Source organism: Amycolatopsis jejuensis, from assembly GCF_000717335.1.
Lineage (GTDB): Bacteria > Actinomycetota > Actinomycetes > Mycobacteriales > Pseudonocardiaceae > Amycolatopsis > Amycolatopsis jejuensis.
In genome coordinates this window covers 114,461-171,146 of the sequence record NZ_JNYZ01000001.1, presented here as the reverse complement: position 1 = coordinate 171,146, position 56,686 = coordinate 114,461, and the positions used below count along the sequence as shown (strand labels likewise).

Below are 56,686 nucleotides of genomic sequence, written 5' to 3'. Positions count from 1 at the left end.
GTCGCTACCGGCTCGGCTGGCGCGTCTTCGAACTGCACCGCACCTTGGTTTCCACCACGGATTTCCTCGGCCCGTCGCGCGCCGTCCTGGCTGCCTTCGCCGACGCGGCCCGGGTCACCGTGCACGTAGCCGCCGTCCGGACGCGGGATGTCGTCTACGTCGACAAGATCACTGGAGCAGGCGCGCCCACCCTGTCGGTGTCCGGTGTGGGGCTCGTTGTCCCGGCGCACAGCACCGCGGTCGGGAAAGTGCTGCTCGCGGATCGGCCCGCCGGTTACGCCGGGGCGGTTGCGGAAGAGCACGGCTTACCGCGGTCCACCACGCACACGACCACGTCGCTTGCTGTGCTGAAAGACGAGCTGGCGCAGGTCGTGCAGCAGGGCTGGGCACACGATCGCGGGGAGACCGTACCCGGAGTGTGCTGCGTGGCGGTCCCCATCCGGGACGCCGACGGTTTCGTCCAGGCCGCGGTGAGCGCGACCATGCCCGAACGCCAGTTCCAGCGGCTGGAGCAGCCGATCCGCCGCCGGCTCCAGCGGGCCGCGACGCTGGTCACCCGGCAGGCGTGTCTCACCGCCACGGCGATCGACGGTTCACAGAACGGAGCGGCATGACCGGCATCGAGGAACGCACAGTGGACCTGGTCGTCGTCGGGTCGGGCGGCGGCGGGATGACCGCGGCGCTCACCGCGAAAGCGGCGGGTCTCGACGTCCTGCTGGTGGAGAAGGCACCCGTGTTCGGCGGGACGACCGCGTTGTCGGGCGGGGGAATCTGGGCGCCCGGCGCGAAAGCACTGCTGCGGGACGGGTACCGGGGAACCGCGCACGACGCCATGGAGTACCTGCGCGCGATCACCGCAGGCCTGGTAGATGACGAGCGACTGCGCGCCTACGTCGAGGCGACCCCCGAGATGATCGATTTCCTGGAAACGGCGAGCCCGCATCTGCAATTCGTCTGGAAACCGGGATATCCCGACTATTACCCCGATCTTCCCGGCGGGACCGCGCTGGGACGGACGGTCAATGTCCCGCCCCTGGACCTGCGGACGCTCGGCACCGACGCGGCCCTGCTGCGCAAACCTCTTGCCCTGGCCCCACTGGGAATCTGGCTCGGCCCGAAGGAACTGCACGATTTCTACACCATCCGGCAGAGCTGGCGGGGTAAGCGCATTCTCGCAAAACTGTTGTGGCGCATGGCCGTTGCAAGGGTGACCGGCGTGCAGATGGTCGCCATCGGACAGTCGCTCGCCGCCCGGCTGTGGCTCGCGCTGCGCGACCACGGCGTCGAAGTGTGGCTGGACAGCCCGATGACCGGCCTCCTCAGCGACGGCGGCGGCAGCGTCACCGGGATCACGGTCGAGCGCTCCGGGGAGACAGTCCGGGTCCGGAGTACCGGTGGGGTGGTGCTTGCAACCGGAGGGTTCGACCACGATCTGCCGATGCGCATGCAGCACGAACCGGTGATCGACCACGACTGGAGCCTCGGCAACGACGGCGCGACCGGCGACGGCATCAAGGCCGCACAGGCATTGGACGCCGCGACCGACCTGATGGACGAGGCATGGTGGTTCCCGGCCATCCCGTGGCCGGACGGGCGGATGCAGTTCATGCTGAACGAACGCATGATCCCCGGCCAGTTCGTGGTCAACGGGGCGGGTGTGCGGTTCGTCAACGAAGCTGCGCCGTACACCGATTTCGGGCACGCCGTCATCGCGGGCGAGCGCTCGGGGGTCGCGCACATTCCGTCCTGGCTGATCATCGACACGCGCAGCTGGCGCCGCTACGTCTTCGCCGGTCACCTGCCGCTGCCCCGGATTCCGGGCGCACCGGTGCCCACCGGTGGCAGCGTTCCGCAGGCATGGCTCGACTCGGGCGTGGTGAAGAAAGCGGACAGCTGGCCGGAACTCGCCGCCGAGATCGGCGTACCCGCCCCGGCACTGGTGGCGACCGCCGAGCGCTTCAACGCGCTGGCCCGGTCCGGACATGACGACGACTTCAACCGGGGCGACAGCGCCTACGACAACTACTACGGCGATGCCACGTTGCCCAATCCCAACCTCGCCGTCGTCGACAAGCCACCGTTCTACGCGTTCCAGATCGTCCCCGGTGACCTCGGCACGAACGGCGGGCTGGTCACTGACGCCTCGGCCCGGGTGTACCGCCGGGACGGAACGGTGATCGAGGGCCTGTACGCCACCGGGAACACCGCGGCCAGCGTGATGGGCCGGAGCTACGCCGGAGCGGGGGCCACCATCGGACCCGCCATGGCGTTCGGCTTCGTCGCCGCCCGGCATGCCGCGCAGTCCTTGCGCGAACGCGAATCCACCGGACCACGGAGCTGACCGATGGATACCTATACGCGATCGACCGTGGTCGTCGACGGAATCAGCACCAGCTACTTGACCGCCGGAGAGGGACAGCCGGTCCTGCTGCTGCACGGCGGCGAGTTCGGTGGCGGAGCGGAAATCTGCTGGGAGTCCTCGATCGGCCCGCTGGCCGAGCACTACCGGGTCATCGCGCCCGACCTCCTCGGCTTCGGCCGGACGGACAAGATCGTGGACTTCCTCGACGGCCGCGGCAGGCGGATCGCCCATCTGGCCAGGTTTTGCGCCACGCTCGGTCTGCACGACTTCGCGGTGATCGGCAATTCCATGGGCGGCATGCTGGCGCTGGCCGACGCGGGTTCGCGCCGCTCCCGGCTGCCCGCGCGGGCCCTCGTGTCGATCGCCGGAGGCGGGAAGCTGGAAAGCTCCCCGCACACCGACGCGCTGTTCGACTACGACGGGTCGCTCGACGGGATGCGCGCCATCGTCGCCGCGTTGTTCCACGGAGACCGCTGGCCAGCCGACGACGACTACGTCGCGCGGCGGCATCGCCTCAGCATCGAGCCCGGTGCGTGGGAAGCCATTGCCGCCGCCCGGTTCCGCCGCCCGGCAGCGGAGGGTCGGCCCGCGCCGGGGATCGGGTACCGGGAGATCGGGGTACCCACGTTGGTGGTGGCCGGTGCCGAGGACAAGCTCAAGCCGACCGGCTGGACCGACGAGCTCACCACGCAGATCCCGGTTTCGCGCGCGGCGCGGATCGCCGACGCGGGTCATTGCCCGCAGATCGAGCAGCCCGAGCCGACGGTGGCGGTGTTGCTGGAGTTCCTGTCCGGGCAGTTCGGCCGTCAGTCGTTGAGGGAGTACGCAAGTTGAGCCCGCAGCACCGCTTCGACGCGTTCGGGGTCGCCACTCTCCACGGTGGTGGCGAGCCGCTCGTGCAGGTCTTTCCACTCCTGCAACGACTTCGGCTCGAACCAGTCGCGCCGCTGGACCAGGTACAGGTGCAGGGAAAGCTGCGTGTCGCGGTAGGCGGCGCTCAGCCGGGGGCTGCCCGCCTCGTCGACGAGCTCGCGGTGGAATTGCATGTCGACGACCAGCCGGCGGACCCAGCTGGTGTCCTCCGTCATGGCGAGCATCTCGCCGAGACTCTGTTTCGCCGGGCCGATTCCGGTGCCGCGTTCGGCCACCGCACGCAGCGCGTGGAGTTCCAGGCCGAGCCGGAGAAACGCGATGTCGGCGAAGTCGTCCTTGTTCAGCTCGCGGACTCGCCAGCCCTTGTTGCTGCCGTAGACGAGCAGACCGGCACTGGTGAGCCGCGCGAGGGCGGCCCGGAGCGTGTGCCGGGAGACGTTGTAGTCGACCGCCAGCGCCGACTCGCGCAGGCGCGCGCCGGTTTCGAGGTCGGCGTTGAGGATCCGCTCCGTCAGGTGCGCGGCGACCGCGTCGACGGTGGTCACCACGGTCAACGGGACCACCGGGTCTCCGGCCGGTCCGGTTCCTGCCGAGCTCATCATGCCCTCCTCGTCGCCGACGACCCTGGGTAGTCAAACCGGGGTGGTAAAACCCAGTGTCTCATTGTTCGATTGTGTAACAATTATTGCAGGCCCGGCCGAAGGAGTCCAGATGGCAGCCCCGAGGGCGCAGACCATGACCAGCAAGCTGCTCGCGCGGGCGGCGGGGACCGGCCGGGCCGATCCGGGTGCCATCGTCCTGCCCGCCGTCGACCTGGTGACCTGTCCGGACGGCACGACGTTCATCGACACCTTCGAGGCGAACGGCTGGCACGTCTGGGATCCGGCGAAGGTGATCTTCTGCTTCGACCACACCTTCCAGCCCGACTGGATGCCCGCCGCCGCGGTACGGGAGCACCCGAAGATCCGCAAGTTCGCCGCCGCGGAAGGCATTCCGCCCGGCCAGGTCTACGACTTCGGGCGCAACGGGCTCTCGCACCAGATCCCGGTCGAGGACGGGTGGGCACTGCCCGGTTCGGTGGTCATCGGCCTCGACACGCAGAGCTCGACGATGGGTGCGGTGAACTGTTTCGCCATGCCGTCGATGTGGGGGACCGACGCGATCCTGCTCACCGGCGACGTCTGGCTTCAGGTCCCGGAAGCGATCGACGTGCGGCTCGAAGGGGAGCTGCCGCCGGGCGTGACCGGCAAGGACGTGGGCTACCAGCTGCTGCGCGACCTCGCCGGGGTGGTGAACGGTCGGGTCGTCGAGTTCTCCGGACCGGGCATCGCGAGCCTGTCCGTGGACGTCCGGATGGCGATCGCGAACAGCGCGGTGCAGACGGGTGCGCTCACGATGATCTTCCCGCCTGACGACCGCCTCCTGTCCTACGTGCGTCCCCGCGCACGCAAGCCGTTCGAACCCGTCTCACCGGACGCCGATGCCCCATACGTGCTGACCCACACCGTCGACCTCAGTGCGGTCCGGCCGCTGGTCGCGGGCCCGCACGACATCACCCGGGTCCGCGAGCTGGACGACGTCCTCGGGCTCGGCCTCGACGCGGTCAACATCGGTTCTTGTTCCAGCGGCAGGCATTCGGACCTCGCACTGGCCGCCGAGATCCTGCGGGGCCGCTCGGTGGCGGACGGGGTCCGGCTGGTCGTGACCCCGATCTCCGCGGCGGTGGCGCGGGAAGCAGCCGCCGACGGCACGCTCGCGACCCTGCTCGCCGCGGGCGCGACGGTCACCCAGCCCGGCTGCGGCGGCTGCTACCACGGAAATCTGTCCCCGCTCAAGCTCGGCGACGGGGAACGCTGCCTGTCCACTTCGGTCGAGACGCTGCGGGGCCGGATGGGGAGCTCCGCCGCGGAAATCCTGCTGGGCAACGCGGCCGTCGCCGCTGCGTCCGCCATCGCCGGGGTCATCGCGGACCCGGCCGCCTACCTGCCCGAGGGAGCCCGCTCATGAAGTTCCGAGGTGCCGTCTGGAAAGTCGGCGACCACGTATCGGCCACCGATCTGGTCCCGGCGCGGTACGACGAGTACGGGATGTCCAGGAACTGGGCCGAATGCGCCCGGCACGTCCTGGAAGACATCGACCCGTCGCTGGCGGGCCGCGTCCGGCCGGGTGACCTGCTCCTCGCGGGCGAGAACCTCGGGGCCGGGCACGCGCACTACTACCTGACGGCGATCGAGGGCGCGGCCCACGCCGGTTTCGCCGCGATGTTCGCGGACAGCGTGGGAGCGTTGTACCTGCGGGCCGCCGTCGACGCGGGCAAACCGGTCTGGTCCATTCCGGGGATCTCGTCCTTCGCCGAGACCGGGGAGGAGCTGGAGGTCGACCTCGGGGCCGGCCGCGCGGTCAACCTGACCCGGCACACCGAACGGGAATTCGAGCCGGTCAGCCCGATCGTGCTCGGCATCCTCGAAGCCGGCGGCAGCACCCCGTGGGCGGCCGCCCGGGTGCACGGAGCTCTGGCCCGGTGAACCAGCTCGAATCCCGGCCCGCCGAACGGGCCACCACGAGGCTTCGCGGCCTGCTGCGCGAAGGCATGGTCGTCGCCGCCGGATGCTACGACCCGTTGTCCGCACGGCTCGCGGAGCTGTCCGGGTTCCCGGCAGTGCACCTGACCGGGCTCGGCATGGAGGTGACCCAGCTCGGTGCGCCGGATCTCGGCCTGCTCACGTTGAGCGAGGTCGCCTCGCACGCCGCACGGATCACGTCGGCGATCGACATCCCGGTCCTCGCCGACGCCGACACCGGGTTCGGCGGGGTGCTGAACGTGCACCGGACCGTGCGAGAACTCGAGCGCGCGGGGATTGCCGGAATCCACATCGAGGACCAGCCGCTCCCGAAACGCTGCCCGGTCCTCGACGCCCGCACGATCGTCACGCGCGAGCAGGCCGTCGAGCGGGTCGCCGCGGCGTGTGCGGCCCGCACCGACCCCGATTTCGTGATCGTGGCAAGGACGGATGCCGACACGGTCTCGCTCGCCGAGGTGATCGAGCGCTGCAATGTCTACCTCGAAGCCGGGGCCGACATGGTGATGCCGATGCTGATGAACGTCGACGGCGTGCCGTACGACTCGCTCCCGCCGGACGAACAGATGGCGCTGCACCGCCGGGTGGTGAAGGCCATCGACGGACCCGTGATGGGCATGGGCAATCCGCCGCCGGAGGGCTACACCGTCGACGACATGGCGGCCGCCGGTTACGCGTTCTTCATGTTCACCGCGACTGCGCTCGGCGCCGCCGCGAATGCGATCTCCGAAGCCTTCGCCGCGATCAAGCAGGACGGTACCGACGGCCGGTTCATCGTGGCGAGGCCCGGCCGCTACCACAACGTGCGGACCCTGATGGAGGCCGTGCGGCTCGAAGACTATTTCGCCATCGAGAACGGGTTGAAGGGGCAGCAGTGAACATTCGTCCTGATCGGCAGGGCCCGATCCGCGTCGGCATCGTGGGTGCGCGGGCGGACGGGTTCCGCTGGGGCTCGGTCGCCCACGTGCCTGCCCTCAAAGCGTTGCCGGACTTCGAGCTGGTCGCCGTCGCGTCCACCAGCCAATCCAGCGCGGAGGCCGCCGCGCATGCCCACGGCATTCCGCTGGCGTTCGGCGACTACGCCGGGATGCTCCGTCATCCGGACCTCGACCTGGTGTGCGTCACCACCAACATGATGACCCACTTCGACCTGACCAGGCAGGCGATCGAGGCGGGAAAGGACGTCTTCTGCGAGTGGCCGCTGGCCCCGTCGACGAGCCAGGCGATCGAACTCCGCGACGCCGCCCGGGCACGCGGGGTACGGACGCTCATCGGCCTGCAGAACCGGTGCGCACCGGAAGTCGCGTACGTGCGGGATCTGATCGGTCAGGGCTACGTCGGTGACGTGATGTCCGTGGTGCATCAGCGCGCCAACGACCAGACCTCCCAGCTGGCACTGCCCGAGTCGTACCTCTACATCGTCGACCGGGACCGCGGGAACGCCGGCCTCACGATCCTGGGCGGGCATTCGCTGGACATCATGGACGCTTACGTCGGCCCGTTCTGCGACCTCCAGGCCTACCTGGAGGTGCTGCTGCCGACCGTCACCGTCGAAGGCGCCGGCGCCGACTACCCGGTGACCGCGCCCGACCACGTCCTCGTGCAGGGACGGCTGGCACACGGCGGCGTCGCGACCGCGCACATGACGATGACGTCGGCCATGGACAAGCCGTTCCACCTGGAAATCAGCGGGTCCACCGGCTTGCTCGCGGTCACCAGCAAAGAGCGGCTGCCGCCCGCGGAACGGCAACCCGGCATCCCCAGCGACATGCGGGTCTACGGCCTGCCCGGCCAGGGTGCGGACTTCGAAGACCTCGCGGTGCCTACCTCGTACCGGCGCGTGCCGGACGCCGTCCCTCAAGGGCAGCCGTACAACGTCGCGCACCTGTACCAGCAGTACGCCGACGCGGTGCGCGCCGGTGCGCCCAACCCGCTCGACTTCGACCACGCCGTCCGCATTCACCAGCTCCTCGACAGCGTGAACGAGGCAGCGGAGAAGCGCACTCGCGTCCAGGTTCCCCGAACACCCGACCAGGCAAGGAAAACCGCATGACAGCCGACACCGTGTCCGACGCCCGGCCGGGGGTCCCGGCCTTCGCCACCACCGGACCCAAGAAGCTCTACCTCAACGGCAAGTGGGTCGAGCCCCGGTCCGGGGCGTACGCCGATTCGATCGATCCGACGACCGAGCAGCCGCTGACCGCCATCCCGGTTGCCGGGCCGGAGGACATCGACGCGGCGGTGGCAGCGGCCCGGCAAGCCTTCCCCTCGTGGTCGGGAGTGGCGCCGTACGAACGCACCACCCTGCTGCTGCGGATCGCGGACCTGGTCGAGGCGCACAGCGATGAGCTGGCCCGGCTCGAATCGGCCGACATGGGCGGTCCGATCGGGCTCACGACGTGGATGGTCGCGCATTCGGTGGAGGTGCTGCGGCACTACGCGGGCTGGCCGACCAAGATCTACGGGCAGACCGCGCCGTCGTCGCCGGGCATGCACGCGTACGTGGTGCGGCAGCCGATCGGCGTGGTGGCAACGATCACCGCGTGGAACGGGCCGCTTCTCCAGCTCGTGTGGAAGGTCGCGCCCGCACTGGCCACCGGTAACACGGTGGTGGCGAAACCGGCGCTGTGGTCGTCACTGACCGCGCTGCGGTTCGCCGAATTGCTCGACGAGGCAGGCGTACCGCCGGGGGTCGTCAACATCGTCACCGGGGACGGCGGCGTGACCGGGGAAGCCTTGATCCGGCACCCCGGGGTCGACAAGATTTCGTTCACCGGCTCGGTAGCCGTCGGCAAGCACATCATGGAGACCGCCAGCCGCGACCTGAAGCGCGTCACGCTCGAACTGGGGGGCAAGTCGCCGACGATCGTGTTCGCCGACGCGGATCTCGCCGCCGCCGCGCAGGGCGCCGCGCTCGGGTTCACCGCGGGCTCCGGCGAAGGCTGCGTGGCCGGGTCGAGGATCTTCGTCGAGGAATCGGTCAAGGACGAGTTCCGCGCTCTTCTGCTGGAGCAGATGAAGGCCTGCACCCTGGGCGACCCGCTGGACCCGGCCACCACGATGGGCCCGCTGGCCGCGCGGCAGCACCACGAGCGGGTCACCGCGTACTTCGAGGTGGCCGAGCAAGAAGGTGGCTCGGTGGTACGGGTCACCGAGGCGCCACGCGGGTTGTTCGTGCCTGCGACGCTGATCGAAGGCCTGAGCAACGCGTCCCGCATCGCGCAGGAGGAGATCTTCGGCCCCGTCGCGGCATTGCTGACGTTCACCACCGAGGACGAGGTCATCCGCCTCGGGAACGACACGGTCTACGGGCTGTCCGCGTCGTTGTGGACGCGGGATCTGTCCCGGGCACACCGGATCGCCGCAGCGATCGAGGCCGGGACGATCTGGGTGAACACCTACGGCGTGATGAGCGCGGGCACCGTGCCGTTCGGCGGGTTCAAGCAGTCCGGCATCGGCCGGGAGCACGGCACGCAGGTCCTCGACGCGTACACCGAAACCAAGACCGTCATGGTTCAGCTCTGAACCGGCACCAGGAGGTTGGGTTCATGCAGACGATCGCCGCCGTGGCACCGGGGCCGCGGGAACCGCTGAGAATCGAGCGCATCGACGTGGCCGCACCGGGTCCCGGTGAGGTGCTCGTCGAGATCAAGGCGTCCGGGCTGTGCCACACGGACCTGGTCGCGCTCGAAGGCTTGGCCACCGCCAACGTGGGATTCCCGGGAATCCCGGGGCATGAGGGCGCCGGGGTCGTTGTGGAGATCGGCGCGGGGGTGACGACCCTGCGTCCGGGCGACCGGGTGGTCGCGTTCCTGGCCGAGTGCGGGACGTGCCCGAGCTGTCTCAGCGGCAAGACCAATCTGTGCCAGGAGGTGCTCGTCGACCTCGAGCAGGCCAGCAGGTCCACAATGGACGGGACGAAGCTGTTGCCGTTCCAGGGACTCGGGACGTTCACCAACCACGCCGTCCTCCGCGAAATCTGCCTCGCGAAGATCGACGCGGACGTTCCCTTTGCGCAGCTGTGCTGTCTGGGTTGCGCGGTGAGCACGGGCCTCGGCGCGGCGCTGAACACCGCGAAGGTGACGCCGGGCAGCAGCGTTGTCGTGTTCGGGATGGGCGGGGTCGGGCTCAGCATCGTGCAGGGTGCGCGGATCGCCGGAGCGGGTTCCATCATCGCGGTGGATGTCAACGCGGACAAGGAATCGATCGCCGCCAAGCTCGGCGCGACCCGTTTCGTCGATGCGTCCGCGACCCCGTCCGGCGAGCTGGTGCCCCTGCTGCGGGAGCTGACCGGCGGCGGCGCCGATTTCACCTTCGAGGCGGTCGGCCGGGCCTCGATCATGCGCCAGGCCTTCGACGCGACCCGGCACGGCTGGGGCGTGTGCACGATCGTCGGGCTCGCGCCGTCCACCGAGGTGCTGGAAATTCCCCCGTACGCGCTGCTCGAAGGCCGCACGATCAAGGGCTCACCGGCCGGGGATGTGAAGGGCCGCAGCCACATTCCGGAGTTCGCCCGCTGGGTTGCCGAGGGAAAGGTCGACATCGGCAGCCTGATCACTGACGTGCTCACGCTCGACCAGATCAACGACGGCTTCCGCGCCATGCACGACGGCACGGGTATCCGGTCCGTCGTCGTTTTCGACGAGCGCGCGGGAGGTGCGGCATGACGCGGGCGATGGTCATCGGCGCGACCGGGTACGTGGGCTCCCGGCTGGCACAGACATTCCTCGGGCGGGGGTACCAGGTTGCCGGCCTGGCCCGGAGCGAGCAGTCGGCCGCTGTCCTGCGCAGCCGCGGGATCGAGCCGGTCCCGGGTGACCTCACGGATCCGGGTGCGCTGGGCGCGTTGCTGCAGCCGTACGACGTGATCGCGTTCTCGGCGATGATGCCGTTCGTCGCGGAACACGAGACCGTCGGCGCGATTCTGTCGGCCCTCGGGTCGGCGACGCGGACGTTCGTGTTCATGTCCGGGACCGGCGTCGTCTCGGTGCCCGCGACCGAGGGCCAGTGGAACGAGGACGCGTTCGCCGAGGACGACCCGTATCCCTACGATCCGCTGCCGAACCGCGGCGAGCGGCTTCCCACCGAGCAGCTGGTGCGGGCCGCGGCCGACGGCGGGCTGCGCACGTTCGTCGTCCGGCCGCCGCTGATCTGGGGGCACGCGGGTTCGGTCCAGGTACCGCAGTTCTTCAACTCCGTGCTGCGCACCGGTGAAGCCTGCTACCTGGGTGCGGGGCTGAACCTGTACTCGAACGCACATGTCGACGACGTCGCCGAGGTGGCCGCTCTTGCCGTGGAACGGGGAACGCCGGGGGCGCTGTACCACGTCGTGTCGGGCGAGGCGAACTTCCGCACCATCGCCGAAGCCGTCGCGCGGGTCACGAACACCCGGACGCGCAGCGTCGACTACCAGACCGCGCTGGAGATCTGGGGCGAGCGGTGGGTGTCGATCGGCCTTGCAGTCAACAGCCGGACCCGCGCGCCGCGCACCCGCGCCGACCTGGGCTGGATGCCCGCGTATCCCGATCTCGTCGACGAGATCGTCAACGGCTCCTACGCCGAGCTCTGGGCCACCGAGCCCCGCAGTTTCCACCGCGAAGCCAAACCGACGTTGACCTCATCGACAGGGGGAACGCGATGACCATCGCGCTGTGCACCACTTCGCATTCACCCTTGATGGGCAAGAACGATCCGGACCCGGACGTCCGGGCCGAGGTCGATCAGGCGCTGGCTGCGGCACGCGAGTTCGTGGCTGCTTTCGATCCCGAGCTCGTCGTGTTGTTCGCCCCCGACCACTACAACGGCTTCCTCTACGAGGTGATGCCGTCGTTCTGCGTCGGTGCGGCGGCGACGTCCATCGGCGACTACGGCACGCCCGCGGGACCACTGCACGTCGACCGGGATGCGGCGTACGCGATTCTCGGCCGGTGCCTCGCTTCCGGGCTGGATCTGGCGCTGTCCGAGGACATGCGGGTCGACCACGGTTTCGTGCAGCCGCTGACGTTCCTCTTCGACCGGATCGACGCCGTGCCGGTCGTCCCGCTGTTCCTCAACTGCGTGGCCGAACCGCTGGGACCGGCCGTGCGGTCCCGCTTGCTGGGCGGCGCGGTCGGGGAGGCGCTCACGGCGATGGGAACCCGGACCCTGGTGATCGGGTCCGGCGGCCTGTCGCACGACCCGCCGGTCCCACGGCTCGCCGAAGCGCCGCCTGCGGTGGCGGAACGGCTCACCCACGGTCGGAATCCGACGCCGGAGCAGCGCGCGGAACGAGAGTCCGGCACGGTGGCCGCCGCAGCCCGGTTCGCGGCCGGGACCACCGATTTCCGCCCGCTCAATCCCGCGTGGGACACCCTCGTTCTCGACGCTCTCGCCGCCGGTGACTTCGCCGCAGTCGACGGGCACGACGCCGACTGGTTCGTCCGCGAGGCAGGCCACTCCGCGCACGAGGTCCGCACCTGGATCGCGGCCTACGCGGCACTGGCGCAACAGGGCCGATTCACGGTCACCTCCCGCTATTACCGGCCGATTCCCGAATGGTTCACCGGATTCGCGGTGACGACCGCGGTGGAGGCGCAGTGACGACCATCTGGCCCGAGCTGGGCGATCTCTCCTTCGGCGTGCGCTATGTGCAGGTGAACGGCTGGCGCACCCGGATGCTGGAGGCAGGGGAAGGCCCGCCTTTGGTGCTGCTGCACGGGACCGGCGGGCACCTCGAAGCCTACGCCCGCAACATCGCGGTACTCGCGCGCAGCCACCGGGTCATCGCATACGACTTCCCCGGGCAGGGATACACCACGACGGCCTCGGCCGACCTCGAGATCGCCGACTACGTCGACCATCTGCGCGCCCTGCTCGACGTCCTGTCGATCACCCGCGCCGACCTGTGCGGCGAGTCGCTGGGTGGCTGGGTCGCGATCAAATTCGCCGCAGCGTTCCCGGAGAGGGTGGGCAAGCTCGTGCTGAACACCCCCGGCGGCACCATGGCCACGCCGGAGGTCATGGCGAGGATCCGGTCGCTGAGCCAAGCCGCGGCCGATGACCCTTCCCCGGAACGCATCCGCAGCCGCCTGGAATGGCTGATGGCCGACCCGCAGTCGGTGACCGCCGAACTGGTCGAAGTCCGCCGCCGGATTTACGCCCGGCCCGGGTTCGCCACGTCGATGCGCCACGTGCTGTGCCTGCAGGACCCGGTGGTCCGCAGGCGCAACCTGGTGACCGACGAGGAACTGGCGTCGCTCCCGGGACCGGTGCTGGTGGTGTGGACCAGCGACGACCCGTCCGGCCCAGCGCGGGCTGGGCTGGACATGGTGTCCCGTCTGCAGCACGGTCGGTTCGCGTTGATCGAGGGCGCCGGGCACTGGCCGCAGTGGGAACAGGCCGAGACGTACAACGGGGTGATGACGGAGTTTCTTGCCCGGCAACCTGCTTCCGGTTACGTCTGAGACGAGACCTGCTCACCCTGATCCGCATTCCCGTCAAGGCGGACGACACCCACCTGCCGTCCGTCATCGGCCGCACCCGCATAGCGGACCAGTGAGTTCCCTTGCGTGTTGACGGTCAGGGAGAAAATGTCCGGCCTCGAATAGTGCCCCACCGGGTCCAGCCCGGCCTTCACCCCGACGATGTCGTTCAGGTCGATGTCGGCGTACAGAATGCCCTCTTCCTCCGGCGCGATCCTGCGGTCCCGCGTCAGCTCGTCGCCGTCGGGGCCGAAGATTCCGGCCCACCCGCCGCCGATCGGGAGAGCCGCCTTCTGGCCGGCGTCGAGCTGCCATGCCTCGTGGCCGGACGGGCCGATCAGGGTCGTCGAGCAGATCACGAACGACTGGGTGAGCGCCGCGTAGACCGACGTCAGCTTCCGGTCCGCCTCGGTGGTCTGGCTGTAGCAGGGTTCCGGGTGCTGGAAGACGTCGTTGCTGGGCCACGAAGCGACGTGGATCTGCTCGTGGAGGGCCGTCATCGTGAAGATCTCCAGAGCTTGGTAATGCTCCCAGCAGCTCAGCCCGCCGATCCGCCCGGCCGGAGTGTCCACCACGAACAAATCCGACCCGTCGCCCTCGCCGAACAGCGTGCGTTCGACGTCGGTGGGCTTGAGCTTGCGCCGGTTGGCCAGGATCTCGCCGGTGTCGCCGATGAACACCTGGCTGATGTACAGGCTCGCCCCCGCGGATTCGCTGTAGCCCATCACCACGAACATGCCGTTCCGCCGCGCGGCTTCCCTGATCCGGTCCATGCGCCGGTCGCCCAGTTCCATCGAGCTCGCGTAGTAGCGACGGTGGAATTGCTTGCTCCACAATGGACTGCCGACCCAGAGCCACCACGGGTACCCCGACACGTACAGCTCGGGGAAACCGATCACCTTCGCGCCGTTCTGCCCCGCCTCGTCGATGATCCGGCAGGCCTTGTCCACGGTGGCGTCGCCGTCGAACCAGACCGGTTCGGACTGGACGGCCGCCACCCGCGTGGTGATGTCGTAGTCGATTGCCATCGTGCGGGCCTCCTCAGGCATCCGGTGTGGTCAGCGGTACCCCGGGGTTCTTGGCCGGTCCCTGTTCGTCCTGCCGCCCGATCCGGGCGTAGGCGGGCGACTGCCGCCGCCGGAGCACGAGCGCGTGCCCGATCCCGGCCACGCAGACGAGGTAGACGACAGCCAGCACCACCCGGGACAGGGTGCCACTGTCGCCGATGTTGACGTGGATGTTCGCGGTGGCCAGCACGGCGACAGTAGCGAGGCCCGCGATGGCGAGGACGGGCGCGATGGTCGATTGGAAGAGGGTCACGCCGTGGCTGTCCTTGAGCCGGAGGTAGGCCAGCAGCGAGATGCTCGTCAGGAGAAGCAGGAGGATGAGCGCGTACCCGCCGACCCCGGCCAGAATCGCATACGTCTTGGCCGGATCGGTCCGGAGGAGGACGAGCGCGACGACGCCCACGAGGCTGACCGCGCTCACGCACAGGGAAGCGATGTAGGGCGACGTCAGCCGTGGGTGCACCGCAGCGACCCGATGGTGCAGGATGCGGTCTTTCCCGAGGTTGTACAGGTACCGGGCGATGACGTTGTGCGTCGACACGTTGGCCGCGAGGATGCTGGTGCACAACGTGATCGTGACGATGTCGACCGCGAAACCCCCGACGAACGTCCGCAGCCCGGCGTAGACCGTGCCCGACGGGTCGGCTGCGGTCGCGGCGACCGCCCCGCCCGCGCCGGTCGCTTGGATGATGACCCAGGCCCCGACCGAGTACAGCAGACCGAGCACGAGGACCGCGCCGTAGGTCGCCCGCCGGATCGTGCGGCCCGGGTTGCGGGTCTCCTCGCGGAAGATCGCGGTCGCTTCGAAACCGGAGAAGCACTGGACGGCGAAGAGCAAGGCGAAGCCGACCGAGCCGGACATGATGCTGCTGGGCTTGAACGAGTCGAAGTGCAGTCCGGCGGCCCCGCCGCGCGCGATGACCGCCACGTAGAAGATCGAGATGAGCGCGATCTCGGCGGCCATGATGATGCCGACGACGCGCACGGACACGTCGATCCGCGCGTAGCCGAGCCCGCCGATGACGGCGACCATGGCAAGGGAGTACGTCCACCAGGGCAGGCTGGGCCCGTGCAGCGTCCCGCTGACCATGGCGGCCATCGAGAGGCCGAAGAAGGTCGCGCTGGAGAGCAGGATGACGAGGTAGGACAGCACGGCGAGGTAGCACGCGCCGAGTCCGGCCGGGCGGCCGAGACCCGCGGTGATGTAGGCGTAGAAGGCGCCCGGGTTCGGCAGTTTGCGGCCCATGGTCGTGAAGCCCACGGAGAAGAACAGCAGGATGGCGCCGATGACGAGGTACGCGACCGGGGCGCCGATGCCGTTGCCGTATCCGATGACCACCGGAACGAACCCGACGACGGTGGTCAGCGGGCCGTTGAAGGCCAGCACTGTGAGGATGAGCGCGACCGCGCCGATCTTGCCGGTGAGCCGGCGCTGCGCCCCGGAATTTCCGGTGTGTGTCATGCGGACCCCTTCACTGGGCGGGTGATCGGGGGAGCATGGTCCCGGGTGCGTGGATGCACCATCGTTCCGCACGCTAAACGACCCGGGACCGCTTGGTCCGGCGATCAACCGGGCGGGCCGGTCCGGCTGAGGGCGAGTGCGCGGAGGCCGAACCACAGCTCGCTGATGTCGCGGGTCGACCGCAGCGAGCGGCCGGTGAGGGACTGGATCCGGGTGATGCGGTAGCTGACGGTCTGCTTGTGCAGGAACAGCTTCTTGGCGGTCTCGGTGGGGGACCGGTCGGATTCGAGGTAGGCGCGCAGCGTTGCGACGAGGTCGGAGTCGGTCTCGCGGTCGTAGGCGAGCAACGGCCCGAGGATCGACTCGGCGATCCGGGCCGCCTCGGTGAGGGTGCGGGGCAGGAGATCGTCCCCGTCGTCGCCGTAGTGGCCGACGCCCTGCGGCACCGTCTCGAGCGCCCAGCGGGCCTGCCGGACCGCATCGCCGAGGTGGACGGAGCCGGTGAACGGGTCGCTGATCCCGATCCGGCAGTGTTCCCCGGCGGTGATCCGGTCCAGGCCGGCCGCCTCCGCCGCGCCGGCTTCCAGCAGCGCGATCACGTGCGCCTCCCGGCCGGTGAGGAGGTAGTGCAGGCCGCCCAGCGACCAGGTCCGGGCGATCCGGTCGATCGTTTCGGCTCCGATGGCCGGGTCTCCGCCGACTGCCAGGCAGACCCACGGCCCGGCGAAGCCGTGCTCGGCAAGACCGGCCTCGAAGACATGGGGGTCGACGCGGCCGTCGAGGGCGGCGGTGAGGAGGTCGGATCCCCATCGGCGGGTGCGCTCGGCCTCGGCGTCGACGCGGGCGATTTCGAGGGCGCAGGCCGAGGCGAGGTGCTGGAGGACGGTGACGCTGGGCGTGGTCTCGGCGGTGGATTCGGCTTCGACCACCACGAAGACCGTACGGGCCACGGGCACCGGCGTCACCATCGCCAGCTGCCGGTCGACCTCGGCCCGGATGAGGTGCGGCACTTTCCAGGCCCGCCGGGTCAGCTGCTCGATGAGCGCGGACTGCCAGCGCCGGTCGGGAACCGGGCAGCCCGGGAGCACCGGTTCCCACCGTTCCGGTTCGACGAGCCGGAACGGGAAGCCGAGGGCTTCGGCGAGCCCGTCGACGAGTTCCGCGCTGGTGAAGCCGTTGGAGATGGCGCGGTGCACCTCGTTGTGGAGGCGCACGATCTGCATCAGCAACCGGGTCTGCTCGGACGCGTTGGCCGCGGCGACGGTCCGGACGTAGCGCACGTAGGGAACCGAGTACTCGGCGATCAGGACGGGAAACCCGAGCCGGTCCGCGGCAGCGAGCATTTCGGGGGAGAGTACCGGGATGGTGCTGCCGGTGCGGGAGGCGTCTTCGCCCACGACGAGACCGGCCAGCGAGGCGGCGTGCATGCGTTCGACGAACTCGACCTGGCCGGCCGGGTCGGGCGGCACGATGGCGCCGGAGGTCAGGACCAGGTCGCCGGGATCGTGCCAGTCCCAGGGCGTCGCGGTGTCGGTGTGGTGTGCCCAGCCGACCCGCCTGCCGAGCCCGTCGCGGCCGGCCGCGACCCGGGTCCGCAGCTCTTCGAGCTTGATCAGCTCGCCGACTGCGATCCCCTCGGGAACCACGAATCCGGACTCTGCGGGCACGGGCACAGGCTACCTCCGGCGATGCCCGGACCGGGCTCCTGCGGATCCGGCGGTCAGTAGAGCGGCTGCCGGTGCCGGATGTCCGCCAGCGAGATGCCGAGGGGCTGCAGGCGGTCGGACAGCTCGCCCTCGAAGATCCGGGCCACGTTCTCGGGTGAGTACTCCACCTCGACCCGGGGCGCGACGACCGCCGGATGGGAGGTGACGCTGACCAGTCCGTGATCCACCCGGACGACCTGCCCGTTGAGCCGCGCGGCGCGGTCGCTCAGCAGGTACACGACGACGGCCGCGTTGTCCGCTGCCGACGGATAGTCGCGGGCCTCGGGGTTGCTGCCGAGCTGGCCTTCGAGGTCGTCGATCATGGCGGTGTGCGCGTTCGGCGAGATCGCGTTGACCCGGATGCCCCGTGGTCCCAGCTCGGCGGCCCAGGCGTAGGTGAGGCTGCTGACCGCGCCCTTGGAAGCGCCGTACGAAGCGAAACCGGCGTGCCCGCTCTGGTTGCCCGACGAGACGTTGACGATCGCCCCGCCGCGTCCCGACTCCAGCATCGCGCGGGCCGCATGGGCGGCGGGCCCGGCGGTGCCGTGGACGTTGACGCGCAGTACGCGGGCGAGCGACTCCGGGTCCGTCGCGAGCATGGAGCCGACCTGGCCGATGATGCCGGCGTTGTTGACCAGCCCGTCGATCCCGCCGAAATGCTCGACGGCGGCGCCGACCAGGCGGCCGGCGGCGGCCCAGTCGGACACATCGGCGGCGAATTCGAACGCCTCGCCACCGGCGGCGCGGATCTGCTTGGCCGTGCGCTCGGCATCGGCTGGGTCGAGGTCGTTGACGACGACGGCCGCGCCCGCCGCCGCGATCTGCCGCGCGTACTCCGCGCCGAGACCGGTACCGGCTCCGGTGACGACCACGCATTTGCCGTCGAGGCCGGTGGTCTCCTTGGGGTTCATGCGCTCAGCCCTTCGGCCCGACTTTGGCGACGCGAGGGGCGACCTCGGTGCCCAGCAGTTCGAGGTTGCGCCGGAACGCCTCCGGGTCCGCGCTCCAGTCGAAGACGAAGCTGACCACCGTGCCGACCCCGCCGAGCTGCTCGTTGAACGCTTCCATCTTGGCCACGACCGTGTCGGGCGAGCCCACGAGGAAGAAGTGGTCGACGAGCCACTCCAGGGTCAGGTCGTCGATGGTCATGCCGGGGTCGACCAGCAGCTCGCCGAGTGCGTAGGTCTTGGTGCCGCGGTTGCGGATGGCTTTGAACGTCGGAAGGAGATGCTCGCGCCAGGTCCGTCCGGCAGCACCCTCGAGCACGAGGCGGCGCGCCTCCTCGTCGGTCTCGGCGACGAACACGTCACGCAGCACCCGCCAACGGGCGCGGTCGGGAACGAGGCCGGCATCGGTGGCCGACGTGCGGTAGGTTTCCCAGTGCGCGCACAGGGTTTCGTACCCGACCTGCTGGCTCATCGGGGAGAACCCGCGCCGTGCAGCGTCCTGGAACGACGGCGAGGCGGGCTGCATCCCGGAGACGATGACCTCGGGGTGTGGACGCTGCAGTGCCTTCAGGTGCGGGCCGTGCCACTGCTCCGAGTAGGCAGGCAGGTCGACGGTCCAGTTCGCTGTTTCCAGCCGGAACGGCGGCGGCCGGGTCCAGATCGCCGAGATGATGTCGAGCGCCTCGGCGTGCTTGGCGGCGTTCTGGTCGAGCGTCATGCCGAACAGCTGGGCGTCGGTCGGGAAGGACCCGGGTGCGAAGCCCGCGATGTACCGGCCGCCGGTGAGATGGTCGAGCCACATCAGGCGGTGCGCCAGGCTGATCGGGTGGTGATACGGCAGCAAGTGGGCCGCGGCCCCGAGCCTGATCCGTCCGGTGCGCTGGGCCGCGGCGGCGATCATGAGGTCCGGCGCGGGGCTCGGCTCGCGGCCGATCGTGTAGTGCTCGGCGAAGTAGGCCTCGTGGAGGCCGTACCGGTCCGCCCATTCGCTGACCTGCAGGTCCCACTCGATGACGTCCTGGGCGCCGCGCCTTCCCGCGCTGTAGTCCAGGTGGTACGGAGCCATGAACAGGCCGATGTCCATCTCTGCCCTCTTCCTTGTCGCGGCGGGATGCGGCGGGATGCGCCGGGGTCGATGATTCGTCGGCCGGACCGGCCGGGGCCACCGGCGCGGGCTCAAAGATCGGCGGCGGGTTTGATCCCGGGAACAGGGCCGTGTCGAAATCGTGCGCGCGGGTTCGTACCCAGGGGTGAAGGATGACCTGCGGACCCGGCAGAAGGAGCACGGACCATGGACGGCAAGATCGAAAAAGAGTTCACCGCGACCCTGCGCAAGAGCCCGGCGAAGGGCGGCCACACCTACCTGATCTGGCCGGAGTCGGTCGCGTTCTTCGGGACTCGCGGGCTGGTCAAGGTGCGGGGGACGGTGGACGGCCAGCCGTTCCGCAGCTCGTTCATGGCACTCGGCGACGGGACCCACAAGCTGCCCGTGAACGCCGGGATCCGGAAGGCCATCGGCAAGGAAGCCGGGGACACGGTGACCGTCGTCCTGCTGGAGCGGCTGGCCCGGTGACCCGATATTGCTTAGGGTAACCTAAGTGCATGGGGATCATCGGCACGGTGGCGGACCTGGAATGCGTCGTGGGGGACCGGCCGCTGCCGGTCATGATGAAGTCGATCGGGCAGCTCGACGGGCATTGTGAAGCGCTGCTCGGCGCCAGCCCGGCGGGTGTGCTCGGGTACGTCGGCGCCGGGGGCGGGCCGCGGGCCGAGATGATCGGCGGTGATCCCGGGTTTGCCGCGCCGGAGACGGAGTCGCGGGTGCGGCTGCCGGTGCCGTCGTCCGCCGCGGCCGGGACCGGCGCCGCGCTGCTGGTGCTCGTCCCGGGGTGGCGCGAGACCCTGCGGATCAACGGGACCCTCGACGAGGGCGGCCTTGCCGTCGAGGAGGCGTTCCTCCATTGCGGCAAAGCAGTACTCCGCTCGAACCTGTGGGGGCCTGCTTCGGCGGGTGACGGAGCCACCGAGGAAGGCACCGAACTCGGCCCCGCTGCAGCGACCTTTCTCGCCGCGGCGCCCTTCGCCGTGGTGACCTCCCAGGACGGCGCCGGGCACGCCGACGCGAGCCCCAAGGGCGATCCACCCGGGGTGGTGCGGATGATCGGGCCGAGGACGGTCGTTCTCGCCGATCGGCCAGGTAACCGGCGCACCGACACTTTCCACAACGTCGTCGAAAACTCCGCGGTCGCGATCGTGGCCGTCGTCCCCGGCGACCCCCGGACGCTGGAGCTCGCCGGAACCGCGGCGATCAGCACGGAATCCGCGTTGCGGGAGTCGATGTCCGAACGCAACCGCACGCCCAAAGCGGTGCTGACCGTGGACGTCGCCACCGTCCGGCTCGCGCCCTCCGCGGTGATCGAGGCCGCCCGGCTGTGGGACGCCGACCGGCACGTCGATCCCGCCACCCTGCCACGTTCGTCGGCGATCTGGACCGACCACGTCAAGCTGAACGAAACCGCGGGGGTGGCTGCGAAGCTGGTGCGCGCGGGGGTGAACGAACGTCTGCTGCGGGCCGGTCTCGACCGTGATTACCGCGAGAACCTCTGATGAGATTGGCGTGCTTCAGCTGCCCGTCAGCCCCAGGTGGTCCCGCTGTAGTCCTCCCGGAAGACGCCGCGCTCCTGCAGCCGGGGGACCACCTGGTCGGCGAACGCGGCGTCGGATCGGACGAGGGTGGTCAGGGTGTCCGTGATGGTCTTTGCCGAGCCGATGAAGTTCTGCCGTCCGGTGACCTCGATGTTGGTGCACGTGGGGATGAACGAACGTCTGCTGCGGGCCGGTCTCGACCGTGATTACCGCGAGAACCTCTGACGAGACCGGGGGTTGCTTCAGCTGCCCGCCAGCCCCAGGTGGTCCCGCAGGGTAGGCCCGCTGTAGTCCTCCCGGAACACTCCGCGCTCCTGCAGCCGGGGAACCACCTCGTCGGCGAACTCGTCCAACCCGCCCGGGGTCACGTGCGGGACCAGGATGAACCCGTCCGCGGCGTCGGACTGGACGAGGGTGTTCAGGGTGTCCGCGACGGTCTCTGCCGAGCCGATGAAGTTCTGCCGTCCGGTGACCTCGATGATCAGCTCCCGGCTGGTCAGGTGCTTGGCCTCGGCCAGCTCACGCCATTCGGCGGCGGTGGCAAGCGGGTCGCGGTGCATGCGGACGCTCGCCCGGCCCTTGGCGACCAGGTCGCCGGCCACCGGGTCGAACGACGGGAGCGGGCCGTTCGGGTCGTGGTCGCTCAGGTCGGTGTTCCACAGCTGCTCGAGGAACTTGATGGCGGTCGCGTCGCTCACCTGCTTGAGCCGCACCTCGTGGGCCAGTTCGTGGGCTTCGGCGTCGGTGTCGCCCAGGACGAAGGTGGCGGCGGGCAGGATGACCAGCTGGTCGGGCGTCCGGCCGTACTTCGCCAGGCGGCCTTTGACATCCGCGTAGAACGCTTGACCTGCTTCGAGCGTGCCGTGCCGGGTGAAGATCGCGTCGGCGGTGGCGGCGGCGAATTCGCGGCCCTCTTCGGAATCGCCGGCTTGGATGGTGACCGGGCGGCCCTGCGGGCTGCGGGGGACCGGGAAGCGGCCGGAGATGTCGAAATGCTCGTCGTGGTGCGCGAAGGCGCCGCCCGCCGAGGCCAGGAACCGGCCGGACTCCTTGTCCGCGACGACCTCGTCACCGCGCCAGGAGTCGAAGAGTTCCCAAGCGGTGCGCAGGAAAGTCTGGGCGCGGGAGTAGCGCTGGTCTTGTGGCAGGAAGCCGCCGCGGCGGAAGTTTTCGCCGGTGAAGGCGTCCCACGACGTCACGACGTTCCACGCGGCCCGCCCGGCGGACAGGTGGTCCAGCGACGCGAACTGACGCGCGACCTCGAACGGCTCGTTGAAGGTCGAGTTGATCGTGCCCGCCAATCCGAGGCGGTCGGTGACCGCGGCGAGCGCGGCCAGCACGGTGAAGGTGTCCGGACGGCCGACGACGTCCAGGTCGTAGATCTCCCCGTTCTGCTCCCGCAGCCGCAGGCCCTCGGCGAGGAAGAAGAAGTCGAACTTCGCGCGTTCGGCGGTCTGCGCGAGCTTCACGAACGAGCTGAACTCGATGTGGCTGCCCGCCTCGGGATCGCTCCACACGGTGGTGTTGTTGACGCCGGGGAAGTGTGCGGCGAGGTGGATCTGCTTGAGCGGCATGGAAAATCTCCCGGGATCAGGCGGCGTAGCGGTTGGCCGGGCGGGGGAGGCCGAGCAGCCCGCGCAGGGTCGCGGCCTCGTAGCCGGAGCGGAAAGCGCCGCGGGCGCGGAGTTCGGGGACCAGGCCGCGGGTGATCGCGGTGAGGTCGTGCGGGATCGTGCCGGGACGCAGGCGGAACCCGGACAACCCGGCGGCGTGCCAGTCGAGCAGCAGGTCGGCGAGTCCGGCCGGGGTACCGGTGAAGACGTGCGCGTCGGACGTGAACTCGGCACGGTCGTCCAGGCGGGCCTTGCGATCGGCGGCGGCTTGCGCGGTTTCGTCGAGGAACACGACCAGGTCGGCGAAGACCTGCACCCGCTCGTCCACCTCAGCGAGGATCGACCCGGCACTCGCGTGATCGGTGGGTGTCACGAACACGACGTCCGCCTGCTGCGACGCCAGCTGGTACGCCACGGGAACGTGCGCCAGTGCGGCGACCACCGGCTGACCCTGCGGCGGCCGCGGCGTGATCGACGGGCCTTTGACGGAGAACCACCGGCCCTCGAAATCGATGTAATGCAGCTTGTCGCGGTCGATGAACCGGCCGGTGGCCACGTCGCGGATCTCGGCGCCGTCCTCCCAGCTGTCCCACAGACGGCGCAGCACCTCGACGTAGTCGGCGGCCTCGGCGAACAGATCCTCGATCGAACCGGGGGTGCGGCGCCCGAAGTGCCGGAACTCCTCCGGCCGCGGCGAAATCTGCACGCGCACCCCGGCCCGTCCGGTGCTCACGTAGTCGAGTGTTGCGATCGCCTTCGACAGGTGGAACGGCTCGGTGTGCGTGACGACTGCCGTCGGGATCAGTCCGATGTGCGACGTCAGCGGTGCGACCCGGGACGCGACCAGCACCGCGTCGAGCCGGGTCTGCGCGCGGCCGGACCGTTCGGTGACCTCCGTCGGATCGCGCAGGGACAGGAAATCCTCGAACGTGACGAAGTCCAGGTGCGCCGCCTCGGCCTCCCGGACCAGGTCGGTCCAGTACCCGGCGGTGAGCAGGTCGCCGGGCCGCGCGTCCGGTTCGCGCCACGCGGCCGGATGCCAGCCGGCGCCCTCCAGCGCGACGGCGAGCCGTGGTCCGGTAACCCCAGTCATGGTTCGTCCTTTCCCGTGGATGCCAGCAGTGTGGCCCGGACCCCGCCGCGCGGGCACGGGTAACCAGGTGCTGGGATTTCTCGTCAGCCCGGGAATAAACCGGCCGGTTTCCAGCCGAGCCCGGGACCGAGCCGGGTCGCGATGTCGGTGAGGATCTGCACGTAGTCCTCGTGTTCGAAGGTGAACGGGAGGGCGAAGGTGACCTCGTCGATCTCGCGGAAGGCGGCGTGCTGGTACAGCTGTTCGGCGATTTCCGCGGAAGTCCCGACGTAGTCCGGCGAGAACAGCACCCCGGCCGGGCCCTGCGGCGTTTTCGTGCGGGGCAGCCGTTTCGCCGCATAATCCACGTACTTCGCGCGCTGTTCCGCGGTGGCGGAGTCGGTCGGGATCACCACGAGGCCATGGGACACGCGAGCCTGCGCCCCGGACGGGTGGTGCGCCCGGAATGCCTGGATCTGCGACAGCTGGATCTTCTCGAAGTCCGTCGACCCGTCTTCGGCGCGCACGACGTTGCTGCTCAGGAAGTTCATCCCGGCCTCCCCGGCCCAGGTGGCCGACCGCGTGCTCCCGCCGCCGTACCACATCCGGCCGGCGAGGCCGGGCGAATGCGGCTGGACATGGTCGGAGAACTGCTCGATGCCCTCGGTCCCGCTGAACGTGGACGCGCGGTCCCCGCGGATCAGCGACAGCAGCCGCGACACCCGTTCGTAGCTGAAGTCCTCCTGGTCGCCGGTGTCCGGGTACAGCGCGCTCCGCAGGGCGTCGTAGTGCATCGGCGGCCCGACGCTCACGCCCGGGTTGAGCCGTCCGCCGGACAGCACGTCGACGGTCGCCAGGTCCTCGGCCAGCCGCAGCGGGTTCTCCCAGCCCAGCGGGATCACCGCGGTGCCGAGCGCGATCCGGCTGGTGCGCTGGGTGGCCGCGGCGAGCACCGCGACCGGCGATGAGATCCCGTACTGCAGGTGCCGGTGCCGGACCGCGGCGCTGTCGAAGCCCAGCTCGTCGCCGAGTTCGAGCACCCGCAGCGTGGATTCGTGCCCCGGACCCGGATCGGCGCCGTCGAACAGCCCGATCGTCAGGAAACCCAGTTTCCGCAGTGGTTGAGCTTCGGTCGGCACGGCGGTTCCTCCCTGGTAAACACGTCGGCGGGACAAACAGCGGACCCGCGCTGATTGTTCCGGGGGACTTCAGGCGTCGATGCGTTCGCTGCCGGGGATCGCCGCCAGCAGGTCACGCGTGTACTGGTCGCGCGGGCGGAGCAGCACGTCGTCGGCTGGTCCCAGTTCGAGCAGCTTGCCCCGGCGCATCACCCCGACGTGGTCGGCGATCTCCCGGACCACCGCGAGGTCGTGGGTGATGAACAGGTACGTCAGCCCGAGCTCGTCCTGCAGGCCGACCAGCAGTTTCAGGATCTGCGCCTGCACCGAGACGTCCAAGGCGGACACCGGTTCGTCGAGCACCACCAGGTCCGGCCGCAGCGCCAGCGCCCGCGCGATCGCCGCCCGTTGCCGCTGGCCACCGGACAGCTCGGCGGGCTTCCGGCGCAGCACCGACGACGGCAGCGCGACCTGGTCCACCAGCTCGGCGACCCGGTTCGGGCCCTCCGCGCGGAACGCCCGCAGCGGCTCGCCGATCACGTCGGCAATGGTGAACCGCGGGTTCAGGGAGGCGTAAGGATTCTGGTACACGAGCTGGAACCGCCGTCGCAACCGGCGCAGCTCACCGGCCGAAAGCCGGGTGAGGTCCTGGCCGTCGAAAAGCACGGTCCCGCTCGACGGCGTTTCCAGGCCCGCGACCATCCGTGCGGTCGTCGTCTTGCCGGAGCCGGATTCGCCGACCAGGGCCAGCGTGCGGCCGCGGGTGAGCCGGAAGGAAACGTTGTCGACCGAGCGTACGGAACCCTTGCGGGGCAAGGCAAAGGTCTTCGTCAGGGAGTCCACCGACAGCAGTACGTCCGGGCCTTCCGCACGACGCGGCCGCAGCGGCTCCCGGGTGAGGCTCGGCGCGGCGGCGAGCAGCTGCCGGGTGTAATCGTGCGCCGGGGCGGCGAGCAGCTTCTGCGCCGGACCTTCCTCGACCAGCCTGCCCTCGGACAGCACAGCGATCCGCGCGGCCCGGTCCGCCGCGACCCCGAGGTCGTGCGTGATCAGCAGGACCGCGGTGCCCGATTCGGCGGCCAGTTCCTCCAGGTGGTCGAGGATTTCCCGCTGCACGGTCACGTCGAGCGCGCTGGTCGGCTCGTCGGCGATGATCAGCCGGGGTTTCCCGGCCAGCGCAATGGCGATCAGCACCCGCTGCCGGAGCCCGCCGGACAGCTCGTGCGGATACTGCCGCGCGCGCAGCTCCGGCCGGTCCACCCCGGCACGGCGCAGCAGGTCCAGTGCCTGGGTGGCGGCTTCCCGGCGGGTGGCCAGCCGGTGGATCAGCAGCACCTCGGCCACCTGCTCGCCGATCCGCTGCACCGGGTCGAGCGACACCGTCGGATCCTGCGGGACCAGGGCGATCCCGGTGCCGCGGACCTGTCGCCAGTCCTTTTCGGACAGTCCGGTCAGGTCTCGCCCGGCGAAGCTGATCCGTCCACTGTGGATCCGGCCACCCCGGGGAAGCAGGCCGATCGCGGCGTGCGCGGTGGTGCTCTTCCCCGACCCGGATTCGCCGACCACCGCGACGATCTCCCCGGGTCCTACCTCCAGGTCGACCCCGTGCACGGCGGGCACGACACCGCCCGAGGTGTGGTACGACACGGTCAGGCCGCTGATTTCGAGCACTGTCAACTCCGTTCGAGTGCCCGGGCGACCCGGTTCGCGGCCAGCACGACGGCTGCGACGGTCAGGCCCGGGAACGTGGTCATCCACCAAGCGGTGGCCAGGAAGTTCCGTCCACCGGCCACGAGCGCACCCCATTCCGGCGCGGGCGGGCTCGCGCCGAAGCCGAGAAAGCTGAGCGCCGACACTTCGAGCACCGCGGTACCCACCGTCACCGTGGCCAGCACCAGCACCGGTCCGAGCGCGTTCGGCAGCACGTGCCGGCCGAGCACTCCCGCCCACCGCACCCCCGCCGCCCGCGCGGCCTCCACGAACACGCCGGACCGCACCCGCAGCACCTCCGCGCGCATCAACCGGGCGAACGCGGCGAGGTTCGCGACCCCGACGGCGATCGCGACGTTCGTGGTCCCGAACCCGAGCGCGGTCACCAGGGCCAGCGACAGCAGGATCGCCGGGACGGCCTGCAGCACGTCGACGATCCGCATCACGACCGCGTCGAGCCAGCCGCCACGGAACCCGGCGAGCAGCCCGAGCGCAGACCCGGCGACGAACGCCACGAGGACGGCGAGCACGGTCGCGCGCAGCGAAAGCCCGGCGCCGTGCACGACGCGCGCGAAGACGTCGCGTCCGGTCTCGTCGGTGCCGAACAAATGCCCGAGTGACGGACCTTGCAGCCGCTCCGCCGGAACGCCGGTGATCGGGTCCTGTCCGGTGAACAACGCCGGGGCGAAGGCCGCGATGAGGACTGCGGCGAGGACGAGCACGGACAGGGTCAGACCTGGCTTGCGCACCAGGAACCGTTGGCGCAGAACGACGTCAGACATCAGCGGTGACCTCCTTCCGCTCGGCGACTCGCGGATCCAGCAGCGGGTACACGAGGTCGACGACGAGGTTGAGTGCCACGAAGAAGAACGCGGCCAGCACGATCACCGCCTGCACCACCGGTACGTCCTGCGCGGTCACGGCTGACGCGGTCACCCGGCCGAGGCCGTCGCGCGAGAAGACGGTCTCGGTCACCACCGAACCGGCCAGCAGGTTGCCCGCGACCACGCCGACCAGCGTCAGCGCGGGCAGCCCGGCGTTGCGCAGCGCGTGTCCGAAGTGGACTCGGCGGCGGCTCGCCCCTTTCGCTTGCACCACCTCGATGTACGGCTCGGCGAGCTGCGTACGCAGGCTTTTCGCCAGTACCTGGGCGATGATCGCGCCGGTCGGGAGCGCGAGCGTGATCGCCGGGAGGATGAGCGACGCGAAGCCGGTCGACCCGAGTGCGGGTACCAGCCGCAGCTGGAATGAGAAGAGCTGGATCAGCAGCAGGCCGACCCAGAACGTCGGCAGCGAGGTCCCCAGCGGGGGCAGCGAAAGCAGCAGCTGGCTCACGGTGCGGACGCGGGTGTACGTGCCCAGCACGGCAATCCCGCCGCCGAACACGATCGCCAGCACCAGCGCCAGTCCGGACACCGCGAGGGTCGGCGGCAACGCGGTGAGGACCTGGTGGGTGGCGTCGTCGCCGGTGGCCACGGACGTGCCGAAGTCGCCGTGCAGCGCCGCCAGCAGGTGTTTGCCGTACTGCACGAGGACCGGGTCGTCGAGCCCGTACTCGGCCCGCAGCGCGGCGATTTGCTGCGGTGATGCGGATGGGCCGCCTTCGGCCGAGCCGAGTTTGGTGAGGACCGCGTCGCCGGGCAGCAGGTAGAGGATGATGAACGACAGCGTGAACGCCGCCCACAGCACCACTACGGCCTGCAGAACCCGCCGGAACACGCTCATGAGCCGGAAACCCAGGTGTCGAACAGCTGCAGCCGCGAAGACGCTTCGAAGTTGACGTCGTGCGCTTTCGGCCCGACGCCGAGTACCTGGGTGAGCTCGAAGACCGGGATCGCGTACGCCTGCTCCACGATGGTGCGCTGCGCGGCTTCGGCGGCGGGTTTGCGCTTCGCCGCGTCGACGGTGGCGGACTGCTCGATCAACGACGGGTCAAGCGGGTTGTCGGCGGGCAGTTTGCTGCGGTTGGCGGCCTTCGTGGAGAACTGCTGGCGCAGGATGTCCGGGTCGGCGCGGGTGACGTTGTACCAGATGAAGTCGTACTCACCGCTCTGCTGGAGCCGGACGAGCTCGGCGTTGGTGTGCAGCTCGATCTTGAGGTCGAAGCCGATCTTGCGCAGCTGCTGCTGGATCAGCTCCAGCACGCTCTGGTTCTGGTTGAACACCGGGGAGAACAGCACCGACGCGGACAGCCGCTGGCCGTTCTTCGTGCGGATGCCGTCCGCGCCGGGGACCCAGCCGGCGGCCTGCAGCAGCGCTTCGGCGCCGGACGGGTCGTAGGCGAGCTCCTTGGACAGGTCGGCGTGCAGCGGCGTGGCGGCGCCGAGGATGCTGGTCGCGGGCCGGTAGTTCGGCGAGAGGACGGTGCTGGTGACCTCGGGCCGGTTGACGCCCTTCGCGACCGCCTGCCGCACCTTCTGGTCCGCCAGCACCCCGCGGGTGATGTTGGCGTGCAGGTTGAACACGATGCCCGGGTTGGCCCGTACCGGTTCGGTGAACCCGTTGCCGGTGAACTGCGGTTCGTCGACCGGCTGCACGTCGGTGACCGCGTCGAGCTGCCCGGACACGAGACTTCCGGTGCGCACGCCGGGTTCGGGCACCACGCGGTAGTCGATCCGGTCGAGGTACGCCTCGCCCTGGTGCTTCCACAGCGGCGAACCCCAGTGGTACCCGGTGCGCTTGCCGAGCACGATCTCCTGGTTCGGCCGCAGGCTGGTGAACACGAACGGGCCGGAGCCGGTGAGGCCGGTGCCCTGGCAGCGCTCCTCGGGGGTGTGCCGGTACGCCGCGGGGGCGAGCACGCCGAGCGACATCGTGGAGCTGGCCTGCAGGAACTGCGCGCTGGGCGAGCTGAAGTCGAGCTGCACCGTCGCCGGGTCGAGGACCGTCGCGCTGCGGTAGGCGGCCAGGTAGCTGGCGCCGAGGAGGGCTTTCGCACCGAGGGCCTTGATGCCGTCGAAGCTGGTCTTGACCGCGGCCGCGTCGACCGGGGTGCCGTCGGAGAAGGTCGCGCCGGAGCGGAGGTGGAAGGTGAAGCTGGTCGAATCGGTGTTGACGGTCCAGCGGTCGGCCAGCCACGGCGTGATGGCGCCGGTCTTCGGGTCCTGGTCGGTGAGCGAGTCGACGAGCTGCCTGCCCACGTTGAGCGACGCGTTCGTGCTGGCCTGCTGCGGGTCGATGCAGTCCGGATTGGACGAAATCCCGAGCCGCAGCGTGCCACCCGGCCGCGGCGGCCCGGCGTCGCCCCCGCCCGCACCGCCGGCGGTGCCGCAGGCGGCGAGCAGCAGCGGAAGCGCCACGGCAAACGCGAGCGCAGGTCGATGGGTGAGGGCGTAGCGGCGCACGATGCTCCTCCGGACGTGGACGGGTCGGGACCGCCAGCTCACCCCGTCGGAGCCGTTCGCTGAAGCCCGTCCCAGCAGGTGAGCCGGGACGGCCGCAGCACGGAATCACGTTGACCGGCAACGGCAATCGTGACTCGCGCCCGCGCGATAACCGGCGCGCATTTGTTCGGCGAGGCCGTCCGTCAGGCGGGACACCGGGCCGCGGCGCAGGAGGGATCGTTCCGTGAAGGGAACCATCACGGAATCAGAGGCTGTGAAGGGAACCTTCACGGAATGTGGAGAGCTGTGAAGGGAACCATCACGGAATCTGATTCCCTCATGGTTCCCTTCACGGACTTGGGCGAGGGGTCGCGCAGTCCGGTCGCGAGGGGGCCGGTTGTTCAGCCGCGCTTGGGCAGCTTCCAGCCGGGCCGCGGGAAGTGGCACGTGTAGCCGTGCGGGTAACGCTGGAGGTAGTCCTGGTGCTCCGGCTCGGCCTCCCAGAAGTCACCGGCGGGCGTGACCTCCGTGACGACCGGCCCCGGCCACAGCCCGGAGGCCTCGACGTCCGCGATCGTGTCCTCGGCGACCTTCTTCTGGTCGTCGGTGGTGTAGAAGATGGCCGACCGGTAGCTGGTGCCGAGGTCGTTGCCCTGGCGGTTCTTCGTGGTCGGGTCGTGGACCTGGAAAAAGAACTCGAGCTGGGCGCGGAAATCGGTCTGCTCAGGGTCGTACGTGACCTCGATCGTCTCGGCGTGCGTGCCGTGGTTGCGGTAGGTGGCGTTGGGCGTGTCACCGCCGCTGTAGCCGACGCGGGTGGAGAGCACGCCCGGCTGGTGGCGGAACAGTTCTTCCATACCCCAGAAACACCCGCCGGCCAGGACCGCCTTCTCCGTGGCCATGCCGCCTCCTTCGTCGTCGCTGCGTTACCCCCATGCTAACCGTGGTGCAGCAAACCCAGGACGAGGGCGAGCGGCGGCCACGCGTCCCGGCCGCGGCGGGTGCAGGTGAAGGCACGCAACCGCACGTCGGGACCGGTGAGCGGCAGCACGGTGACGCTCGGCCGCGTCGGCCAGTCCACCGGGAGCAGCCCGACGCCGCCGTCGGCCGCGATGAGGTCCTGGACCAGGTCGAGGCTGTCGGCGCGATGGGTGAACCGCGGGGCGAAACCGGCCATCGACGCCAGCGTCCGCACGACGGTCTCGTCCGCGCCGTTGCGGGAGTTGCCGATCCAGTCGTGGTCGCGGAAAGCGGTGAACACGGCGAGGGTTCCGTCGCCGTGCACGCGGCTCGCGTCGACCCGCCGGGCGGCGAGGCCCCACGGCGCTGCCCACAGCTGCGTGGCGGCGATCGACGGTTCGGTGGTCGCGGGGGCGAGGTCGAAGTCGTAGGTGAGGGCGAGGTCGATGTCGTCGGTCATCAGCTGCGCCAATGCTTCGGCGGGTTCGTGCTCTTTGATCACCACGCGGACCCGGGGATGCCGCTGCGCGAGCAGAGCCGCGACCGGCAGCAGCGACTGGCGGACGGCGGTCGCAAACCCGGCGACCCGCACGGTACCGGCGGGTTCAGCGCCCGGGTCGAGGTCGACGCGGGCCGTCTCGACGGCCGCGAGGATCGTGACGGCGTGCTCGGCGAGCCGTTGCCCGGCCGGGGTGAGGCGCACCCGGCGCCCGTCCGGTTCGAGCAGGACGACACCGGTTTCCTTGGCCAGCACCGAGATCTGCTGCGAGACGGTGGACGTGGTGGTCCCGAGCACCTCGGCGACGGCCCGCATCGAGCCGAGCCGCGACAGCTCGAGGAGGAATTGCAGCCGGCGGGTCTCCACCTGGTCTATTGTTCAGGATTTCCGGACGGTATGTCCATCATCGGCAGGTGGACACGAACGGTCCGGATGAGGTCTCCTGGAGGACGTGCTCCCTTCCTCCACCCGGGCCGGTGTTGTGTTCGCCGTCGGCGCCATGCTGTCCGTTCAGCTGGGATTGGCGGTTTCGGTCGGCCTCGCCCGCGAAATCGGGCCGACTGGCGTCGCGTGGCTGCGGCTTGCGTGGGCCGGGGTGCTGCTGCTCGTACTCGTGCGGCCGAGGCCGTCGACGTTCCGCCGCCCGGTGCTGAAGACGAGTGTGGTGCTCGGCGTCGTCACGGCGGGGATGACGATCCTGTTCATGGTGGCGGCGACGCGGCTGCCGCTGGGGACGGCGAGCGCGCTCGAGTTCCTCGGCCCGCTGACGGTCGCGATCGTGCGCGGCCGCAGCGGGACCCGGTGGTGGCCGGTGCTGGCGGCAGTGGGCGTGGTGCTCCTGACCCAGCCGTGGCAGGGCGGAACGGACCTGATCGGTATCGCGTGCGCACTCGCGTCGGCGGTGTGCTGGGGGTGCTACATCCTGCTGACGCAACGGGTCGGCGACGAGGTTTCCGGCGTGCGCGGGCTCGCAGTGTCGATGCCGGTGGCGGGTCTGGTCGCGACTTTCGTACACGGACCGGCCACCATCTCGCAGCTGACCTGGCCGCTGGTGCTGGCCGGGCTGGGGCTCGCGGTGCTCGTGCCGGTGATCCCGTTCTGCCTGGAAATGCTTGCGCTGCAACGGTTGACGGCATCCGCCTTCGGGACGTTGATGAGCCTCGAACCGGCGTTGGCGCTCCTGGTCGGGCTGATCGTGCTGCACCAGGTCCCGAACCTCGCCGCGGGGGCCGGGGTGGCGTTCGTGGTGGCGGCAGGGATCGGCGCGGAGCGGACCGGAGCGCGCGAACCGGTGAAGACGATGGTCTGAACGTCGCGGTGGTTAGGCTGGCGGCATGCAGGTGGAGATCTGGAGCGACATCGTGTGCCCGTGGTGCTACCTCGGGAAAGCGCGGTTCGACAAGGCATTGGCCGGTTTCGCGCACCGCAGCGAGGTGAACGTGACGTACCGGTCGTTCGAGCTCGATCCTTCGCGCACCGGGACGGAACCGTTGCTGCAGATGCTGACCGCGCGGTACGGGCCGCAGGCGGAGGCGATGGAGGAGCGGGTGGCCGGGCTGGCCGCGGCGGAAGGGCTCGGGTACCGCACGGACCGGGAGATCGGCAACACCTTCGACGCGCACCGGCTGCTGCACTGGGCGCGGGAGAAGGGAATGGAGGCCGAGATGGTGGCGGCGCTGTTCCGCGCGAACTTCGCCGAGGCGCGGCCGGTGTTCCGGGCGGAAGTGCTCGCCGAGGTGGCGGAAGAGGCCGGTCTGGTGCGGGCGGATGCAGAGGCGGTGCTGGCCGACCCGCAGCAGTACGCCGAAGCGGTGCGCGCCGAGGAGCGGGAGGCAGCGCAGCTCGGGGCGACCGGGGTGCCGTTTTTCGTGCTGGACCGACGGATCGGGGTGTCCGGTGGCCAGCCGGTGGAGGTGTTCACGCAGGCGCTGGAGCAGGCTTGGGACGCCAGCCGGACCTGACGTGTTCGAGGTCGGCCGGACCGCGAACTGAGCAGGCCTGGGGACGTCGGCCGGAGCAGGCGCCGGGAGGTCAGTCCGACCAGGAGCTGAGGCGGTTGAGGAGGCGTTCGAGCACCTGCGGGTCGGCGGTCACCGGGTCGCCGGACACCGGTTCGTCGACGAGGGTCCGGCGGTCACCGCGGCGGGGGAGCCGGACCTGGCCCGCGGACATGCCGCCGGGCAGCGGCAGCTCGCACCACGTGACGCGGCCGCCGCGGGGTCCCGGGCGCACGCCGATGCGGGTGTCACGGGGCGGGATCGGGGCGGGCAGGTCGTCCTCGACCTCGACCACGAGCATCTCCCCGCGCACCTGCAGCCGCACGGTGACGAAGGCGGGCGCGGCGGGACGGCTCTGGTCGACGATGTCGCCGACGAGCCGGACGGCGGCGTTCGTGACCTGGTCCAGCATCGGCAGCAGGGACCAGTCGCTGAGGATCAGCCGGACGAACAGTTCGGTGCACGGGACCGCGCTCGGCTGCGCCACGAGCCGGAGGTCGTCCACCTGGGTCGTGCGCGTGCTCAAGCGTCACCTTCCTCCTCGGCGGGCGGCCCGGTCGGACCGTGCGGGCATCATGCCACCGTCGTTCGTGCGGGTTGCGACGGGAGGGTGGTGTCCGGGAGACCCGCAGGTCACGGCTTTCCGGCGGGTCAGTTCCGCTGAGCGAGACGGCGCAGCTTCCGCCCGGCGGCCAGTGCCGGGAAGGCCAGCAGCGCGCCCGCGCCGAGGGGAAGTCCTTGCTGCCAGGCGGGTGCCCCGAGCGCGGCGGGGTGCTGGGCGTCGTAGTCGCTGACGCCGCTCCAGCGGGACGGCGGCAGGACGATGAACCGGGCCTTGCCGATGACGTCGCCGACCGGAACGGTGCCGTTCACGCCACCGCCGCCCTGGCACCGGGAGTCGCACGAGTTGTTGCGGTTGTCGCCCATCACCCACAGGCTCCCGGCCGGGACGGTGACCGGCGCGAACGGCTGCTGTACCGGGTTGGCGGGGTCGGTCCAGTGGACGTAGGGCTCGTCGAGAGGTTTGCCGTCGACGAGGACGCGTCCTTGCGGGTCGCAGCATTGGACGGTCTGGCCGCCGGTGGCGATCACGCGCTTGACGAAGTCGCGCTCGTCCGGCGGGGCGAAGCCGACCAGGGAACCCAAGCCGCGCAGGGTCTTCGTGACGAAGTTGCCGGTGTCCTGGGGGGCGATTTCGTGCTCGGTCCAGTGTTGCGGGCCGCGGAAGACGATGACGTCACCGGGGGTGGGATTGGTGAAGTCGTAGGTGACGCGGTCGACGACGACGCGGTCTCCGAAGCAGCCGGTGCAGCCGTGGAGGGTCGTTTCCATCGATTCGGAGGGAATGAGGAAGACCTTGCCGACGAATTGCTGGATGAGGATGGTGAGGACGAGGGCGATGCCGAGGAGGATGGGGAGTTCTTGCCAGAAGGGGCGTTTCTTTTTCGGGGGCTTTTGGGGGGTTGAGTCGGGTTCGCCGGGGGTGTGCGGGATGGGGTGGGCCACCGGGTCAGGTTACCGAGAGGTGCGGGTGGGGATGGGGATCGTGGGGGGCCACGATCGGGGCCGTTTCGGGGGGCCGTTTCGGAGGACCGTTGCGGTGGGGCTGTGGTGGGGAGCTGTTGCAGTGGGGCTGTGTTGGCCGGAACTGTTGCGTGGGGGCACCCCGAAGGTGGATTGTCACGACGGTCTGAACGGCTTGTCAAGGGGGGGAAGATGCCTTTACAAGCCGTTCAGACCGTGTGCGGGCTTCGGATCGGGGTGCAGGGCGGGGGCTGGGTGCCCGGTCCCGGTGGGTGGGTCGGCTGCGGTGAGTGGGTGGTGCGTGGGGCGTGGGGCGTGAAAGGGCTGTGAAGGCCACCTTCACGGAATCTGAGTCCGTGAAGGGAACCATGAGGGAATCTGAGTCCGTGAAGGTTCCCTTCACGGATGTCGGCCTCAGTCGGTGAAGGAGCCGTGGCGGCCGGAGCCTTCGGTGAAGCGGGTGGCGCCTGCGAGGGTGTCTGTGGTCAGTGAGGATTGGCCGTGGCGGAATTCGTTCTCCAGTGCGGCTTTCTCGTTCAACGACTCGCCTTCCAATAGCGCCAGGCGGTCTTCTCGTAGGCAGGTTTGCGGGAAGGCTGCCAGGTTCTTGCCCAGGGCTATTGCGGCCTGGAGTGCGGTGCCGGGTGGGACGACGCGGTTTGCCAGGCCGATGTGCAGCGCTTCCGCGGCGTCGACGGGGCGGCCGGTCAGGATCAGGTCCATGGCGTGGCTTCGGCCGATCAGCCGGGGGAGCCGGACGGTTCCGCCGTCGATCAGGGGGACTCCCCAGCGGCGGCAGAACACGCCGAACACTGCGGTTTCGTCGGCGACTCGCAGGTCGGCCCACAGGGCGAGTTCCAGGCCGCCGGCGACGGCGTGGCCCGAGATTGCGGCGATCACCGGTTTGGTCAGCTGCAGGCGGGTCGGGCCCATCGGGCCGTCGCCGGTCGGGGTGGTGCGGTTGGGGGTGCCTTCGCTGACTGCCTTCAGGTCTGCGCCGGAGCAGAAGGTGCCGTCGACGCCGTACAGCACGGCGACTGCGGCGTCGGGGGAAGCGTCGAATTCCCGGAATGACCTGGCCAGCGCGTCGGCGGTGTCGCGGTCGACCGCGTTGCGCCGGTGCGGGCGGTTGATGCCGATGGTGGTGACCGGACCGTCGTGGTCCACCAGGACAGTGCTCACGGAATCCTCCAAACCTCGCGACCGTACGCTGCGATCATCACAGACAAAGGGGACCGCACATGGAAGCTCTGGCTGTTTTCGCGTACGAGCTCGGGGTGCTCAAGCGCGTCCGGCGGGCGGGGTGGTGGCAGGCTGGGGTTCGCGACCCGGAGTCGGTCGCCGAGCACAGTCTTCGGGCGGCGCAGCTGGCGGCGTTGCTGGCTGCCGAGGAAGGCGGGGTACCCGAGCGGGCCGCGTTTCTCGCGCTGTGGCACGACACTCAGGAAACCCGCACCGGGGACCTGCCGCACAGTGCCGCGCCGTATCTCGTGAAGCCGGAGCCCCGCGCGATCACGGCGGACCAGACTGCCGGCCTGCCGCCTGCTTCGGCGGAAACTGTGCGGGACGCCGTCGACGAGTACGAGACCCGTGAATCGCTCGAAGCTCGCTGTGCCAAGGACGCCGACAAGCTCGAAATGCTGGTGCAGGCTCTCGAATACCGGGCCACTGGGGTGTCCACAGTGGACGAGTGGATTGCCTCGGCGCAAGCGGGGCTCTTCACCGCTACTGCGCGCCGGATCGCCGAGGCGGCGCTGGTGACGTCGCCGCTGGCCTGGCGGTCTCGCTGATCACCCACACGGACGAAAAGACGGTTCGAACCCCTGTTTTCCGGGCATGGTCACAGAAGGGACCAAACCACGGGGAGGCGCGGGATGAACCGGAAGATCACGGCAGTTCTGGCCGGTGTCGCGGCAATGGCGGCGACAGTCGGCTTCGCGACCAGCGCGGACGCGGCGGGCGCGCCGTGCGGGAGCAAAGCAAAAGCGTGCGTGCGCCTGTCCACCAACACCGCATGGCTGATGGACCACGGCAAGGTCACCCGCGGCGGGGTGCGCATCACCGTGGGCAAACCGGCGTACCCGACTCCCGTCGGCACGTTCCGCGTGCAGTACAAGGACATCGACCACTACAGCAAGGAGTTCAACGGCCCCATGCCGTACTCCGTCTTCTTCACCACCACCGGCGTCGCGTTCCATCAGGGCAGCTTGAAGGTGCAGTCGCATGGCTGCGTGCACCTCTCGCGCGCCGACGCGATCGCGTTCTACAACACGCTCCAGCCGGGTGATGTCGTGCAGGTCGTGCGTTAGCCCACCGGCACCGGGCGCCGCAGGGCCTGGCGGCGGAGGCGGCCGAACGTCCGCGGGTTGTTCAGAGCGAACACCGCGACGATACGGCCGTCGCGCTGATAGGTGGCCACGAACGATTCGTCGTCCGGGCTGCCCTCGGGGAACGTGACCTCGTCGTCCGGCGACGGATGTCCGGCGAGCTGGAGGGTGCCGCCGTATTGGTCGGACCACACGTATCCGCTCGGCTCGTACTGGCGGACGACCTGTCCGGCCAAGAGATTGGCGACGGCGACCGGGGCCTGCTCAGTGGCGTTCGTCCAGTGTTCGTGCCGGGTTCCCGCCGCGCCGAACGCTGCGACGTCGCCGACTGCCACCACATTCGGCAGCGACGTGACCAGACCCGCGCAGGTGCGGACGCCGTTCGCGACAGCCAGGCCCGAGCCATCCAGCCACTCGACCGCCGGAGCCATCCCGATCCCGGCCACCACGAGGTCCGCGGGGAGTTCCTCGCCGGTGTCCAGCTGCACTCCGGTGACCCGGCCGGAAACGGTGGTCAGCCCGGCCACCGTGGCGCCACAGCGCAGCACGACCCCGTGCCGGCCATGCAGTTGTCCGCAGATCGAGCCCAGCTGCGGCCCCAGAACGCGGGCGAGAGGGATCTCCAAGGCCTCCAGGACGGTGACGTCGAGCCCGAGCTGCGAGCACGTCGACGCGACCTCCGCCCCGATGAACCCGCCGCCGACGATCACCACCTGCGCGCCGGGGATCAGTTCTTCGCGCAGGGCAACGGAATCCTCGAGCGTGCGCAGCACGTGGACCCCGGCCACGGACTCCGTGCCGGGTAAGGGCCGCGCGCGGCCACCGGTCGCGAGGACGACGCCGTCTGCCGCGAGTTCGCCGTCGGACAGCACCAGCCGCCCGGCGCCCGGATCGAGGCGTTCCACCCGGGTGCCGAGCCGCAGGTCCAGCGAGGCAAGGTCGTCGGCGTCGAGAAGGTCCAGTGACTCCCGCGACGCCGTGCCCGCCAGGAAGGCTTTCGACAGCGGCGGCCGGTCGTAGGGGAGATGCGGCTCCTCGCCGATGAGCACGACCCGGCCGTCGAAACCCTGCGCGCGCAGTTCCTGGGCAGCGCGCGCACCGGCGAGCGACGCGCCGACGATGGCGACCGTCTTCACGCAGCGTCCTCGGCGGCGTCTGCGAGCACGTAGATCACACCGTCCGCCACCTGCACCGGATACGTCCGGACCGGCTGCTTCGCGGGCAGGCACGACGGAACCCCGGTGCGCAGGTCGAACAGCGCCGCGTGCAGCGGGCACTCCACGAAGCAACCTTCGAGCCAGCCGTCGGACAGCGACGCGTCCTGGTGGGTGCAGGTGTCCCCGATCGCGTACAGCTCGCCGTCGGCGTTGAACACGGCGATGGGCTCGGGCCCCGCAATCCGGACGGACTCGCCCGGAGGCAGCTCGTCCACAGTGCACGCGCGCAGCATCTCGTCCTCCGAAACCGGTGGTTGTTGCGTATTAAGGAACACACGACGTGATACGCAACAGAGTCTGGGACCGCGGGAGGGGTGCCGTCAAGAGGTTGGCGGGACCAGTTTTGTGGAGCACCGTTCCGGGGGAAAGCCGTGGTCGGGGGCGGTTCGGGAGAACGGGTGCCGCGTCTTGACAGCGTCCGCGCGGAGCTGCACCGTGTTCCGTAGAGGGCAACATGACGCGTCATACGCAACATCGAGAGGAGCCCCGCCGGTGACCACCACCGACCTCCCGCAGAGCCTGCTGCCGACTCTGCCGGGGCCGCACTACACCGACCCGGCGATCTTCGGGCGCGAGCAGGAACGGATCTTCGAGGCGGGCTGGTTCTGCGCCGTCCGCTGTGCCGACCTGCCATCCGCCGGGTCGTTCGAAACCGTGCAGATCGGACGGGAGAGCGTGCTCGTCGCGCGGGGTCGCGACGGGGCACTGCGGGCCTTCCTCAACGTCTGCCGCCACCGCGGCGCGCGGCTTTGCACCGACGAAAAGGGCGAAGTGAAGCGCGCGTTCCAGTGCATGTACCACGCCTGGACGTACGGACTCGACGGAAAGCTCGTCGCTGCCCCGAATCTCACCGGGATGCCGGACATCGACCGCGTCGAGTACGGCCTGACCCGCGTGCACCTGCGCGAATGGCTCGGCTACGCCTGGGTGTGCCTCGCCGGGGAAGCACCGTCCTTTGCGGACACGGTCATGGCCGACGTGAGTACCCGGCTCGGCGGGCCGGGCGAGATCGAGGCGTACGGCATCGACCGGCTCGCGCTCGGCCGGCGGATCGAGTACGACGTCCGCGCGAACTGGAAGCAGATCATCGAGAACTTCATGGAGTGCTACCACTGCGCCACCATCCATCCGGAGCTCACCGAGGTGCTGCCGGAGTTCGCGGACGGGTACGCCGCGCAGTACTACGTGGGCCACGGCGCGGAGTTCGGCGCGGACGTCGCCGGGTTCACTGTGGACGGTGGCGACGGCGTGCAGCGGCTGCCGGGCGTCGGGCCGCACCAGGACCGGCGGTACTACGCGATCACGATCCGGCCGCAGGTGTTCGTGAACCTGGTGCCCGACCACGTGATCGTGCACCGGATGTTCCCGCTCGCCCCGGACCGCACCCTGGTCCGCTGCGACTGGCTGTACCTGCCGGAGGTCGTGGAGTCCGGCGCGGATCTGGACCGCTCGGTGGAGCTGTTCCACCGGGTGAACCAGCAGGATTTCGAGGCGTGCGAACGGTGTCAGCTCGCGATGGGCTCACGCGCGTACGCCCGCGGCGGGGTGCTGGTGCCGAGCGAACACCACATCGGGGAGTTCCATGCCTGGGTACGTGCGCAAACCGGGGACTAGCGGGTCAGATCAACGCGCGGATGGCCGCCTCGAACCCGGTCACGTGGTCGAGCGTGAGTGCGGCGGCCGTCTTCGCGTCGCCCGCCACGATGGCGGTGAGCAGCGGCAGGTGTTCGTCCACGTGGCCCGCCATGCCTTGCAGCCGCGGCAGGAACACACACCAGATGCGGGTGGCGAGGTTGTCGTAATGGATCAGGGTGTCTTCGAAGAACGGGTTGTGTACGCATTGGTAGATCGCGCGGTGCAGTTCGAGATCGGTCCGCAGCAGTTCGGCGTTGTCGGCAGGCGTCGCCGAATCGAGCTGGTCCCGCAGCTGCGACAGGCGGGCGCGATCCGCGTCGGTGGCGCGGGTGGCGGCGGCCGCGGCGGCAGTCGGTTCGAGCGTGCGCCGGACCTCGGAGATGTGGGCGAGGTCGGAGATGTTGACGTCGGTGGCGAACGTGCCGCGCCGCGGGTACGCCACCACCAGACGGTCGGTTTCGAGCCGTTTCAGGGCTTCGCGGATCGGCGTGCGGCCCATGCCGAGCGTGCTGCCCGCCCAGTCCTCGTTGATCGGGTCGCCCGGCTTGATGTCGAGCATGACGAGGCGGTCGAGCAGGAAGGCATAAGCGCGATCGGCCAGCGACGGGGCGGTGGCCGGCATGACGTGGTTGACCTGGGTGCGCACCCCGCCTACCCTACATCGAAGATTGATATATCAGTAGTCGACCAGGGAGACACGCGGGAATGACGACTACGGACCTTCCCGAGCACCCCGCTTTCCTGTGGCGGGACCAGGCTCCGCGGTGCGCGTACGACGTCGTCGTGGTCGGCGGCGGCGGGCACGGGCTGGCGACGGCGTACTACCTCGCCAAGGTCCACGGCATCACGAACGTCGCGGTGCTGGAGAAGGGCTGGCTCGCCGGCGGCAACATGGCCCGCAACACCACGATCATCCGGTCCAACTACCTCTGGGACGAAAGCTCCGGCATCTACGAGCATTCGCTCAAGCTGTGGGAGGGACTGGAGGACGACCTCGGCTACCCGATCCTCTTCAGCCAGCGCGGTGTGCTCAACCTCGCGCACAGCCTGCAGGACGTCCGCGACAGCGTGCGCCGGGTGAATGCCAACCGGCTCAACGGGATCGACGCGGAATGGGTCGATGCGGACGGCGTCAAGGAGCTCTGCCCGATCGTCAACACCTCGCCGGACGTGCGGTACCCGGTCCTCGGCGCGACCTACCAGCCGCGCGCCGGGATCGCCAAACACGACTACGTGGCTTGGGGATTCGCCCGCGCGGCGGCCGCGATGGGCGTCGACCTGATCCAGAACTGCGAGGTCACCGGGCTCGAAACGCGGGACGGCAAGGTCACCGCGGTGGAGACGGGCCGGGGCCGGATCGCGGCCGGGAAGGTCGCGCTGTGCGCGGCCGGGCACAGCTCGGTGCTCGCCCGGATGGCCGGGATCGACCTGCCGCTCGTATCGCATCCGCTGCAGGCGCTCGTGTCGGAGCTGCTGGAACCGGTGCACCCGACGGTGGTGATGTCGAACGCCGTGCACGTCTACGTTTCCCAGGCACACAAGGGAGAACTGGTGATGGGCGCGGGGATCGACGCGTACGCCGGGTACGGGCAGCGCGGGTCGTTCCACATCATCGAGAACCAGATGGCCGCCGCGCTGGAGCTGTTCCCGGTGTTCGCGCGGGCGCACCTGCTGCGCACCTGGGCCGGGATCGTCGACGTCACCCCGGACGCGTCGCCGATCGTCGGCCTGACCCCGGTGGAGAACCTGTACCTCAACTGCGGCTGGGGGACCGGCGGGTTCAAGGCCACGCCCGGCGTCGGTGACTGCTTCGCACACACCATCGCGAAAGGCAAGCCGCATCCGTACGCCGAGCCGTTCACCCTCGACCGGTTCACCACCGGCGCGCTCGTCGACGAGCACGGCGCCGCCGCCGTCGCGCATTAGGAGTGCCCCCGTGCAGCTGATTCCCTGCCCCTGGTGCGGTCCCCGCGAGGAGACCGAATTCCACTACGGCGGACAAGCCCATGTCGCCTACCCGGCCGAACCGGCGGCGCTGTCGGACGAGGAGTGGGCGAAGTTCGTGTTCTTCCGCGCGAACCCGAGCGGGCCGCTGGCCGAGCGGTGGAGCCACAGCGCGGGCTGCCGCCGCTGGTTCAACGCCGTCCGCGACACCCGCACCCACCAGCTGGCGGCCGTGTACCGCCTCGACGAACCCCGGCCGGTGATCCCATGACCTTCCGCCTCCCGCACGGCGGCCACGTCGACCGCGATGTGTTGCTGCACTTCACTTTCGACGGCCGTGAGCTCACCGGGCATCCGGGCGACACGCTCGCGTCCGCGCTGCTGGCGAACGGCGTCCACCAAGTTGCGACGAGCGGAAAGCTCGGTCGTCCGCGCGGTATCATGGCCGCCGGGGTCGAAGAGCCGAACGCCGTGGTACAGCTGGAAAAGCCGTTCCCGGAACCGATGCTGACGGCGACCACGGTCGAGCTGGTCGACGGTCTGGTCGCCCGCAGTCTCCGCGGACAAGGCAGGCTGGCAACGGAACCGGACCCGGCCCGGTACGACGCGAAGCACGTGCATTGCGACGTTCTGGTGGTCGGCGCCGGTCCGGCCGGTCTGGTCGCCGCGCGTACGGCAGCCCGGTCGGGCGCGCGGGTGGTGCTGGTGGACGACCAGCCTGAGCCCGGCGGGTCGTTGCTGGGGTCGAACGAGTACGTCGACCTCAAACCCGCCGTCGAATGGGCCCGCGCGATGGCCGACGAGCTGGCCCCGGGCGTGCAGATTCTCACCCGGACCACCGCATTCGGTGCGTACGACGACGGTTTCGTGCTCGCCGTGCAGAACCGGATGTCCGGCGCCGCCCGGCAGCGGGTGTGGCGGATCCGCGCGAAGCAGACCGTGCTGGCGACGGGCGCGCATGAACGGCCGATCGTGTTCACCGACAACGACCGGCCGGGCATCCTGCTCGCCGGTGCCGCGCGGACGTACCTGCATCGCTACGGCGTGCTACCCGGCCGCCGCGCCGTCGTGTTCACCACGGACGACTCCGCTTATGTGTCCGCGATCGACCTCGCGGACGCCGGGGTGGACGTGCCACTGGTGGTGGACGTGCGCCCGGTCGCACCTGAGGGTTGGGCCGCGGAGTGCGCCGAGCGGGGGATCGAGGTGCGGGCCGGTGCCGCTGTTGTTGGTACGGAAGGGACTTCGCGGGTCACCGGCGTACGGGTCGGGGACGAGCTCATCCCGTGTGACACGCTTCTGGTCTCCGGCGGCTGGACACCTGCGGTGCATCTGTTCAGCCAGCTCCGCGGCGCGCTTCGGTACGAACCGGCGTTGGGTGCGTACGTCCCCGACGGTGACCTTCCGACCGCGCGGGTCGTGGGCAGTGCGAACGGAACCCTGGACTTCGCCGGATGCGTCCGGGAGGCGGGTGACGAGCGCCCGGTGTCCGACGCTCGCCCGAACGAGCGTCCCCCGGCCATGCAGTGGCAAATCCCCGGCCCGGAACCGCGGTTCGTCGACCTGCAGCGCGACGCGACGGTGTCCGATGTCCTGCGCGCAACCGGCGCAGGCCTCAGCTCACTGGAGCACGTGAAGCGGTACACCACCATCGGCACCGCCCACGACCAGGGCAAAACGTCCGGCATGCTCGCCGCCGGGATTACCGCCGAAGCACTCGGCGTCGACCTCGCGGATCGCCGCCCGACGACGTATCGCCCGCCGTACACCCCGGTCGCCTTCGCCGCGCTGGCCGGGCGGCACCGCGGTGAGCTGCACGATCCGGTGCGGGTCACGGCGCTGCATTCCTGGCATGTCGAGCACGGGGCGGAGTTCGAGAACGTCGGCCAGTGGAAACGCCCGTGGTACTACCCGCAGCCGGGCGAGGATCTTCACGCGGCGGTGCGGCGCGAATGCCTGGCCGCGCGGGGTGGCGTGGCCATGATGGACGGGTCCACTTTGGGCAAGATCGACGTCCAAGGCCCGGACGCCGCCGCCTTCCTCGACCTGCTCTACACGAACATGATGAGCACTCTGAAGGTCGGCCGGATTCGGTACGGCGTGATGTGCGGGGTCGACGGCATGGTGATCGACGACGGCACCGTGATCCGGCTCGCCGACGAGCGGTTCCTCGTCACGACGACCACCGGCAACGCGGCCATGGTGCTCGACTGGATGGAGGAGTGGCTGCAGACCGAGTGGCCGCACCTGCGCGTGTTCGCCACGTCGGTCACCGAGCACTGGGCCACGATCGCGCTGGTCGGCCCGCGTTCGCGGGAGGTGCTTGCAGCTGTATCGGAAAACATCGACGGCTTCGATTTCATGACCTGGCGCGACCTCGAAGTGGCCGGAATCGCCGCGCGCGTGTGCCGGATCAGCTTCTCCGGTGAGCTGGCGTACGAGATCAATGTGCCGTCGTGGTACGGAATCGCGCAGTGGGAAGCATTGTGGACCGCTGGGCAGTCGCTGGGAATCACCCCGTACGGCACGGAAACTATGCACGTCCTGCGCGCGGAGAAGGGGTACCCGATCATCGGCCAGGACACCGACGGCACGGTGACGCCGCACGACCTCGGCCTGAGCTGGGCGGTGTCCAAGAAGAAGCCCGATTTCCTGGGTAAACGGTCGTTCTCGCGGGCGGAGAACCTGCGGCCGGACCGGAAACAGCTGGTCGGTTTGCTGCCGGTCGATCCGGACGTGCTGCTGCCCGAAGGCGCGCAGATCATCGAGACCGCCCACGTGCCGCGGCCGCCAGTGCGCATGCTCGGGCACGTGACGTCGAGCTACCCGAGCGCCGCGCTGGGCCGGACCTTCGCGCTGGCGTTGGTGCGCTCCGGCCGCGAGCGGATCGGGGAGACGCTGTACGTCCCGGTCGGTTCCGACGTGGTTCCGGTGACCGTGACGGAATCCGTGCTCTACGACAAGGAGGGGACCCGTCGTGACGGTTGAAGCCCGGGCGCCGCTCGCCGAGTACGCGGGCAGACTGGCAGATCTCGCCCCCGCTGTCCTCGCGGAGGAACGGCCGTTCCTTTCCCAGCTGAACCTGCGGGTCCGGGCGGGACACGAGGTCGTCGCGGATGTGCTGGGCGTTCCGTTACCCGAACCGTGCACGTTCGCCGCCGGGGCGGGCGATGTCCTGTGGCTGGGGCCGGACGAGTACCTGGTGATCGACGCTCCCGAAGGTACCGAAGCGGCCTTGCGGGAAGCGGTTGCGGTCGGCGCAGTCACCGATGTTTCCGCGCAGCGCACCGCCGTGCACCTCGCCGGACCGGCCGCCCGCGACGTGCTCGCGCACGGCTGCGCGATCGACCTGCACCCGAGCGTGTCGCCGCCCGGGACGTGCGTGCAGACATTGTTCGCCCGCACCGGAATCATCCTGATGGTGCGGGAGGCGGGGGAGTACACCGTCCTGGTGCGGCAGTCGTTCGCGCCCTATTTCGCGGCCTGGCTCGCCGACGCGGCGGTCGAATACCGGGAGGAGGCGCCATGACCCAATTCACCCTCACCCTGCACTGCCCGGAACGCTCCGGGATCGTGCACGCCGTCACGACGTTCCTCGTCGGGAACGGCTGCGACATCGTCGAACACCAGCAGTTCGACGACGACGTGCACGGGGAGCTCTTCCTGCGCACCGAGTTCACCTGCACCGGACCGGCCACTGTGGACGATCTCACCCGCTCCTTCGACCCGGTTGCGCGTGACTACGCCATGCAGTTCCGCATCTCCGACCGCACACCGGACCGGCTGCTGGTGATGGTGTCGAAGGCCGGGCACTGCCTCAACGACCTGCTGTTCCGCTGGCGCGCAGGCGGGCTCGGCGCGGAGATCGCGCTGGTGGTGTCCAACCACGAGGACCTGCGGCCGATGGCCGAGGCCGCGGGCTTGCCGTTCGAACACGTTCCGGTGACTCCCGCGAAGAAACCGGAGGCCGAACAGCGGCTGCTGGACCTGGTGCGGGACCACCGGATCGACCTCGTGGTGCTGGCGCGGTACATGCAGGTGCTCTCGGACGAGCTGTGCCAGAAACTGCAGGGCCGCGCGATCAACATCCACCATTCGTTCCTGCCCGGCTTCAAGGGCGCGAAACCGTACGCGCAGGCCTACGACCGGGGGGTGAAGTACGTCGGCGCGACCGCGCACTACGTGACCCCGGAGCTCGACGAGGGGCCGATCATCGAGCAGGAAGTGCAGCGAGTGGACCATTCGCACTCGCCGCGCGCACTCGCCACCGTCGGCCGGGACGCCGAAGCACTCGCGCTTTCCCGCGCGGTGCGCTGGCACTGCGAGCGGCGCGTGCTGCTCAACGGCACCCGGACCGTCGTCTTCCGCTGACCCACAGGGAGTTCGCATGACCCGAGTCGTGATCATCGGCGCCGGCATCGTGGGCGCGAACCTCGCCGACGAGCTCACCACGCGCGGCTGGACCGACGTCACCGTGCTGGACCAGGGACCGCTGCCGCTCACCGGCGGGTCCACGTCGCACGCGCCGGGCCTGGTGTTCCAGACCAACCCGTCGAAGTCGATGACCGAGTTCGCCGGGTACACCGTCCGCAAGCTGCTCGACCTCGGCTGCTTCGCGCAGGTCGGCGGCATGGAGGTGGCCACGACCCCGGCGCGCTGGGAAGACCTCAAACGCAAACAGGGCTGGGCCACGTCATGGGGCGTCCCGGCACAGCTCATCGACCCGGACGATTGCGCACACCGGTGGCCGCTGCTCGACCAGTCGCAGATCTTCGGCGCGCTCTACGTGCCGACGGACGGTCTCGCCGACGCTTCCCGCGCCGTCGAGGAACTCGCCCGGCGGGCACAGTCACGCGGCGCCCGGTTCGTCGGCTCGACCCGCGTGACCGGAATCCTGCAGGCCCACGGCCGCGTCACCGGCGTCGAGACGGGCGACGGTCCGGTCCCGGCCGACATCGTCGTGTCGTGCGCCGGATTCTGGGGCCGCGAGGTCGGCGATCTGATCGGAATGCCGGTACCGCTGCTGCCACTGGCCCACCAGTACGCGAAGACCGGACAGGTGGCGGGCCTGGCCGAGGCGACCCTGCCGATCCTGCGGCACCAGGACCAGGACCTGTACTTCCGCCAGCACGGCGACCAGCTCGGCATCGGCTCGTACGCCCACCGCCCGATGCCGGTCGACGAGTTCGCCGCGCCCGGCGGGCCCGGGATGCCGTCGATGCTGCCCTTCACCGAGGACGATTTCGCCCCGTCATGGGAAGAAAGCAAGCTGCTGCTGCCTGCGCTCGGCCGGACCAAAGTGGAGGAAGGATTCAACGGCATCTTCTCCTTCACTCCCGACGGCCAGTCCCTGGTCGGCGAATCCTCGGACGTCCGCGGGTTCTGGATCGCCGAAGCCATCTGGGTGACGCACTCCGCCGGCATAGCGAAGGCGGTCGCGGAGTCGCTTGTGGACGGTCAGTCCTCGACGGACCTGCACGAACTGGACGTCCACCGCTTCGAAGACGTACAACTCGCCCCGGAATACGTCCGCGAGACCGCACAGCAGAACTTCGTGGAGATCTACGACGTCCTGCACCCCCTGCAACCCCGGCTCTCGCCACGCGACCTGCGGGTGAGCCCATTCCACGCCCGGCAGCGAGAACTGGGTGCAGTGTTCCTGGAAGCAGGCGGCTGGGAACGCCCCCACTGGTTCGAGGCCAACGCGCGCCTGCTGAAAGACCTGCCGCACGACTTCCGACCCCCCGCCCGCGACGCCTGGGCCGGACAGTTCCATTCCCCGATCGTGGCCGCCGAGGCCTGGCACACCCGCAATCGAGTAGCCCTGTACGACATGACGCCACTCAAACGCGTCGAGGTAAGCGGCCCGGGTTCGTTGGAATTCCTGCAGGGTTTGACCACGAACCAGCTGGACAAATCCGTCGGCTCGGTGACCTACACCCTGATGCTCGACGACACCGGCGGCATCCGCAGTGACATCACCGTCGCCCGCCTGGCACCGTCGCAATTCCAGGTAGGCATCAACGGCAACATCGACGTCGCCTACCTGCGTTCGCAGGCCCCAGAGACCGTCCGCGTCGAAGACATCACCGGAGGCACCTGCTGCATCGGCGTCTGGGGCCCACTCGCCCGCGACCTGGTCCAGCCACTGTCGCAAGAGGACCTGTCGCACACCGGCCTGAAGTACTTCCGCGGCCGCCGGGCAAGGATCGCCGGAATCCCGGTCACCATCCTGCGACTGTCCTATGTGGGCGAACTGGGCTGGGAGATCTACACGACCGCAGACAACGGCCAACGCCTGTGGGACGCCTTGTGGCACGCCGGACAGGACCTGGGCGTGATCGCCGCCGGACGAGCCGCCTTCAACAGCCTCCGCCTGGAAAAAGGCTACCGCCTGTGGGGCACCGACATGACCACCGAACACGACCCCTACGAGGCAGGCGTAGGTTTCGCAGTACGCCCGGCAAAAGGCGAGTTCGCAGGCCGCAGCGCAATCGCAAACCGAACCGAAGAAACCACCACGAAACGCCTACGCTGCCTCACCATCGACGACGGCCACACCGTAGTACTGGGCAAAGAACCAGTCTTCGCCAACGACACCCCCGCAGGTTACGTAACCAGCGCCGCCTACGGGTACACCATCGGCCGCCCCATCGCCTACGCCTGGCTCCCAAGTTCCCTGGACATCGGCGCCCAAGTGGAAATCGCCTACTTCGGCCGCCGAATCCCCGCCACCGTCACCGCCGAACCCCTCTTCGACCCGACCATGGAACGCATCCGCCGCTAACCCCACCCACCCCCCGCCCGACGTCCGTGAAGGGAACCTTCACGGAATCAGATTCCCTCATGGTTCCCTTCACAGACCTACATTCCGTGAAGGTTCCCTTCACAGCCCTTTTCACCCACCACCCACCACCCACTCACCGCAGCCGACGTACCCACCGAGACCCGGCACCCAGCCCCCGCCCTGCACCCCGATCCGAAGCTCGCACCGTCGTGACACTCCACCTTCGGGGTGCCCCACCGCACCAATCCCCACCACCCGTGGCAAGATCCTCCGCAGGATCCCCAGTGGAGGACGAGCCCCATGGCCCCACCCCTGCTCACCCTGAACAACGGCACAAAAATCCCCCAGCTAGGCCTGGGCGTATACCAAATCCGCCCAGCCCAAATCCCCACCGCAATAACGACCGCCCTGAACAGCGGCTACCGCAGCATCGACACCGCCGCCATGTACGGCAACGAGCCCGAAGTAGCCGAAGCCCTGCGCACGTCAGGCATCCCCCGCAGAGACCTCTTCATCACCACCAAGGTCTGGAACACCGACCACGGCTACGACAACACCCTCCGCGCCTTCGACCGCAGCGCCGCCGCCCTGGGCGAGATCGACCTCTACCTCATCCACTGGCCGCAACCCCAGCACAACCTCTACGTGGAAACCTGGCGAGCCCTCGAACGCCTCCTCCACGAAGGCCGGGTAAGGGCAATCGGCGTCTCCAACTTCGGCATCCAAGAACTCCGCCGCCTCCTCGACGAAACCGACGTCATCCCCGCGGTGAACCAGGTAGAACTCCACCCCTGGCAGCAGCAAGCCCCACTACGGGCCTTCCACACCGAACACGGCATCGCCACCGAAGCCTGGAGCCCGCTGGCCCGCGGCCGCCACCTCAACGACCGCGTCATCACCGCACTGGCCGCCAAATACGGCAAAACCCCGGCTCAGCTGGTCCTCCGCTGGCACCTGCAGCTGGGCACGATAGTGATCCCGAAATCCGCCACCCCGTCCCGCATCCGGGAAAACGCGGCGGTCTTCGACTTCGAACTCGCCGACGACGATCTCCTCGCCCTCGCCGAACTCGATTCATGACAGGGGATCAGGACGCCCGGATCCCCGCCGCGGTGAAATCGGCCAGCTGGGCGGGTTCCTTGAGGAATGCCCGGAAGCTCTGGGTACCGCGCTGCTGGGTCTCGTCGATCGAGGCACCGGACAGGCCGACGAACGGGTAGTCGGCGGGCGGGCCCGAGCCGATCGGCATCGCGGGTGACCCGATCGCGTCCGGCTTGGCCTTCGCCAGCTGCGCGACCCAGTACGACGACTCCGGGATCCAGCCGTCCGGCAGGCCGCCGATGGAGTCGATCGGGGTCGTGCCGGTGAGCGCGCCGAGCACCTCGGCGGCCGGTTTGCTCTCCACGGCCACGTGCACGCAGCTGCCGTGCACCACGGTGAGGTCCTGGTTCCACCGCGCCGCCGCGGCCTCGACCGGCTTGGCGATTTGCGGGGTCACGACGATCCGCACGTCGGTGCGGCCGCCGTTGCAGCTCGCGGCCTGCGCTTCGGCCCGGTTGTTGAGCACGCTGTCGGCCCAGTTCCAGCCGACCACCCCGAGCGTGACGAGCACGGCGAGCCCGAGGGCCACGAGGGGCCACTTCGCGATCCGCCTGCGGGGTGGCTTCTTGCCGACGATCCGGTGCGATCCGGTCGTCTCGCTGCGGCCGGGGGACCGCTTCGGCGGATCGAGGGGGTGCGGCACCGGCTCCTCGGCCAGGTTGTGTCGCCCCATCGTTGTCCTTTCGTGACGTGCACAACACACACGGTCATGCAATCAAACCGTTATCACTCTAACAGGCCAAGGACCCGCGGTGAATATAGTGACGGAGAGTGTTCCGGTCACCCTTCGGGAGCGGCGAGCAGGTGCCGGCAGACCTCGATCAGCCGTGACCGCAGCGGCGCGGCCCGCCGGGCGAACCCGGCCTGGGCTCGCGCGTAGGCGGCGCGGCCCTCGGCGGTCTCGATCGGCACCGGCGGGTAGCCCTGGGCGCTGAGGTCGTACGGGCTGGCCCGCATGTCGAGCTCGCGGATGTCGGCGGCGAGGGCGAAACAGTCGCCGACCAGCTCGGCGGGGACGAACGGATCGAGCTTGTAAGCCCACTTGAAAAGATCCATGTTCGTATGCAGGCAGCCGGGTTGTTCCAGGCTGACCTGCGATTCCCGGGTCGGCGTCACGCTGTTGCGCGGCCGGGCCGGGGGAGTGAAGAACCGGAATGCGTCGTAGTGCCCGCACCGGATGTCGAGGGACTCGACCACGGTGTCGGTACCCGCCGAGCCGAGCCGGAGCGGTACCTGGGCGTGCCGCACCGAGTCGGCGGGCTCGCGGTACACCATGGCCCACTCGTGCAGCCCGAAGCAGCTCAGCCGCGGCGCCCGGGACGCGGTGGCGGTGAGCAGCCGCAGCACGAACTCGGCGGTGCGGGCCCGGCGCCCGGCGAATGCTGCCGGGTCGAGCATCACCCCGGCAGCGGTTTCGGTATACGCCGGACGCTCCAGGAACCGCCGCGCGGACGCGCCTTCGAGGACCACGCCGGGACCCGGCTGCCAGCGTTCGAGATGCCCGGGCCGGTGCGAGTAATAGGTGAACAGGAAATCGATCACCGGATGTTTCTCGCCCCGGCCCCGGCGCTCCTGATGCGGACCGGTCCACGCCCGCATCCGCTCCAGATGCGCTTGCTCCCGTGCCTGCCATTCGGCCTCGGCGAGCACGACCGGCGCGGTCATGCCGCGACGTGGGTGCCGTCGCGCACGGTACCCACGTATTCCTCGACGAGATCCTCCAGCGCCACCACGCCCACAGCCGCCCCCGACGCGTCGAGCGCCCGCGCGAGGTGGCTGCCTTCCTTGCGCATGGCCGAAAGCGCGACGTCGAGCCGGGCGTCCGAGCGCAGTTCCGTGAGCGGCCGCGTCTTGCTGTCCGGGATGACCGTGTCCGGGTTCTGGCCGACGAGGTCGAGCACGTCCTTGACGTGGATGTACCCGGTGAGCGTGCCGTCGTCGGTGCACACCGGGAACCGCGAGAACCCGGTGGTGGACACCGCCCGCTCGACGTCGCCGAGCGTCGGCCCGCACGGGAGCGTGGTGAGTTCGGCGGTGGGCACCAGCACGTCGGCGACCGTCTTCGCGACCGACGACAGCGTCTGCGAAAGCCGCTCGTGCTCGGACTGCTCCAGCAGCCCTTCCTGGCGTGATTCGCTCAGCAGCTCGGCCAGCTCGTCGGACGTGTACGCGGTCTCCAGCTCGTCCTTCGGCTCCACTTTCATGACGCGCAGCAACGAGTTCGCGACGAAGTTCAGGAACCCGATGACCGGGTTCGCGAGCTTGACCCACGCCACGTGCACCGGCACGAGCCACAGCGCGAGCCGCTCCGGCTCGGCGATCGCGAGGTTCTTCGGCACCATCTCGCCGATCAGCACGTGCAGCATCGTGATGAACGCCAGCGCGATCGCGAACGAGATCGGGTGCAGCAGTGCCTCGGGAAGCCCGAGCAGGTCGAAGAACCCGGACAGCCGGTGCGCGACCGCGGGCTCCCCGAGGCGGCCGAGCAGCAGCGAGCAGATGGTGATGCCGAGCTGTGCGCCGGCCAGCATCCGCGACACGTGCCTGCTCGCGTTGATCACGATCCGCGCCCGGGTCTTTCCCTGTGCCAGCAACGCTTCCAGCCGGTCGCGCCGCGACGAGATGAGGGTGAACTCGGCGCCGACGAAGAACGCGTTGGCCAGCAGCAGGACCACGACGAGGGCGATGTTCAGCCAGTCGTTCACGAGGTCACCTCGCGTCCGGCCGGGCGTACCTGGACCTCGGCGATGCGGTGCCGGTCCATGCTCGTGACGGTGAGCCGCCAGCCGTCGACCTCGGCCGCGTCGCCCTCGGCGGGAATCCGGCCGAGCCGTTCGAGGATCAGCCCGGCGATGGTTTCGTAGTCGCCCTCGGGCATCCGGAAGCCGGTGATATCGGTGACCTCGTCCGCCCGCAGCTGCCCGGACACGAGCCAGCTGTCGCTGCCGAGCTGCTGTGCGGCCGGGGCTTCGCGCTCGTCGTGCTCGTCGCGGACGTCGCCGATGATCTCCTCGACCACGTCCTCGAGCGTGACCAGCCCGGCGGTGCCGCCGTACTCGTCGACGACGATCGCCAGCTGGTACCGCGAATCGCGCAGCCGGTTCAGCAGGTCGTCGCCGGGCAGCGATTCCGGCACCGTGGGCACCGGCCGCATGGCCGAGCGGATCCGGGTGGCCGACCGTTCCGCGGCCGGGACCGCGAACGCCTGCTTGACGTGCACGGCGCCCTGCACGTCGTCGAGGTCCTCGGTGTAGACCGGGAACCGGGAGAACCCGGTGCGCCGCGAGATGTCGATGAGGTCGTCGATCGTGTCGTCGACGGTGAGCGATTCCACCTGCACGCGCGGGGTCATCAGCTCGTCGGCGGTGCGGTCGCCGAACCGCAGCGAGCGGTCCAGCAGCTCCGCGGTGGACGTGTCGAGCTTCCCGCTTTCCGCGCTGGACCGCACGATCGAGCCCAGTTCCTGCGGTGACCGGGCCGACCGCAGCTCCTCCTGCGGCTCGACCCCGAGCTTGCGCACGAGGAAGTTCGCGCTGTTGTTCATGATCGTGATGAGCCAGCGGAACAGCGCCGAGAACCGCGCGTGGTACCCGGTCACCGCGCGGGCGGTGCGCAGCGGGCGCGCGATCGCGAGGTTCTTCGGCACCATCTCGCCGAGGATCATCGACAGGAAAGTGGCCAGCACCAGCGCGACCGCCACGGCGACCCAGGCCGCCACTGAGGCGGGCAGGCCCATCGCGTCGAGCAGCGGGCGGACCAGGTCACCGATCAGCGGTTCGGCGAGGAAACCGGTGATCAGCGTGGTCAGCGTGATCGCGACCTGCGCGCCGGAGAGCTGGAAGCTGAGCGTGCGGTGTGCCTTTTGGACGGTCAGCGAGCGGCGGTCACCGGTCTGCCGGACGTCCGCGTCCACCGTGCTGCGTTCCAGCGCGGTGAGCGAGAACTCGGCAGCGACGGCGAGGCCGGTGCCGATCGTGAGGAGAAGGAACAGCAGCACACCGAGCACGGAGAGCAGGACGGGGATCATGCCGCACCGTCCGGCAGGCGGAAACCGAAGGCGGTCGGGAAGCCGGGTCGAAGGCCCGGCCCGGTACTGTCACCGGGCGATGGCGCAGCGCGCACGGATGGAAGTCACTCCTCGGCAAAGCAGGGTTGTAGTGCGACGATGCGGACAATCGTACCGGGTCGCGGCGCAAGCGCTGCGGTAGGACGCGAAACGGTGGGTCAGTGCGGGTGGCGGCCGAGGAGGGCGACCAGGCGGGCCGGCGCCGGGGCGGTGCGGCCGACCGCGACCGGCGGGTCGAAGAGGCCGAGCCCCTGCCAGTCGTCGATCATCGGGCGCAGGACGTCGAGCAGGCGGGCGGCCAGGTCGGCCGGGACCGGGTTCGGGGCGCCGAGCGCGGTGGCGAGGTCCCAGCCGTGCACGGCCAGGTCGAGCGTCATCTGCCAGCCGTACTCCTCGGCGGGCACGAGGCCGAACGACACGTGCACCGTGCGGCGCAGCGCCCCGGGCTCCAGCCAGGCGGACCGGGCGGCGGCCGCGGCCTCCTCCCAGGCGGCGATCGGGTCGCTGCCCAGCTGGTCGCCGTCGTAGCGGGTGCCGACCTCGTCGAGCGTCGCCCCGGCCAGCAGATGCGGGACCCAGCGCTGCTCGGTGACCAGATGATTCACCAGATCGTGGACGGACCAGCTGGTGCACGGCGTGGCGCGCGCCCAGTCCGCGGGACCGGCAGTGTGCACGGCCACGTCGAACACGTCGAGCGCGCGGCCGTGGGCGGCGAGGAGATCCACGGGCACATTCAACACGAACCCGCCCGATCGTGCGGGATGCCGGGCCCTCCCGGGCAGGCTCGCCGGAGGTGGAATCCCACCCCGGCGGGCTCCCGCTCCGGTGGAAACCCACCCCGGTGGACACCCAGGCGGACTCCCACCTCGGCGGACTCCCACCCGGCGGACTCCTGCTCCGGCGGAAACCCACCCCGGCGGAAACCCACTCCGGAGGACGGCGGCGCGGGTCAGCCGCCGGTGCCCGGCCGGTGCCGCCGCACGGTTTCCTCGACCAGGTCGAGGACCGGGCCGAGGTTGTCGCCCGGCAGGCCCATCGCGAGGTGCGACACGAGGCCCTCCAGCACCAGTTCCAGGAACGCCGTGAGGACATCGACGTCCACGTCGTCGCGCAGGTTGCCTGCTGTGCGCTGCCATTCGAGCCGTTCCCGGGTCGCGGCCGTCAGCTGTTCCGACCGCTCCGCCCAGCGGGCCCGGAACTCCGGGTCCGTGCGCAGCCGCCGGGACACCTCGAGCCGCGTGCCGAGCCAGTCCGCCGGGTGCTCGCTGCGGTCCGACAGCAGGTCGCGCATGACCTGTACCAGGCCCTGTTCGGCGACGACGTCGGCCATCCGGACCGCGTCGTCCTCGGCGAGGGCGAGGAAAAGGGACTCTTTGTCCCGGAAATGGTGGAAGATCGCCCCGCGGGACAGCCCGGTGGCTTCTTCGAGCCGCCGTACTGTGGCACCCTCGTAGCCGTACCTGGCGAAACAGACGCGTGAGCCGTCGAGGATCTGGCGCCGGCGTGCGTCGAGGTGATCCTGGCTGACCCGTGGCATCCTGAAATCCTGACACTGCGGACCGGGTTCTCGCAATCCGTACGTACGTACTGCGGCGTCATAACAGGTTCGCCACGCCGTCCCACCACCGTGGTGTTCAGCTGACACGGCCGTGACCGATGACTACGCTGTGCACATCACGGCAAGTGACACTGGGGAAAGGGAACGGCCTTGGTCATCGGCGAAGCAGGCCGCGGGCAGGGCGGCTTCGCGATGGACGCGGCCGAGCTCACCGCGGTCATCCGGCTGTGGGAGGACCAGCTCGCCACGATCACCGCGGACGGCCGCGCGATCGACGAGATCCTCGCCGTCTTCGCGGCGCCCGGCACCGACCCGGCGAGCGCGGAGTACGCCGCCGACGGGGTCGATTCCCTGCGCGCGCTGCGGGACCAGAACGAGTCGCTGCACCGGTACGCGAGCGGCTACCTCGGCAAGCTGCGCACCGCGCGGGACCGGACGGCCGAGGCGGACCGGGCGGGCGCCGACCTGCACGCCGACCTGCACCGCGGCCGGTAACGGATCCCGGCGGGCGCACGAAGGGAACCAGGTGGACGGCAAGCAGATCTTCGACAACTTCCGCGGCGGCGACACGTCCGGGCTGCGCGCGGCTGCGGTCAAGGTCCAGGAGCTTTCGGCGGCCTACCTGGAGCGCGCGCGGAGCGTGAAGGAGCTGCAGGAGCGGATGGCGCGGTCGTGGACGGGCGACGCCTCGGCCGCGGCGAACGCCGGTGCCGGGCCGCTCGAAGCCGGTTTCCGGCAGACCGCCGACCCGCTCGACCTCACCAGCGCGTCCATGGACACCCAGGCGGGCAGCTTCGAAAGCTCGCGGCACGCGGTCGTCGAGGTGCCGCCGCGCCCGGAGCGGCCGCAGCCGTGGGCCGGGCCGCTGCAGGCGGTGGTGCCGGCTTCGGTCGTGCCGATGTCCTTTCAGGACGGAATCGACCGTTTCCACGGCGCCAACGAGAACAACGTGCGCGTGATGGAGCAGTACCACGGCGTCACCACCCATACGAAACGGGTGCTGCCGAAGCTGTACGGCACCGCCCGGCCGGACGAGGTCTTGGTGCGCCGCACGGACGAGGGGAGCACCACCACCCAGGCGGCCACCACGCAGGATCGCGGCACCCCGGCGGCGGCGATGTGGGCCCCTCCCG

General features: G+C 69.8%; 56 protein-coding genes (2 of these 56 cut by a window edge). 29 read left to right on the top strand and 27 right to left on the bottom strand.

Features of this window, described 5'->3' with window-relative positions; translation table 11 throughout:
- The 3 genes in view from OO71_RS00815 to OO71_RS00805 are tightly spaced (at most 3 nt apart) and all read left to right on the top strand, a layout consistent with a single transcriptional unit that may run on beyond the window.
- Positions 1-614, top strand: the 3' portion of a protein-coding gene (locus OO71_RS00815) for an IclR family transcriptional regulator (protein WP_033287613.1). It extends 169 nt beyond the left edge of the window; the window shows 614 of its 783 coding nt (coding positions 170-783); its start codon lies off the left edge, out of view; the stop codon is at positions 612-614.
- Positions 611-2,341: an FAD-binding protein gene (locus tag OO71_RS00810; RefSeq protein ID WP_033287612.1), complete on the top strand. Its 1,731-nt coding sequence runs from the start codon at positions 611-613 to the stop codon at positions 2,339-2,341. The genes OO71_RS00815 and OO71_RS00810 overlap by 4 nt, the downstream gene beginning before the upstream one ends.
- Before the next feature lie 3 nt (positions 2,342-2,344).
- Positions 2,345-3,196 carry an alpha/beta fold hydrolase gene (locus OO71_RS00805; RefSeq protein WP_033287611.1) on the top strand — a complete coding sequence of 284 codons (852 nt, stop codon included), beginning with the start codon at positions 2,345-2,347 and terminating at the stop codon, positions 3,194-3,196.
- Here the strand turns inward: OO71_RS00805 and OO71_RS00800 are convergent.
- The gene (locus OO71_RS00800; protein ID WP_162186014.1) at positions 3,169-3,834 is read right to left on the bottom strand and encodes a GntR family transcriptional regulator; all 666 of its coding nucleotides are present in this window, start codon (positions 3,832-3,834) and stop codon (positions 3,169-3,171) included. The two genes, OO71_RS00805 and OO71_RS00800, sit on opposite strands and share 28 nt — an antisense overlap.
- Before the next feature lie 112 nt (positions 3,835-3,946).
- Between OO71_RS00800 and OO71_RS00795 the strand changes: the two genes are divergently transcribed.
- From OO71_RS00795 to OO71_RS00755, 9 genes are read left to right on the top strand one after another with little or no spacing between them, the layout of a single operon-like run.
- Complete coding sequence (locus tag OO71_RS00795; RefSeq protein WP_033287610.1) at positions 3,947-5,242, top strand: 3-isopropylmalate dehydratase large subunit; 1,296 nt, start codon at positions 3,947-3,949, stop codon at positions 5,240-5,242.
- Positions 5,239-5,760 carry a 3-isopropylmalate dehydratase small subunit gene (locus tag OO71_RS00790; protein ID WP_033287609.1) on the top strand — a complete coding sequence of 174 codons (522 nt, stop codon included), beginning with the start codon at positions 5,239-5,241 and terminating at the stop codon, positions 5,758-5,760. The genes OO71_RS00795 and OO71_RS00790 overlap by 4 nt, the downstream gene beginning before the upstream one ends.
- On the top strand, positions 5,757-6,692 hold the full coding sequence (locus tag OO71_RS46905; protein WP_051790860.1) for an isocitrate lyase/PEP mutase family protein: 936 nt from the start codon (positions 5,757-5,759) through the stop codon (positions 6,690-6,692). Before OO71_RS00790 ends, OO71_RS46905 begins: the two co-directional genes overlap by 4 nt.
- Positions 6,689-7,867, top strand: coding sequence for a Gfo/Idh/MocA family protein (locus tag OO71_RS00780; RefSeq protein WP_033287608.1), 1,179 nt, complete (start codon positions 6,689-6,691; stop codon positions 7,865-7,867). The genes OO71_RS46905 and OO71_RS00780 overlap by 4 nt, the downstream gene beginning before the upstream one ends.
- Positions 7,864-9,339: an aldehyde dehydrogenase family protein gene (locus OO71_RS00775; RefSeq protein WP_033287607.1), complete on the top strand. Its 1,476-nt coding sequence runs from the start codon at positions 7,864-7,866 to the stop codon at positions 9,337-9,339. Before OO71_RS00780 ends, OO71_RS00775 begins: the two co-directional genes overlap by 4 nt.
- A gap of 23 nt (positions 9,340-9,362) precedes the next feature.
- Positions 9,363-10,481 (top strand): zinc-binding dehydrogenase, encoded by a 1,119-nt coding sequence (locus tag OO71_RS00770; protein ID WP_033287606.1) that lies wholly within the window; start codon positions 9,363-9,365, stop codon positions 10,479-10,481.
- Positions 10,478-11,455, top strand: coding sequence for an NAD-dependent epimerase/dehydratase family protein (locus OO71_RS00765; protein WP_051790859.1), 978 nt, complete (start codon positions 10,478-10,480; stop codon positions 11,453-11,455). The genes OO71_RS00770 and OO71_RS00765 overlap by 4 nt, the downstream gene beginning before the upstream one ends.
- Entirely contained in the window at positions 11,452-12,393 is a 942-nt protein-coding gene (locus OO71_RS00760; protein WP_084144621.1) for a 3-carboxyethylcatechol 2,3-dioxygenase, read from the top strand. Before OO71_RS00765 ends, OO71_RS00760 begins: the two co-directional genes overlap by 4 nt.
- Positions 12,390-13,256, top strand: a complete 867-nt coding sequence (locus OO71_RS00755) for an alpha/beta fold hydrolase (protein WP_033287605.1) — start codon at positions 12,390-12,392, stop codon at positions 13,254-13,256. Before OO71_RS00760 ends, OO71_RS00755 begins: the two co-directional genes overlap by 4 nt.
- Here the strand turns inward: OO71_RS00755 and OO71_RS00750 are convergent.
- The 5 genes from OO71_RS00750 to OO71_RS00730 form a co-directional block, all read right to left on the bottom strand.
- Entirely contained in the window at positions 13,247-14,302 is a 1,056-nt protein-coding gene (locus tag OO71_RS00750; protein WP_033287604.1) for a carbon-nitrogen hydrolase family protein, read from the bottom strand. The genes OO71_RS00755 and OO71_RS00750 overlap by 10 nt on opposite strands.
- Before the next feature lie 13 nt (positions 14,303-14,315).
- Entirely contained in the window at positions 14,316-15,803 is a 1,488-nt protein-coding gene (locus OO71_RS00745; protein ID WP_063739983.1) for an APC family permease, read from the bottom strand.
- A gap of 104 nt (positions 15,804-15,907) precedes the next feature.
- On the bottom strand, positions 15,908-17,470 hold the full coding sequence (locus OO71_RS00740; RefSeq protein WP_162186013.1) for a PucR family transcriptional regulator: 1,563 nt from the start codon (positions 17,468-17,470) through the stop codon (positions 15,908-15,910).
- Between the two features lie 53 nt (positions 17,471-17,523).
- Positions 17,524-18,420: an SDR family NAD(P)-dependent oxidoreductase gene (locus OO71_RS00735; RefSeq protein WP_051790857.1), complete on the bottom strand. Its 897-nt coding sequence runs from the start codon at positions 18,418-18,420 to the stop codon at positions 17,524-17,526.
- 4 nt (positions 18,421-18,424) lie between these two features.
- The gene (locus tag OO71_RS00730; RefSeq protein WP_033287602.1) at positions 18,425-19,540 is read right to left on the bottom strand and encodes an LLM class flavin-dependent oxidoreductase; all 1,116 of its coding nucleotides are present in this window, start codon (positions 19,538-19,540) and stop codon (positions 18,425-18,427) included.
- Between the two features lie 207 nt (positions 19,541-19,747).
- Between OO71_RS00730 and OO71_RS00725 the strand changes: the two genes are divergently transcribed.
- The 3 genes from OO71_RS00725 (at position 19,748) to OO71_RS52840 (ending at position 21,327) form a co-directional block, all read left to right on the top strand.
- Positions 19,748-20,029 (top strand): DUF1905 domain-containing protein, encoded by a 282-nt coding sequence (locus tag OO71_RS00725; protein ID WP_033287601.1) that lies wholly within the window; start codon positions 19,748-19,750, stop codon positions 20,027-20,029.
- Positions 20,030-20,058: 29 nt separating this feature from the next.
- Positions 20,059-21,063 (top strand): pyridoxamine 5'-phosphate oxidase family protein, encoded by a 1,005-nt coding sequence (locus OO71_RS00720; RefSeq protein ID WP_033287600.1) that lies wholly within the window; start codon positions 20,059-20,061, stop codon positions 21,061-21,063.
- 135 nt (positions 21,064-21,198) lie between these two features.
- Positions 21,199-21,327, top strand: coding sequence for a hypothetical protein (locus OO71_RS52840; protein WP_281178378.1), 129 nt, complete (start codon positions 21,199-21,201; stop codon positions 21,325-21,327).
- Between the two features lie 17 nt (positions 21,328-21,344).
- On the opposite strand, the gene OO71_RS00715 is transcribed toward OO71_RS52840, so the two are convergent.
- From OO71_RS00715 to OO71_RS00675, 9 genes are all read right to left on the bottom strand, one after another.
- A complete protein-coding gene (locus OO71_RS00715) occupies positions 21,345-22,676 on the bottom strand; it encodes an NtaA/DmoA family FMN-dependent monooxygenase (RefSeq protein WP_033287599.1) in 1,332 nt (443 codons plus the stop codon).
- Between the two features lie 16 nt (positions 22,677-22,692).
- Entirely contained in the window at positions 22,693-23,808 is a 1,116-nt protein-coding gene (locus OO71_RS00710) for an LLM class flavin-dependent oxidoreductase (protein WP_033287598.1), read from the bottom strand.
- Between the two features lie 83 nt (positions 23,809-23,891).
- Entirely contained in the window at positions 23,892-24,926 is a 1,035-nt protein-coding gene (locus tag OO71_RS00705) for an LLM class flavin-dependent oxidoreductase (protein ID WP_033287597.1), read from the bottom strand.
- 69 nt (positions 24,927-24,995) lie between these two features.
- Entirely contained in the window at positions 24,996-26,582 is a 1,587-nt protein-coding gene (locus tag OO71_RS00700) for a dipeptide ABC transporter ATP-binding protein (protein ID WP_033287596.1), read from the bottom strand.
- Entirely contained in the window at positions 26,579-27,397 is an 819-nt protein-coding gene (locus tag OO71_RS51450; protein WP_033287595.1) for an ABC transporter permease, read from the bottom strand. The genes OO71_RS00700 and OO71_RS51450 overlap by 4 nt, the downstream gene beginning before the upstream one ends.
- Positions 27,390-28,340 carry an ABC transporter permease gene (locus tag OO71_RS00690; protein WP_033287594.1) on the bottom strand — a complete coding sequence of 317 codons (951 nt, stop codon included), beginning with the start codon at positions 28,338-28,340 and terminating at the stop codon, positions 27,390-27,392. The genes OO71_RS51450 and OO71_RS00690 overlap by 8 nt, the downstream gene beginning before the upstream one ends.
- Positions 28,337-29,959 (bottom strand): ABC transporter substrate-binding protein, encoded by a 1,623-nt coding sequence (locus OO71_RS00685; RefSeq protein ID WP_245633531.1) that lies wholly within the window; start codon positions 29,957-29,959, stop codon positions 28,337-28,339. Before OO71_RS00685 ends, OO71_RS00690 begins: the two co-directional genes overlap by 4 nt.
- 380 nt (positions 29,960-30,339) lie before the next feature.
- Positions 30,340-30,840, bottom strand: coding sequence for a peptide-methionine (S)-S-oxide reductase MsrA (msrA, locus tag OO71_RS00680; protein ID WP_033287593.1), 501 nt, complete (start codon positions 30,838-30,840; stop codon positions 30,340-30,342).
- A 35-nt stretch (positions 30,841-30,875) separates the two neighbouring features.
- On the bottom strand, positions 30,876-31,763 hold the full coding sequence (locus OO71_RS00675; protein WP_033287592.1) for a LysR family transcriptional regulator: 888 nt from the start codon (positions 31,761-31,763) through the stop codon (positions 30,876-30,878).
- An 85-nt stretch (positions 31,764-31,848) separates the two neighbouring features.
- Here OO71_RS00675 and OO71_RS00670 point away from each other — a divergent pair, with 85 nt between their 5' ends.
- Both OO71_RS00670 and OO71_RS00665 read left to right on the top strand, forming a co-directional pair.
- Positions 31,849-32,706, top strand: a complete 858-nt coding sequence (locus tag OO71_RS00670; RefSeq protein WP_245633530.1) for an EamA family transporter — start codon at positions 31,849-31,851, stop codon at positions 32,704-32,706.
- A 25-nt stretch (positions 32,707-32,731) separates the two neighbouring features.
- Positions 32,732-33,358 carry a DsbA family oxidoreductase gene (locus OO71_RS00665; protein ID WP_033287591.1) on the top strand — a complete coding sequence of 209 codons (627 nt, stop codon included), beginning with the start codon at positions 32,732-32,734 and terminating at the stop codon, positions 33,356-33,358.
- A gap of 70 nt (positions 33,359-33,428) precedes the next feature.
- Here the strand turns inward: OO71_RS00665 and OO71_RS00660 are convergent, their stop codons facing one another.
- The 3 genes from OO71_RS00660 to OO71_RS00650 form a co-directional block, all read right to left on the bottom strand.
- Positions 33,429-33,920 (bottom strand): hypothetical protein, encoded by a 492-nt coding sequence (locus tag OO71_RS00660; protein ID WP_033287590.1) that lies wholly within the window; start codon positions 33,918-33,920, stop codon positions 33,429-33,431.
- A 125-nt stretch (positions 33,921-34,045) separates the two neighbouring features.
- Positions 34,046-34,888 (bottom strand): signal peptidase I, encoded by an 843-nt coding sequence (lepB, locus tag OO71_RS00655; protein ID WP_425388639.1) that lies wholly within the window; start codon positions 34,886-34,888, stop codon positions 34,046-34,048.
- A gap of 444 nt (positions 34,889-35,332) precedes the next feature.
- On the bottom strand, positions 35,333-36,100 hold the full coding sequence (locus OO71_RS00650; protein ID WP_033287588.1) for a crotonase/enoyl-CoA hydratase family protein: 768 nt from the start codon (positions 36,098-36,100) through the stop codon (positions 35,333-35,335).
- A 59-nt stretch (positions 36,101-36,159) separates the two neighbouring features.
- On the opposite strand from OO71_RS00650, the gene OO71_RS00645 reads away from it, so the two are divergent.
- Complete coding sequence (locus OO71_RS00645; protein WP_033287587.1) at positions 36,160-36,708, top strand: HD domain-containing protein; 549 nt, start codon at positions 36,160-36,162, stop codon at positions 36,706-36,708.
- 84 nt (positions 36,709-36,792) lie between these two features.
- Positions 36,793-37,227 carry a L,D-transpeptidase gene (locus OO71_RS00640; protein WP_033287586.1) on the top strand — a complete coding sequence of 145 codons (435 nt, stop codon included), beginning with the start codon at positions 36,793-36,795 and terminating at the stop codon, positions 37,225-37,227.
- On the opposite strand, the gene OO71_RS00635 is transcribed toward OO71_RS00640, so the two are convergent.
- On the bottom strand, positions 37,224-38,381 hold the full coding sequence (locus OO71_RS00635) for an NAD(P)/FAD-dependent oxidoreductase (protein ID WP_033287585.1): 1,158 nt from the start codon (positions 38,379-38,381) through the stop codon (positions 37,224-37,226). The two genes, OO71_RS00640 and OO71_RS00635, sit on opposite strands and share 4 nt — an antisense overlap.
- Positions 38,378-38,695, bottom strand: coding sequence for a bifunctional 3-phenylpropionate/cinnamic acid dioxygenase ferredoxin subunit (locus OO71_RS00630; protein ID WP_033287584.1), 318 nt, complete (start codon positions 38,693-38,695; stop codon positions 38,378-38,380). Before OO71_RS00630 ends, OO71_RS00635 begins: the two co-directional genes overlap by 4 nt.
- Positions 38,696-38,954: 259 nt before the next feature.
- Between OO71_RS00630 and OO71_RS00625 the strand changes: the two genes are divergently transcribed.
- Positions 38,955-40,076: an aromatic ring-hydroxylating oxygenase subunit alpha gene (locus OO71_RS00625; RefSeq protein ID WP_033287583.1), complete on the top strand. Its 1,122-nt coding sequence runs from the start codon at positions 38,955-38,957 to the stop codon at positions 40,074-40,076.
- A 4-nt stretch (positions 40,077-40,080) separates the two neighbouring features.
- Here the strand turns inward: OO71_RS00625 and OO71_RS00620 are convergent, their stop codons facing one another.
- Positions 40,081-40,719 carry a GntR family transcriptional regulator gene (locus OO71_RS00620; protein WP_033287737.1) on the bottom strand — a complete coding sequence of 213 codons (639 nt, stop codon included), beginning with the start codon at positions 40,717-40,719 and terminating at the stop codon, positions 40,081-40,083.
- An 83-nt stretch (positions 40,720-40,802) separates the two neighbouring features.
- On the opposite strand from OO71_RS00620, the gene OO71_RS00615 reads away from it, so the two are divergent.
- From OO71_RS00615 to OO71_RS00585, 7 genes are all read left to right on the top strand, one after another.
- Positions 40,803-42,023 carry a sarcosine oxidase subunit beta family protein gene (locus OO71_RS00615; RefSeq protein ID WP_033287582.1) on the top strand — a complete coding sequence of 407 codons (1,221 nt, stop codon included), beginning with the start codon at positions 40,803-40,805 and terminating at the stop codon, positions 42,021-42,023.
- Between the two features lie 10 nt (positions 42,024-42,033).
- A complete protein-coding gene (locus OO71_RS00610) occupies positions 42,034-42,312 on the top strand; it encodes a sarcosine oxidase subunit delta (protein ID WP_033287581.1) in 279 nt (92 codons plus the stop codon).
- A complete protein-coding gene (locus OO71_RS00605; protein WP_051790856.1) occupies positions 42,309-45,029 on the top strand; it encodes a 2Fe-2S iron-sulfur cluster-binding protein in 2,721 nt (906 codons plus the stop codon). Before OO71_RS00610 ends, OO71_RS00605 begins: the two co-directional genes overlap by 4 nt.
- Positions 45,019-45,570, top strand: coding sequence for a sarcosine oxidase subunit gamma (locus OO71_RS00600; RefSeq protein ID WP_084144618.1), 552 nt, complete (start codon positions 45,019-45,021; stop codon positions 45,568-45,570). The genes OO71_RS00605 and OO71_RS00600 overlap by 11 nt, the downstream gene beginning before the upstream one ends.
- A complete protein-coding gene (gene purU / locus OO71_RS00595; protein WP_033287580.1) occupies positions 45,567-46,412 on the top strand; it encodes a formyltetrahydrofolate deformylase in 846 nt (281 codons plus the stop codon). Before OO71_RS00600 ends, purU begins: the two co-directional genes overlap by 4 nt.
- 16 nt (positions 46,413-46,428) lie before the next feature.
- The gene (locus tag OO71_RS00590) at positions 46,429-48,828 is read left to right on the top strand and encodes a GcvT family protein (protein ID WP_033287579.1); all 2,400 of its coding nucleotides are present in this window, start codon (positions 46,429-46,431) and stop codon (positions 48,826-48,828) included.
- A gap of 300 nt (positions 48,829-49,128) precedes the next feature.
- Positions 49,129-49,908, top strand: coding sequence for an aldo/keto reductase (locus OO71_RS00585; protein WP_033287578.1), 780 nt, complete (start codon positions 49,129-49,131; stop codon positions 49,906-49,908).
- 7 nt (positions 49,909-49,915) lie between these two features.
- Here the strand turns inward: OO71_RS00585 and OO71_RS00580 are convergent, their stop codons facing one another.
- The 6 genes from OO71_RS00580 to OO71_RS00555 all read right to left on the bottom strand — a co-directional run bounded on the left by OO71_RS00580 (position 49,916) and on the right by OO71_RS00555 (position 55,532).
- Positions 49,916-50,602 carry a substrate-binding domain-containing protein gene (locus OO71_RS00580; protein ID WP_084144617.1) on the bottom strand — a complete coding sequence of 229 codons (687 nt, stop codon included), beginning with the start codon at positions 50,600-50,602 and terminating at the stop codon, positions 49,916-49,918.
- Positions 50,603-50,709: 107 nt separating this feature from the next.
- On the bottom strand, positions 50,710-51,594 hold the full coding sequence (locus OO71_RS00575) for a hypothetical protein (protein ID WP_033287577.1): 885 nt from the start codon (positions 51,592-51,594) through the stop codon (positions 50,710-50,712).
- Positions 51,591-52,634, bottom strand: a complete 1,044-nt coding sequence (locus OO71_RS00570) for a hemolysin family protein (RefSeq protein WP_033287576.1) — start codon at positions 52,632-52,634, stop codon at positions 51,591-51,593. Before OO71_RS00570 ends, OO71_RS00575 begins: the two co-directional genes overlap by 4 nt.
- Positions 52,631-53,956, bottom strand: coding sequence for a hemolysin family protein (locus tag OO71_RS00565; protein WP_033287575.1), 1,326 nt, complete (start codon positions 53,954-53,956; stop codon positions 52,631-52,633). The genes OO71_RS00570 and OO71_RS00565 overlap by 4 nt, the downstream gene beginning before the upstream one ends.
- Before the next feature lie 197 nt (positions 53,957-54,153).
- A complete protein-coding gene (locus tag OO71_RS00560; protein WP_033287574.1) occupies positions 54,154-54,720 on the bottom strand; it encodes a TIGR03086 family metal-binding protein in 567 nt (188 codons plus the stop codon).
- Between the two features lie 224 nt (positions 54,721-54,944).
- Entirely contained in the window at positions 54,945-55,532 is a 588-nt protein-coding gene (locus OO71_RS00555; protein ID WP_033287573.1) for a TetR/AcrR family transcriptional regulator, read from the bottom strand.
- Positions 55,533-55,703: 171 nt separating this feature from the next.
- On the opposite strand from OO71_RS00555, the gene OO71_RS00550 reads away from it, so the two are divergent.
- Both OO71_RS00550 and OO71_RS46900 read left to right on the top strand, forming a co-directional pair.
- Entirely contained in the window at positions 55,704-56,048 is a 345-nt protein-coding gene (locus OO71_RS00550) for a hypothetical protein (protein ID WP_033287572.1), read from the top strand.
- 31 nt (positions 56,049-56,079) lie between these two features.
- Positions 56,080-56,686: the 5' portion of a PPE domain-containing protein gene (locus OO71_RS46900; RefSeq protein ID WP_051790855.1), read on the top strand. It continues 176 nt past the right edge of the window; the window shows 607 of its 783 coding nt (coding positions 1-607); it begins with the start codon at positions 56,080-56,082; its stop codon lies off the right edge, out of view.

Excerpts from the sequence above, each read along its gene's own strand:
- OO71_RS00810 (WP_033287612.1), top strand. The coding sequence starts at position 611 with ATGACCGGCATCGAGGAACGCACAGTGGACCTGGTCGTCGTCGGGTCG.
- OO71_RS00805 (WP_033287611.1), top strand. The coding sequence starts at position 2,345 with ATGGATACCTATACGCGATCGACCGTGGTCGTCGACGGAATCAGCACC.
- OO71_RS00800 (WP_162186014.1), bottom strand. The coding sequence starts at position 3,834 with ATGAGCTCGGCAGGAACCGGACCGGCCGGAGACCCGGTGGTCCCGTTG.
- OO71_RS00795 (WP_033287610.1), top strand. The coding sequence starts at position 3,947 with ATGGCAGCCCCGAGGGCGCAGACCATGACCAGCAAGCTGCTCGCGCGG.
- OO71_RS00790 (WP_033287609.1), top strand. The coding sequence starts at position 5,239 with ATGAAGTTCCGAGGTGCCGTCTGGAAAGTCGGCGACCACGTATCGGCC.
- OO71_RS00775 (WP_033287607.1), top strand. The coding sequence starts at position 7,864 with ATGACAGCCGACACCGTGTCCGACGCCCGGCCGGGGGTCCCGGCCTTC.
- OO71_RS00770 (WP_033287606.1), top strand. The coding sequence starts at position 9,363 with ATGCAGACGATCGCCGCCGTGGCACCGGGGCCGCGGGAACCGCTGAGA.
- OO71_RS00765 (WP_051790859.1), top strand. The coding sequence starts at position 10,478 with ATGACGCGGGCGATGGTCATCGGCGCGACCGGGTACGTGGGCTCCCGG.
- OO71_RS00760 (WP_084144621.1), top strand. The coding sequence starts at position 11,452 with ATGACCATCGCGCTGTGCACCACTTCGCATTCACCCTTGATGGGCAAG.
- OO71_RS00750 (WP_033287604.1), bottom strand. The coding sequence starts at position 14,302 with ATGGCAATCGACTACGACATCACCACGCGGGTGGCGGCCGTCCAGTCC.
- OO71_RS00745 (WP_063739983.1), bottom strand. The coding sequence starts at position 15,803 with ATGACACACACCGGAAATTCCGGGGCGCAGCGCCGGCTCACCGGCAAG.
- OO71_RS00735 (WP_051790857.1), bottom strand. The coding sequence starts at position 18,420 with ATGAACCCCAAGGAGACCACCGGCCTCGACGGCAAATGCGTGGTCGTC.
- OO71_RS00730 (WP_033287602.1), bottom strand. The coding sequence starts at position 19,540 with ATGGACATCGGCCTGTTCATGGCTCCGTACCACCTGGACTACAGCGCG.
- OO71_RS00725 (WP_033287601.1), top strand. The coding sequence starts at position 19,748 with ATGGACGGCAAGATCGAAAAAGAGTTCACCGCGACCCTGCGCAAGAGC.
- OO71_RS00720 (WP_033287600.1), top strand. The coding sequence starts at position 20,059 with ATGGGGATCATCGGCACGGTGGCGGACCTGGAATGCGTCGTGGGGGAC.
- OO71_RS00715 (WP_033287599.1), bottom strand. The coding sequence starts at position 22,676 with ATGCCGCTCAAGCAGATCCACCTCGCCGCACACTTCCCCGGCGTCAAC.
- OO71_RS00710 (WP_033287598.1), bottom strand. The coding sequence starts at position 23,808 with ATGACTGGGGTTACCGGACCACGGCTCGCCGTCGCGCTGGAGGGCGCC.
- OO71_RS51450 (WP_033287595.1), bottom strand. The coding sequence starts at position 27,397 with ATGTCTGACGTCGTTCTGCGCCAACGGTTCCTGGTGCGCAAGCCAGGT.
- OO71_RS00690 (WP_033287594.1), bottom strand. The coding sequence starts at position 28,340 with ATGAGCGTGTTCCGGCGGGTTCTGCAGGCCGTAGTGGTGCTGTGGGCG.
- msrA (WP_033287593.1), bottom strand. The coding sequence starts at position 30,840 with ATGGCCACGGAGAAGGCGGTCCTGGCCGGCGGGTGTTTCTGGGGTATG.
- OO71_RS00665 (WP_033287591.1), top strand. The coding sequence starts at position 32,732 with ATGCAGGTGGAGATCTGGAGCGACATCGTGTGCCCGTGGTGCTACCTC.
- OO71_RS00645 (WP_033287587.1), top strand. The coding sequence starts at position 36,160 with ATGGAAGCTCTGGCTGTTTTCGCGTACGAGCTCGGGGTGCTCAAGCGC.
- OO71_RS00640 (WP_033287586.1), top strand. The coding sequence starts at position 36,793 with ATGAACCGGAAGATCACGGCAGTTCTGGCCGGTGTCGCGGCAATGGCG.
- OO71_RS00630 (WP_033287584.1), bottom strand. The coding sequence starts at position 38,695 with ATGCTGCGCGCGTGCACTGTGGACGAGCTGCCTCCGGGCGAGTCCGTC.
- OO71_RS00620 (WP_033287737.1), bottom strand. The coding sequence starts at position 40,719 with ATGCCGGCCACCGCCCCGTCGCTGGCCGATCGCGCTTATGCCTTCCTG.
- OO71_RS00615 (WP_033287582.1), top strand. The coding sequence starts at position 40,803 with ATGACGACTACGGACCTTCCCGAGCACCCCGCTTTCCTGTGGCGGGAC.
- OO71_RS00605 (WP_051790856.1), top strand. The coding sequence starts at position 42,309 with ATGACCTTCCGCCTCCCGCACGGCGGCCACGTCGACCGCGATGTGTTG.
- purU (WP_033287580.1), top strand. The coding sequence starts at position 45,567 with ATGACCCAATTCACCCTCACCCTGCACTGCCCGGAACGCTCCGGGATC.
- OO71_RS00590 (WP_033287579.1), top strand. The coding sequence starts at position 46,429 with ATGACCCGAGTCGTGATCATCGGCGCCGGCATCGTGGGCGCGAACCTC.
- OO71_RS00585 (WP_033287578.1), top strand. The coding sequence starts at position 49,129 with ATGGCCCCACCCCTGCTCACCCTGAACAACGGCACAAAAATCCCCCAG.
- OO71_RS00580 (WP_084144617.1), bottom strand. The coding sequence starts at position 50,602 with ATGGGGCGACACAACCTGGCCGAGGAGCCGGTGCCGCACCCCCTCGAT.
- OO71_RS00575 (WP_033287577.1), bottom strand. The coding sequence starts at position 51,594 with ATGACCGCGCCGGTCGTGCTCGCCGAGGCCGAATGGCAGGCACGGGAG.
- OO71_RS00565 (WP_033287575.1), bottom strand. The coding sequence starts at position 53,956 with ATGATCCCCGTCCTGCTCTCCGTGCTCGGTGTGCTGCTGTTCCTTCTC.
- OO71_RS00555 (WP_033287573.1), bottom strand. The coding sequence starts at position 55,532 with ATGCCACGGGTCAGCCAGGATCACCTCGACGCACGCCGGCGCCAGATC.